The organism is Leucobacter sp. NPDC077196, from assembly GCF_040687075.1.
In the GTDB taxonomy this organism is placed as follows: Bacteria; Actinomycetota; Actinomycetes; order Actinomycetales; family Microbacteriaceae; genus Leucobacter.
Genome location: NZ_JBFBML010000014.1, coordinates 1 through 54,964 on the forward strand (window position 1 = coordinate 1; position 54,964 = coordinate 54,964).

Sequence of the window (54,964 nt, forward strand, 5' to 3'; positions counted from 1 at the left end):
CACCTAGAAGACCCGAAAACGCGCGACAGCACCAGGCCTCCGGAATTGGGTACCAACTGGGTGGACTAGGCGTACCAACTCAGACGATCTGCCAAGGCGCTTGGTCGAAGGCCGACCATCGTGCCAGGCTCTCCGCGGGGTCAGAATCGAGGACAGTTACCGAAACAAGATCAGCCAGTTCAAAAGTTCCACCAACGATACGGCCACCCTGAACCTCAAGACCTCGCGCCGTTTTGAAGTCAAGAGCACCCACCGACAGCATCGGCGAAGTAATCGCGCCGTCCGCAATCCGTACGGTTCCACCTTCAGACAGAACCAAGATCTCGCTCGCAAGCAGCTGCTCCCGCTCGAACGAGTCACCATCCCAAACGCGCACCTCGACAGGCACTCCTTCGGCATTATCTACGACCCACTGATCGCCCTGCTGCCAGCCCCCTGCGGGCGGCGCGGGTTCGGTCTGTCCGCGGCGGCGGGAGTTCTTCCCATCCGCCGTCGTCTTCGCATCCGCGGCGATCGTAGCCGCCTCATTCGCAGCCGTCAACGCATCACCAACGTTCATGGACGCCTCGAACGCATCCTCTGCTGCCGCGTCAACAGATTCAACAACGGAAGGAAACTCGCCTGCCGTTTCGCGCGCATCCTCCACAGCCTCAACAACAGGCACATCATCATCACCCACCGCAACCGTTGAATGTGCCACCTGTGTTGTGCGCCCGACACGAGCACTCGTCAACGCCGCCTCCCGCGCCGCTGCCGCTTGCGCCCGCAACGCAACCTTCCGCTTCAAACTCTGCATCAACCGTCTCCTAACATCACGTCAACGATGTCCTCGCCAACGAACTCCAACTCTTCAATCCGTGCCACGAACTGCTGCCGCCCCACCCACTCCACGTCGGCATGAACAGTGATCGTGTCCCCAACACCGAAAGTGCCAAACTGGGCATTCGGGTGATCTGCAACCCGGATCGCATCAACACGAAACCGTTGCATTCGCTTCTTCAGTTCGGCACGCGCGATCTGCTCCAGGACGGCCCGCTTCGTGACATGCTTCGCATCAACCACCACCGGCTTCGACCGGCGCGAATCCTTCCCAGGGAGCACAAACCGTAGCGAGTCACGCCCCTCACCAGCACCGATGGCAACAATTTTGTTCGCGTACTGTGAAGAATCGTCACGAACCGTGACCGCTTCGATCACATTGTCGCCCTCCACAAAGGACAACGCATTCTGTTTGCGCCCCACACGTCGAACGGCACGGATCTCCTTCAGTACCTTCGAACGGTCAGCGTTCCAACCAGACCATTCCACCCACTCGTATCCGGCAGCATCGATCGCGTCCTGTATCGACTCCAAACAGTCAGGGGTGTCCCACCAAAGCAACTTCCACGCGCCACCGTCTTCTTGCACGACAGCTTTTGCGGCAGCAAGCGCCTCCTCGCGAGCTTTCTTCGCGGCAGACGCCAAATCAGCCTCTTCTTTACGCGCCACGACCGCCGCCTTATTCGCCGCGGTCGGGTTCACCTTCGCAGCAGCACGAGCCGCAGCAAGCACCTTCTTCACGTCGCTCAAGTTCGCTTTCGCTACACTCAGCGCAGTCCGCGCAGCAGACTCCTGCACCTCAGAATCCGAACCCACCCGCACACTCGATGCGCCCGTGAGCGTCACCCCAATGTTTGCGTTCGCGAACGACTGCGCGTGCTCAACAACATGCCGGGCAACCGCGATAGGGTCCACGCCCACGCCCCGATACACGCCCTCATAAGGTCGCCCCGAGAAATATGCGGAGAACCCGGCACCCTCAATCTTCCAAACAGACTCATCCAACTCCGACCGAGTCACCAGCCACGTCCCCCGGATCACCCCATCTGATTCCTCATGGATGAACGTCGCATAAGGATCAATTAGGAGTGTGCCGTCACCGTAACGAAGCCCACCAACATCAGGGGAAACGACGCCCGAAAATGAGCCGGCACCATTCATCTTGCGGCCCGCCCCAGAAACATCAATGGGGAGCTCCAATTCAAGGAACTCCCCATCAGCGATGCGTTCAACAATGTACCGAAGCAAAGGCCTACTCCTTCACCTCACGGAACACCAACGTCATCGCCACAGCAGTACCGTTATCCGCGATCATCGTGTGAGTATTCGACCCTGCACTCTTGTTTCCGCGCGGGTAGAACTTCACCGTCTTGCCGCGCATACCGGAGGGGATCGCGAGCGTGTCAGCAGTCACCAAAGTCACACGATGCCGCGACGCCGAAGCATCCACATCCCACCTGATCGGGTTCGACCGCCGCACATCCGGGTCCGCATTCGCACCCATCTGCATCCACAACCAGCCCTGAGCCACGCCGCCACCAGGGACCGCGATCCCAGCAACAGTGTTTACCCACGCGACCTGCGTCGCCCATGCCGGGATCTCCACCGAGATCTCACCCGTCGCCTCCGCAAACAACGGCCACGTAGCCCCATCCGGGTACACGCCAGTACTAGTCAACGGTTGAGCAGCAGCGCCACTGATATCGAACGCACGGACCACCGTCTTCTCCTGCGGCGAATGCACCTCACGTAAATCCTCGATCGAGGCGAGCCCAGGCGTCGGAGAAGCCCCAGGCCCGATCGTGCTCGTGCTCGGAAGCCAGTTGATCGCCGCGAGCGTGATTCCGGTCACATTCGCGAACGGGCCAGTCGTGATCTCATCCAGCGATCTGACCGAACTCGCAACACCTGGAATCACCGTGATACGACAGAACGTCGACCCTTCCAGCCATGCCCCCGTGAACTCAGGGTCAGTCGGTTCAGGATAAGACACCGACTGCATCTGCGGGTCAGTGATCTCCACAATCACGAGATCACGGCGCGTCTGCCCAGACCCCGTCCCCGGAACACCCGTGACAACAATCTCTTCCTCATTCACCGGCCCATATGACTCCCTAGCCGAAGTAGCAGTGTCACGCGACTGCGCCACCCCACCACCAGGTGCCACCCTGAACCCGTTACCCGGAACATTCAGTGCGGACACCTTCAGATCGCTGGGCCGAGAAACCCCTGACCCCTCCCCCATTGACTGCTGAAATTGGCGACGAAACAGGCGTGCCGAATGGTCGGTATTCTCTGTCGCGTACGGAGGATCATTAAACGCCATAGTGTGCTCCTAAAGGCTCGGGCTCGCGGGCCAAACAGACACCCGCATATCAGCAGTTGAAGTGGGATCAAACCCACGCAGAAGGACCGTGTACGCGCCAGGACGCATCGCCATATCAGATAGCCGAGATCCGGCCGGAGACAGCACCCCAGGGAGCGCCGTAAGGTCATCAGGGTTCGACTTGTAGCCGCCCTTCACCCACCGCGCCCACGGTCGAGTATCGACGCGCAAAAACTTGTCGTACGCGACAGTGGTGCGGAACACGAGACGCCCCACCCCCTGCACCTCAACCTCCGGGTTCGACACAGGGCCGTGGATCTCAAACACCGGCCACGTCACAGAATCACCCGCCACCACAACAGCAGCATTCCTGGTAGACGGGCCTCCCGTGAAACGGAACGGAGCACGTGCCGGGAACCGCAGCCCGCCGCCAGCAGGCAACGCAAACTTGATCAACGTCTGCTGCTCAACCCCGTACCAAAGGTCGTTCGCAGCAACGAACTCCAGACGAGGATTCGACACCCCGTCCCAGATCCCCGAATCATCCGGGGTGAGCTCCCGGGGTCGGCCAAACGCGACCCGGTCACCGACCCGCAGCTGGGCCATCTCCCCACCAACAGAGCGGAGAGAATCAGCAGACCACACACCAGCCAAACGCCCGAGCTGCTCACGCACATCAGCCTCACGAGCGCCCCTAGTAGCACCCTCTCCCTGCAATAACAGAGAAAGTTCATGCGTCGGCCCAGACTTAAAATCGCGCCCAAACGCTCGACCGTCACCACGCACCACGTCACGGTCATTAACCCGGAACGAAGACACCCCACGCACAAATCCCGTCAACGGGTGAGGGGTGCCATCTCCAAACAGGAACGACACCCCTCGATACGTCAACGAGCCGCTAGACAGCGCACTCATATAGCCCCCTGTCTACCCATACGAAGCGAACCGTGCGGAACGCAACTCATCTTCTAGGCCACGATCGAACGCAGCATCAGCACGCTCATCCATCCAGCCCTCGAACGGACGAGCACCGATGTAAACAGTCACGCGACGAGCACCATTAGACGAGTTACCAGCCATCAGCGCATCCCACTGAGAACCCGTCAGGATCGGTTCAGGCCGACCCGTCTTGTTCTCCACGAGACTCTTGCCCGTAGGCAACCAGCCACCGTTGTCATACAACGTGGTGTGGCCGTCAGCGGCAGCGAACGGGTTGAAAGCCTTCGCCATCTTCCCCGCAGCATCCTTCGCCAACGCGGACGCAACATCAATCCACATCCCGCCGCCCGGGAAAGCGCCCTTGATCTTGCCAACAGCCCAATCAACGAGCCCATCAAGGATTGAAGCAGCACCGCCAGCCTCACCAAGATCCTTACCCTGGAGACCCATGTACGCTGCCGGGTTCACATGGCTGCCGTAATTACCGGCACCACCGCCCGGGTTATGCACCATGTAGTGCAGGTGCGGACCCGTCGACATGCCAGTGGAACCGACATAGCCGATCACGTTGCCAGCCTTCACCGACGCACCAGCCCGAGTACCGAACCGCGAAAGGTGCGAATACCTGGTACCCAGCCCGTTATCGTGCTGAATATAGACCTCGTTGCCGCCCATATTCACCGAGCCAGCAAGACCCACCGTGCCCGAACCCGCCGCATACACCTTCGTGCCAGACGGGGCAGCAAGATCAATACCGTTATGCCCACCGTGATACGGCTGCGACACCGAATACGAACCCTGCGGCAACGGATTCACCAAGCCACCCTTGCGGTACCCCGGAATGCTGCCGTACTGATTCATATGATCCAACAAGCCCGGATGCCGCGACTCAATCGCACGACGCGACTCAGCACGAATCACATGCTCATTACCATGCACCACACCAGCAACCGCATTCGGTGCGATATTGCCCGTGTAACCACCCTCCGAGAAGCCCTTCGGCAAGGGCACCTTCGCAAGATTGACGCCCGGGATCTTGTTGATCGTATTGATCAGGCCATTGATGACCGTCTCGATAACAAATCGTACGGGCTTCTTGGCGAGATCCTGAATGCCCTTCCACGCACTACCGATCGCATCACGAGCAGCCTCGAACGCCTTCTTCGGGTCAGACCGGATCACGCGCACCATCGTGTCGATGACGGACTTCACCTTGTTCCACACCGTACGAATCACACCCGCTACGGCATCCCACGCAGGCTTGATGTACTGCGAATACATCAGGCGAGTCGCGAGCCCCAGCACTTCCCACCGCTTGCGAATCCAATCCACAACCGGCGAGATCACGTTGACCCAAACCCAGTTCAAGGCATCACCAATCGCCTTAAACGCCGGCTGAATGTACATCTTCCACATGAGTTGCGTCGCGAGGCCCAGAATGCGCCACTTCTCCGAAATCCAATTAGCGACGGGTGATATCACGTTGTTCCACAACCACCGGAACGCAGCACCAGTAGCATCCAGCGCCGGTTTAATCGCGACTTTCCAAAGCCACATCACGACCGCACCAATACCGTCAATCGCAGGCTTAATGAACGTCTCCCAGACGCCCTGAATGATGCCGCCCAGAATCGCAAACGCGAACTGAGCGACCTCGAATGCCGGTCGCAGCACGTTTTCAAACACCCATGCCGCGACCTTCGCGATCCCGTCGAAAACTGGTTTGATCACGTTTTCGTAGGCTGCGATGAAGAACCCGGAGATGTTCGCCCAGGCCTCACCGAGGAACCGGGTGAATTCGGCCCAGATCGTCTTACCAAGCTCCGTCTGCGTGAAGAAATACGTGAGCGCCCCCACGATCAAAGTCACCAATCCGACGATCTTCATCAGCGGATTCGCGTTCATCACAGCATTGAACACACGCTGTGCCACGGCACCAGCTTTCAGAGCGAACGTCTGCGCCTTCGTTGCCCCGGTCGCTGCGGCCTGAATGCCAATGCCGCCCCGGGTAGAGATGTTCCACCCGTCCTGAGCAAGCTTCGCAAGGAGAATCGCGCCTTTCACGCCAGCGACGGCCGTCTTGTACGCGTTGAAAACGGCAATCCCGGCCTTCACAGCGAAGACACCCGCGACGATCGACCCGAGCGCAATAGCGACGCCCTTGATGAGCTCGATGTTCTCCTTTAACCACATCGAGGCGTTCTTGAGCCATTCCCCGAATGCAGCCACAAGGGGTTCGACTCGAGTAGTAGCCTCATCCAGCCACCTCGTGATGTCCTGAAAGAGTGGCCCGATGAGCGGGTACACGTCCTCCAGGATCTTTGCCCCGAGACGGCCCATCGCCGCCATGAGGTTATCGAACGAGCCTGTAGTGGTCTTGCCCATCTCATCGGCCACGGTTCCGGCAGCAGACTGCGCAGCAGCAGCGAAGGTGTCGAAATCGACCTTGCCCTCGGAAGCCATCTTGAACACTTCGCCAGCAGTGACACCCATCTGATCGGCCAACGCCTGATAGATCGGAATGCCCTTGTCGGCAAGCTGACTAATGATGTCGTTCTGGACACCGTTCGCCTGGGTCGCGGCCTTCGCGAATATGCTGCCCATCTCATCGAAGCCGACACCAGCAGCAGACGCGTTATTGCCAACCGTCTTGAGGATGCCCTCAAGCTCCTTACCTGGCTTAATATTCGCCGCCATAAGCTGGCTCGCAGCAGAAGCAGCGTCGCCCAGCCCGAACGCTGTTCCCTTGACAGCGGCCAATGAGTTATCCATCGCCTTCGCGACAGTGTCAGCATCGTTTCCGAGGCCGCGCATCTTCGCCTGAGCAGTCTCGATTGCCTTCAGCCGGCCGAAGCCCTTGACCAGCGCAGTTCCCAGAACACCAGCGATGCCGACGCCTGCGACTTGCAGCGTCTTCTTCATCCCGTTGGCAACCTTGTTACCAATCTGCTGACCAGCCCCGGCACCATCGACCGCGCCTAGTTGCTTCGCGATGTCCTTCTGGATTCCGGGAGCCCTGACCGTCAGTGCAACGTATGCGGATGCAATCTCTGTACCGGTAGCCATGAAACCCCCTTGGCCAAAGTGCGACCACTCAAAATCAGTAATGAAAAACCTGTGGGCGGGATATAGTCAGAGCATGAACAGAAAGTCGCGCCTGCTACTCATCCCCGCCATCGCAGCAACGCTGCTCTTTGCCGGGTGCAGCACAACACCAACGGTCAGCGAACCGGAGCCCGTCGCCGAAGAATCGGCAGAAGAGGCCGAACCTGCTGCAGAAGAAACTCCCGAACCGGAAGAGGTTGGAAGTCGGAGCAACCCGGCCAGTATCGGTAGCGCAGTCACGGACGGGGATTGGAGCGTCACCATCGACAGCGTCAACCTCGCGGCGAACGACATCATGACTGCCAACGAATTCAACGAGCTCCCGGCCGAAGGCAACGTTTACATCCTCGTAACGGGAACTGTGACCTACAACGGCACGGAAGATGCCGGGGAGAACTACTACGGGATCATCGATTACGTCACCGCAGACGGAAACACGATCTCGCAGTCCTACGTCGACACATCAGGCTCCGGCATCCCGGATTACACGATCATGGACCCGCTCTACCCTGGCGCATCCCACACAGGGGCACTCGCTTTCGAGGTGCCTGCCGCGACAGCAGGCGAAGGCACGCTCGCGGTCACGGTGGACATGATGACTTCCGAACGGAAGTTCGTGAAAGTCCAGTAATCAGCCGCCCAGCGAGCGCAGCAACGCAATTCGGTCAGCGTCTGACAGGCGCTCGCCAGGTTTGCTTTCCACGAAAGATCGAGCAGTCCATTTGTGAGGGTCAGGCTTGAGGCGAAACTTGGAGCCCGCACGGTTCGCCATGCGGGCTCCTTCCTCGTTCACCTTCGCCTGCACCGGGGCGGACCGCATGAGCTTATTCAGCTCGCGCAACTTTAACTTCACTTGAGCCATGCAGCCCACCCCCTATTTCTTGTACCGAGCAGCATCCTGACGCAACCGCGCCATCCGATCCTGCTTCTTCTTCGCCCGCGCCTGAACGTCCCGAATACCCTTCGGCGTTTCCGGCTCCGGCACGCGCTGCTTCTTACCCGCTGCCTGCGCCATCTGAGCCTGCAACAAATACTCGACACGGCGCAGCGCCTCATCCTCCGCACTAATGGCACCCCAACCGCCGTACCACTCAGACACCGCACTCCCGCGAGGAAGGTTCGCCGCGCAATGAGCAACCTCAAGCATGTCTTCCTTGCCCACCCACACGTCAGAGAGGCGCACCCCGAAGAACCGCCGAAGATCAGCGGCTAAACGGTCGGGCACCTCCCTGGCGAGTTCGGCAAGGACTAGGAGTTTTTTGAGTCGGCAGCCTTGTACAGAGCGGCGGTCAGCTCGGCCAGCTCCTCGAAGTCGGAGAACCCGTCTTCATCAGCCGTCGATTCAAGCGCCCGCTTCAGCCCGTCCGCACCGATAACACGGACAAGGACCGTCTCGAAATCGTTGCGCTGAAGCGCGAACATCGTATTTGCATCCTTCGCGGCACGTACGTCGAAGGTGTAACTCTCGCCAGCGAACTCAACCGTGCGCGGCTGCTTGATCGGCGGGCGATGATCGGACGGCTTCAAGGGTGAGCGGTCCCGAGTTGCGATTGCCGGGGCAGAACTCTGCGCACGCAGGCTCTCCAGCTCCGCTTCAAGCTCTTCGCGGGACTTCTCAGTGGTCTCAGTCATGGTGACTCCATTTCTCAAAAACGAACACGTGACTCAGGGAAGTAAAAGGGTGGGGCGCGGAGTCACCACGCGCCCCACCCAGCCTTGTTACGGGGTAGTCGCCTCAGCGAGGTAAGCCGGCTGGTTCGTCAGCACGTAGTCCGCGCCGATGTTGTCCACCGTCAGCTCGTAACCCGAGGGGTCCTCCGTGCCGTTCGAAACGTCGCCACGCTCAGAGACCTGCACGAGTTCCATGCAACGAACCTTCTTGTAGTTCCCGTCGTTCAGGACAGTGACCATTGCACCCTCGACCGTCCCGAACGAATCCGGGATGTCGTAACGGGCAACAGCAGCATCCCCCGTACCGGTGACCGTGACAGCGCCGTGATCGTAGAAGATGCGCGTCACAACGGGCTTCTCCTCGAGCGCGGTGAAGCTGAACGTCTTCTCCGTCGACGTGGTCTTGATCCGAAGAGTCTGACCCGCAGGCCAACCCTTGATCTTGTTCACATCAACAGAGACACCCTCACCAGGGCCGTCCTCACTCAGCGCACCAATCGGAAGGAACCCATCATCGAGCGCTTCCGTCAGCGTCTCAGGGAGCGGGGTACCCTTCGGCCCCCAGAACACCATCGAATCCATGTCCGACCAGACACGAACGTTGTCCTTAACAATGTCGACCATCACTTACCCGCCTTCGCATCGGCCGGCTTAGCATCCGGCTTGGTCGACCCGTGAGGCCGAACCTTCCCTGCGGTGATCAGATCGCGCGCCTGCCCATCGGACAGGTCGACCACCTGCCCCCGCTTGTACTCCTTGCCGTCAATCACCTGACGGTTCACCACCTCGACCTTCGCCACGGCGGCACCTCCTTAAATAGAAAAACCCCCGACTAAGCGGGGGTAAGGTTTCTTCCTCGAACACGAAACTCGAGCGTGAACTGATAACGGGGATCGCCCGTATCAGGGTCAGGCGACCTCGCAGGGCCACCAATCTCCACCCACCGATACACCGGCAAGCCACCAAGCTCAGTAGCCGACATCAACTTCTGCCGGACACGACGCGCAAAATCAGCCGCAGCAGGCCACGACAACGCCGACACGATGAACGTCACCATCGGCCGATCCATGAACCAGTCCGCAGTACCACCAACACGAGCCACCAAAATGTGCTCAGCCGGCTTCGTACTCGGCACCTGAGTGGACGCCTTCCACGGCTTCAAATACTGAATGAGAGCCGCCTCCGCATCGATGAACTCGTACGCCTCCATCAGCCCTCCACCCGCTTCAGATCAACGGAGCACCCGTTCATCGAACTGTTGAACGGGTGCCGGAAATCACGAGTGACACCCTGAACCTCGTACAACTCCCCGCGCACGTTCACCCGATCCTGCGGCGACAGAATCTTGTCCGACGGGACATAGATCGTCGGCGTCGAAATCACGCGCTCATGCCCCGGAAACAAGGTCTCCTCCGTGCCGCCAGGATTGAACGCATAAATCCCCAACGGGACACTCGGCAACCAGCCCTCAGCCGGATTGCCATGCGAATCAGTCGCACCAGCCTCGAAACGCTCCCACCCCACCGTCTCCGAAATGCGCCTCACAGCGGCCACACCGCAAACGGAGAATGAGACGGAATCATGCTGATGGAATAAGCGCCGCCCGACTGGCCTTGCAGTTTCGCAAGCTCATCATCGGTCATCGCCATATCACCCGGAAGATCGCCACCGTACGTCTTCGACGTCGTGTACGGCCCGGTAGTCACGTTCGTTTGCCGAATACTCTCCGGGTTCCGAAACTTGCGGGTGACCATCGCAACAACCACATCGACGGTCGCCTGCAGAAGGTCCGTGTCGCCCTCATCAGCTTCAGCATCGATCCGGGCCTGAAGGTCAGGCACCTTTCGGCGCACCTCACGCTCAGCCTTCTCCACCCACTTCAGCACCAGCCCGGTGTCGTCAGGAGCGCCCTCACCGATCCACGAACCGATCACATCCTCAGCAACAGCCCAAGACATGCACACCCCCTCAAACACGGCGAGGGGCCAGGAAGCCCCGGCCCCTCACACATCAGTCCGACTTCCGTGGACGGCCAGGCTTCCGCTTCACCGGAGCCTGCTTCGGCTCCGGCTTACCCGGCTCCGACCATCCCTGCGACTGCAACTTCTTCGCGGCATCCCCGTCAACCTCAACAACGGTTCCCGCGGGCGACACCAAACGCATTAGCCGGCAGTCGGCTCGTTGTACTTCACGAACGAAGCGGTGTCCGCAACATCCCACGCGTACTCGGCCTCAGCACGAATCGCGACAAGGTTGTTCTCGAACAGCGACACAAGCTCGCCGTCGATCGTGACCGTCGCCTGCGTCGAAACGTCGTAGGTGATGCCACCAACGACACCCCACACAGCCTTCGACCAGTTGCCGCCGAAACCAACAACGGTGCCGTTACCGACACCCTCACCGATGAACGAAGGACGCCCCAGCACACGGCCAGCACGAACAACCTCAGCGGTCTCCACAGTGGGGCTATCGATGAACAGCGGGCGACCGTTCGCGTCCACAGCGCCATTGAAGATCGGCTCAGCGACGGTATCGAAAGCGAACCCAGTCAGACGCTTGCTATCGTTCACAAGCAGCGACAAGCCCGCGTTGATGTCAGCGAACACTCCACCGTCTGCCTGCGCGGCAGTGCCAAGTGCAACAGCCTTCGTGGTCGCGTTGATGAAGTTGCTCGCACCGAACGGGGTGTTCGTCCCGTAGAACGCCGCCGAGTCGAACGCGAGCGCAAACGCCTCCGCAAGATCGAGACGAAGATCATCGATGTAGCCGCCCGGGTTCGCACGCACCGTCTCGGCCGAAACCACCGAGATCGCGGCGAGCTTCTTCGGGGAGATCTTACGGAGCGACTTGCCACCCGAAGTGGTCGGCTTCTGCCCAGCCTCAGCAACCCACGCAGCGCTCGGCTTCGAGGTCGTGTACGCGATCTCGACACCGTTCGCGCCAACCGGGATACGGCGAGCGAGCTGCTGCGCGACCGAACTACGGCGCGCCTCAGCAAAAATGTCCCCAGCCTCGCTGGGCTTAATGAAACCAGCAAACTCGCTGGTAGTGGTAGGTGCGGTCTGCGCCATCACCCTCTCCTAACTGTTAGTAGGCATCAGTTGATGCCAAGTGCTTTACGAAGCGAGTCCTCGAGGCCGTCACCATTCAGTGCGAGCGTCGGAGACTTGCCCTCGTTCGGGACATGCAGTTTCTGAACCTGCTGCTCCCCCTTGAATGCGATAAGCGCATCAGCCGACGCTTCAAGCTCCTCCTGCGTGCTGCCCGAAAGCAGATTCGCGGGGATACCCTTCGTCGCGGCGACCTCAGCACGAAGACGTGCAGCCCGTTCCGCAGCGAGCTCGGCCTTCGCCTGATCTCGCTCGTCCTGGAGCTTCTGCGCCTCCGTTTTCTGGGACTCTTCGAAAGCTGCGAGGCGCTGTGCGGCTTCCTCGTTCGCTTTCGCTACGGCCAGATTCTCCTTCGACCGCTTCTCCCACTTGCGGGCTTCTGCCTGCCAGTCGGTATCTGCGGAAGTCGGGTTGACCGTGTTCTCGGGAGTCTCAGGTGCCCCGTGCGGGGCTTCGTTCTCAGCCATGCGGCCCTCCAGTGAATGTTGAATGCGCCCGTGCGGGCACTGTTACTACGCCCACCGGAAGGCGGGCATGACCTGTGGTGTGCACCACAGGAAACTTGATATGCGGGCTTAGGTGAGGTCGGCAGCGTTCGCCGCCAGATACTCGCGCACCCTCTCGCGGTGGGTTTCCAACTGCTTCGGGTTCATACGGGCCGTGTTCTTAGAAAGCTCATACACCTTCACCGGGACACGCTTCGCGTCCTGATCCCAAGCAGGGGCAGTCACGCAACGGCAATTGTCATGCGCCGCGAAAAACACCGTCTCCCGGGTATACACACCGCCACGTCCCGCCAGCATCCGACAGAACCAACACGACTCCGAACGGGTCTCACGACGCCACCCAACCGCTCGAGGATCACGATCCGTGTTCCACAACGTCGTATCCCGACCCTGCTGCTGAATGAGACGCGTCGACGCCCCCACCAGTTGCGACAACGCCGTATCCCAGTTCTCCTCGAACGCCGGCCCAATCGCCCACTTCGCGGACCCCACAGCCTGAGCGTCAGGGATCGGGGCAGCCAGAGACGCCCGATAAGTGCCCGACACTCGAGCCGAAGAACGGGCCTCGTCATAAAACTCGGCCGCAAGCTCCGCACCCTGCTCGCCATAGACGCGCACGAAATCCGGGTAGAACTCAAGCAACGCATCACGCAACTCGATCGGGTTACCGCCCGCGTACGCTCCGAAGAACTCAGACAGATCCCGGGTCGCCCACCGCAGGTTCTCCTCCGTCGCCAACCGGAGATCCGTTACCGACACCATCCGAAACCTCCCGTGCAGCAGCAGCCATACGCTCAATCCGAGTACCAGCCGTGTTACGGCGGTTCTCGGCCTGGAACCGCATGATCTGGTCACGAGACAGGCCCGCATACTCCATACCAACCTCAGACATCGCGAACGGCGAATCTTCCTTCATCGCCCCAGCAAGCTTCGAGAACGCATCAGCACGAGCACCCGGCGAAACAATCGCCGGATCAGTGAACATCGCAGTAAGAGTCCGCAAATCCTCCGGCACAGCATCCAAGCCATCCCGCAGGCGTACCGCCAACTGCATAGCCTTCACCGCGCCACGACCCCAAACACGATTCGCGTTACGGGTCTTCATGATCAGCTCTTCCTTCGCCGCATAAATAGCGTCAGCAGAACTCGGATTCGACGCATCAGCCCACCGCACCTCAAGCGACTGATCATCCGCAAACAACGACTTCAACATCCGCAACTGCTCAGCATGAGGCTGAGGAGACGAACCCTGATACCTGTGAATCTCGGGCTTCTGCTCCGGGTTATCCACATCAATCGCGTTCATGCGGCCCATCACCGCAGACCACTTATCGTCACCAATGAACTTCGACACATCAGCACCGAACAGCCAATACTTGTCGGCCGAATAAAACTCCGCAGACACCTCAGCACGCAGCACCGTACGAACCATCGCATCAGTGAGCCCCATCGCCGTGCGACTAATCCGCGAATGACCAAACGGACGGTTCAACTCAGGCTGCAACACCAGCCGCGACACCGACACCTCACCAAGACGATTCGGAATCCACGACACACGCCACTGGTTCGACTGCTTCGTAATCGAATACACCCGCTCCCAGGTGTACATCACCATCTCAGTCGGCCCCTGCTCATCAGCATCAATCACCGACAGAAAACCACCCAGCGTGCGGCGGCGACGATCCCACACCGCAGACGACGAATCCGCAGACCGCGCCAGAATCAGCTGCTCCGGCTCCCCCGCCTCCGTGTCACCATCCGACACAGCAAGGAACGAACATGCATGAATCGCTGACGAAGTGACCGCCATCGGGAACTCAGTCTCGAAATCGTTCGCATCAAGCAGACCAGCAAGCCCAAACGGGTCATCGGTCCCAGCCGCCGTCACGAACCCCTCAAACACCGACCGATCCGTCAACGCATGAACACCCTTCGCGATCTCCTGCAACGGCGTAAACGCAACCTGCATCTGAGGTGGCACCGCAATCCCAAAATCCTTCAGCGCATTACGGCCCTCATAGTAGACAGTGCGCAACAAATTCCTACGCCGCTTCTGAATCCACGTGTTGTACAAGCGGCCGAATAGGTCTCGGTCCTGACCTTCCAAGCCAACGGGCGGAACAGCACCATTCATCTACTCCACCCCCTGATAAATTTCGGCGAGCCTATGCCCGGAAAGAACCGTCCACCCATACGAACGCCCTTTAGCGCGGTTGCAAGTCGCACACGCGAGCGCTGTGTTCATGTATGAGTGCTCCCCGCCATGTGCGAGGGGAACAACATGGTCAACCTCAGCCGCGTTCGGGATCCACTCACCGCGCGCCCTACCCGAGAATGAGAGACCAACATTGCAATAGCAACAGTTGTCGCCGTCCATCTCTCGGAGTCGCTTTCTTGAAACTCTCTCTTTGAAAGCTTCTCCACGAAGTTTCGCCGATCTATTGGCGCAATGGGCGGCATACCGATCTTTGTTTGCGGAGTAGTAAGAAGCCCACCACTCCGCCCACCGCTCAGAGTTCTCGGCCCGCCACCGCTTCGTATACGCGGCCCGCTCCGCTGCGTGCACCCTCCGATACTCCTGAAAATATGAAGCGTTCTCACCTCGCCATTGCTTGTTGTAACAACGCTTGCAGAGCCCGCGCGCGCAAACCTGATCTTCGCAACCAGCAGTTTTGCAAGTCGTCATAGGAACACAGCTCTCCGTTCCTTCTCGCCGTACGGCTTCCGCCTAGTAGTTTTCGAAATCCAGTACGCAAGACTCACCGCTTCGAGCGGAGTCTCATCGCCGTCAGGGGTGGTTGCTTCCCACCCCCACGCACCTGTTGGGCCGCGCTTCTTCCTGTCCGAGATAGAAACTGAGTCATCCAGGAGTTGCTGGCCCTCGTCCCGACGATGCGAGAACGGGACAGGTAGAAGGTCGTCCGTCTCCGCATTCGCCTCAGCAATAGCGGCAGCAGCTCGGACGGCGTCTAACGTGATCGAGCACGCTTGCGTGTACTCCGGCGTAGAAGCCACGCGCACGAGCGCATCTGGCACCCTTCGGTCCTTCAGGAGTTGCTTCAAAACCGGGGCACCAGCGGCACCAGACAGCACAATCTCAGCCGCATTCCGCCAGCGTTGCGCCAACCAGTCAGCAAGCTTCCCAAGACCGGCTGCAACATCGTCCGCCGCCACATCAAGCAACTCGACGTGGATACCTTCGTCATGCTTCAGCGCCCCGGCCAAAGCAAGCCGAGAACCGTCAACGTTGAATGCCACAGCGAATGACCGCACGCCCTCGGTTGGAGCCTCAGCGACCCCGCAGCTATCCCACTCAGCTTGCGAGATCGCCCGAGAGCCCGCCCCGCCGAGATCACTCAGCCACGCCCCAAGCCGGTCCTGCGCGAACTCCTCCTCGGAGTACGACTCGAATTCACCGTCAACAACTTCGTGATTGATGCGCGTGTTCCATGCAGGATTCGACTTCCAACGCGTCAACTCCGAAGCGGGATCGTAGTCATCATCAGAAGGATTCGAACCCCACTCAATCCAAGCAGCCGACTTCGAAACTCCCCCAATAGCCGCGGAACGGACAGACTCGAACACCTCATGCATCTGGGCTTCAATGTCATCTCGCGTCGGAGGAGTACCGAGAAGCCACACCTGTGGGTTATGCATCGCACTCATCGTTGAGTTGATAGAAACCCACGCAGAACGCTTCAAGCGCTGCGCCTCATCTAGGAGCAAGCAGTCAGATGAAAACCCACGTCCACCCGGCCCAGAACGAGCCTTGAACTGAATCAAAGCGCCGTTCTTGAACCGGATAGCTTCACGATTAATCGCGTTCATAATCCCGTTGTGACGAACGCGATCATCGATCCACTCATTGCCGTCTGCGGTGATGATCTCCACCATCTTCGAGAACGTTTCCCGCGCCGTATCCTGCTGATGCGCAGAAATCACAATCTTCATTTCGCCGAACAGAAGAACACCAGCAAGCGCCCGAGCAACAAGAAGCTGAGATTTCCCGTTCTGGCGCGCTACGCTCACCCCGACACGCTTCGCAGCCCACTTCGCATCAGCACGCTCGCCCATCGCGGCTTCAAGAATCAGCTCCTGCCAACCGTCAAGCGTTATCCCCGCCTGCGCCGAAAGATCAGCAACATCCATCCATGAATTAGCTCGAACCCCGGCCGGCTCCACCAACACGCGCGGTGGAGCCTCCCCGAGCAGCTCTACGGGCTGCGATCTCGTCAATCGGATCACCCGTCTTCCCCGACTGAGCATCAATCTCAGCGATACTCGCTTCAAGCGCCCGCCACTGGTTCATCAGAGGCGCACGCTGATCGGGATCAGCAACCTCAATCGACTCCCACATCACATCCCGCGCCCGCTTCAAGTCGTCTAACCGAGACACAAGAACCACCTCTCGGGAGCAAAATCACTCTGTGTGTGAAAGGGCGCATTGCCACGGGTGAGCCGTGGTGGCGGGGGTGGGGGGCGTATGGCGTGGGTGCCCTGGCTGCTTGTCTGCCGCGTTGGTGGCGTCGTTGCTACCAGATGGGTGATGCGCTTACTGTGGGCCTCTTAGCGCGTGTTCCGTGGTGTTCGTTGCGTGCTTGTTCGAGGCTTTTGACGCCTTTGGTCTGGTTGCACTGCCTGTGCATGAGGCGTGTGTTCGCCCTGTCGAGTGGTGATCCACCGAATTTGCGGGCGATTGTTTCGTCTACTTCGGCTCGCATTGGGTGCGGTTTGCATCCTTGGCATGATGTGTTGGCGCAGTTCTTGTAGTGCTTGCCTTGTTCGGCCTTGAGCTTCTTGTCGACGGGTTGATCGCATAGCGCACAGTGTGTCTCTTCTGCGAGTACTCGTGCACGTAACTGTCTGCGTCTGTGCCCGTTGCTGTTCAGGGGTACGGTCATCGTGGCCCCCTACTAGGTGGTGCCCCCGTGCTGGGGTGGTGGGATCAGGTAGGGGCCTCGGTATCCCTGCACCCCTGGGTGGCTGCACCTACCCCCTCGGGTAGCGCATACCCCACCCCTTGTTCAGGTAGGCCCCTGGGGTTAGATCTCGCCAAGGCCCCAGGCGATGAGGAGAACCACGACAGGGACCGCCATGATGAGGGGCACCAATCTGAGGTCATCGATCATGGCCCGCCACATACCCTCGAGGCCGCTCCACACACTCATCGTCGCGCGCTTGATCATGTCACCCACCTTATCTAGTCGTATGCCCTGCTGTATGCGGTGTCGTCGTCCCGGCAGCAGGCGTCGGCTGCACTGGCTGATTCGAACACGCGTCGGCAGTAGCTGCATTCACTCATCTTCTTCCTCCATTCGGAGGATGGTGTCTTCTGCCATGCGGAGTAGGCCGAGCTGTGCGTGGACATCTAGGTCGTCGTCTACGTTGACTCCGGCCAAGGTTTCGCCATCCGCGCTGGTATAGCGGGTGATGGTGATGGTGCCGAGCGGCATCGCTTCTTCAGTCACAGTCAGCTCCTACTTCGTCGGCAGCTTCGAGGAGCCAGTCGCCTTCCGCTGGTGGTTCTTCTCGGTCGAGCATCCGAATCAAGGTGTCCATCATTGGCTCCCTAGGCTCCTATGAGGTACTGCCAGTCGGAGGCGTCAGCGAAGTCCTCGAGCGCCTGGCCGAGCGTCTCTGCTTGGCCCTCGGCTTCGAGGTCGCGTCGCCACTGCTGCTTCTCCTTGGCGCGCCCCACCCATGCGCCCATGCCGCAATCGAGGCAGTCACATAGTCCAGGCTTGCTATTCGCCCGCAGCATTCGCGCCATGACCAGCTCCCTACGCAATGTTGTGCGCCTAACGTTGCGTCGACGCGGTGGTGGAGGAACTTTACGGTGCGATGCGTTGCCCGTTGTAGATCGTCGCCCCGTTGCGGATGCGGTGCACCTGCGGCCATGACACTCCGTCGCCGTGGAGGAGTGACCCGAACCCTTGCTGCCAGTCTTCAACGACGCGTGCGCTGGAGCCGTCCGCGTGGAGGGCTCCGTGCACTGATGGGACTCGACCGTCCGTGTGGCAGAGTGCGCCGGGGTTTGCCGAGTATGACTCGATGGGTTCTCCGCGGGGTCCGATGACGGTGCGGTAGATGATCTCTTGGCGGTGGGTGTGTCCGGCCCACGTGTTGATATGGGGTGCTTCGTGGGCGTACTGCGACATTGTGGAGCCTTTGCTGTTGGCGCGGGTTCCGTGGATGTTGCGTGTGGTGTCGTCGTCCCAGTAGGCGGCTGCCGGGTAGGCGTCCATGTACTCGATGCCGAGTTCGTCTAGGCGGAGCAGGTTGGGGAGTGACATGACGGGCCACGACTCGGGCAGGTTGGCCACTTTTAAGCCAAACGCGGCGAGAGCATTACTTTCGATGAAGGATTGCATGCGCTTGTCATGATTTCCTTCAATCATGACGATGTGCGATTCGGGGCTCGCGGCTCGGAGGAGTGCGAGCATGTGGTGGCCGTCGTTCAACGCCATCTGTGTGGTGCGAGCGAACCCGGCCTCTTGCACGTACTTGCCTTGTGCTGCGAGGTCGAGGAAGTCGCCCAGGATGACGATCGTGTCGGGTTGTTCGCGTCGGCATACTTCGATGAACACGAGGATCGCTGACCAGTCGTGGAACGCTTCGAACGTGTCCCCTACGGCGCGGTACCCGATCTGCGTGTCACCGGCCTTCAGTGAGAGCTTCAAACCGTCACGGGCGGGCCTCGCGGGCAAATCGGCGAGCTCCACAACAACAGGTGCTGCTTGCTGGATGACGGGCCACTTCAGTGCGTTCTTGTCGCCCGACTTTGGGCGGACGTTGTTGAGCTTGTTGAAGTACTTCCCGTGCGGTGTCGCCGTCACTCCGTAGGAGAACGTCACCGAGTCCGGGTCTTGCCCTTTCTCGAGGAGGAACATGCGCCAGTCTTCGTATCCCCATGAGCGGTCGCCGTTGAGCCCGTACTCGAAGGTGCCGGCGTCGCGGTCGTGGCGCTCGTAGTCGCCACCTGACTGCCCACGCTGGTTCGTGGCCGCACTTTCGATGCCGAGACGCCTGAACGCCCGGTCTACGCTGCGTCGGTGGCATCCGAGAGCGTGCGCAATCGCATTCTTCGACGCTCCTGCCGCTGCGAGTTCCTGCACGCGGTTGTCATCGATTTGCCCAGGCTTATTCGACAATGAATCCTCCTGGTTAAGGTTTGGTCCCGCACTCGCACCGCTGTTTAGCGCTCGTGGCGTTGTGTAGGTCTCGATGGTGGGAACCAAGAATGTGGGTGCCCGCAGAGGCGGCAACGGGGTCAACCGGAGCAGGGCGCGTGCGGGCTACAAGGGGTTGGCGGGCAGTGCCGGAGCTACCGGGTGCCACGTGTTTAGCGCAGCTGACCGCGCCCCAGGAGTTGCGTGATGCGACCGGGCCCGACCGCTGTTCTGCCGGTGAAGCCTGAGGCTTCTGGCTCCCGTCACGCCGGGAAGACAAAGCCCTGGGTCACAGCTCGTGAGTGCGAGCTACCAGGGCACGCGACCGTCCGGACAGTCACTCAATGCGTGTAGCGAATCCGCCAGGGCTCGAACCTGGAACCTCCGGTTTTGGAGACCGGCGCTCTACCAATTGAGCTACGGAGACATATGCTTGCCGCGCATCGTCATGCCGCAAGCTCCCGACCGGCTGTCGCACCGAGTGCGTTTTGCAGGTGATCGAGCGTTTCAAAGGTGGGCCGCAGGCAGCAGCGTTGCGATTGCTCCGGTTCCTCCAACCAGACCCACCCAGAAACGACGAAAGCCGCCCTGTTGGGAGCGGCTGTTGCCCGAAAGTTGACACAGTTATTCGGACCTGTGACCCATAGTAGGCCATTTTCGCTTACGACGCAAGCAGTTGCCGCAAGTCGATGCCGCAAGCGGCGAGCACTTCAGCGTCGGGTGTTGCGCCGATCGCAATGCCGAGTTTCGCCATGTCGGTGTAACCGACCCAGTATGCGCCGCACTCGGGTGCGCGGCATTCACCGACTGGTGCCCTCCCTTCAGCGAACTCGACCCACACCGCCGATCTACGCTTCGGCTCCTCGCGTGGGTCTCTGGGGTCATCCTTCTCGAGCACCCATCGTGTCCCGCAGCTTGGGCATGGCACGGTCACTTCCATGCGCCTCGTCCGGTCATCCCATTCGGTTTCGATATCCGCAACCCACCTCGGGAAGGCGTCACAGATGCGCTCCCACTGCTGGTCATCGTCCATGTCGCCGGATGCGCGATACGTTTTCGCGGCATCCCACGCTTCCCGGATCGCGCCTTTCACGTCGCGCATGATCGGCAGGTACAGGGCTTCGCGCATCTGCCTGACTCCGTACTCGATGCGCTGGAACAAGGCGAGGGCGGTGAGGTCGATTGGTGACGGCGAACCACCACCGCCAGCACTCCCACGCTTCACCTGTTCCCGGATCGCGTTATCCAGCCAGTCGAGTAAGGGCGGCCACTCCGTAGAATGACCGCCCCCAGCGATTTCCGTATGTGGTTCCGTCAACCGGACGACCGCACGCTCAGTACTCTCCATCACGCCCCCCTCATGATTGCCATACCGAGGTCAGCCATGTCGTAAGGCTCAGCCGGCGGGTAGAGCTGTTCGACCGCATTCTGCCGTTCGTACATGCGATTGATTGCCGTCTGCATGTTGATGAGAGCCGAACCCAGCCCCATGATTGCGGCAGCCGATGCGTTCCCTGCGTCTCCGAGTCGCTGGAATGCATACATGGTTTGCATCCGCTTCCGATTTGCTCCACGAACTTTCATCCGCGGGAAGTACCTGGGTGTACGCGCTTTCTGACCACTGCTCATGTTTCCCTCCCTTGTATGCGAAAGGCCCCCACCCGGGAAGGGTGAGAGCCGTGAATAAGTGGCACGTGTGGGTGCCAGTTTTCGGGCGAAATGACGTGTGCAGATGTCATATCGGGGCCGTTAACGTTAACTATTGGTGCGGGGCGTGAGTTAACTTTCACCCTCGTAGGATTCCCGGATAAGGGCCAGCACCGCTCTCGCCGCGCTCGGGGCCGTCCGTCCAAGGATCGCGTTCGTAAGCTCAGCCTCGCTGGGTAGCTGTTCCACCGCTCCTGCGTACCCGTCGATGAACGCTTGCTGCACATGATCGGGTGCTACGGTGCCGTCCATGCGCGGCAAGAAATGATCGTCCGCCGCAACTTTCGCTACCTCCCACGCGTCAATCCCACCAAGGATCGAATGCGGACGGGAATCGCCACTGCCGGACTTACTGCCTTGATTCGTCGCCATTGTTGGCTCGCTCTCCGTCATCATTGACCACCTCCTCTTCGTCGAGTGCCATCCGGGCCAACTTGTACTCGCTGCGCGGGAAACGAATCCGCGCTTCGTCAACCTCTGCCGGTGTCCAGGCCGTCACTTGCCAGTTCGAATCCGAGTCGGTTGCTTCCTCCCTGCCGAGCACAACGGTCCGCCATTCGGGTTCTGTGCGCGTCCCTTCGAGAGCATCAGCGAGAGCCAGTGCAAGAGACTTCGCCTCCTTAGCCGTATACCTCTTGCCGCAGGTCTCACTGCGTGCTTCCGTGATCAGTTCGCGCTTCTCGTCGTCAGTCAGCATCGGTCGGCTCCTTTCCGAGCTCGGCCTGTAGGTTCGCCATCGTTTCGTCGGCTTGCGCATCGAAAAGCGCGGCGTTGTCGTCGAGGGCACGCGACATAATCGACGCCATACCTCGGTCGAACGTAAACGTCCCCGCTGTGACGGTGAGGCCGCAGCGCGCAGTGAGCGCGGCATCTCGCCAACGCTCCGCTTCACGTCGCAGTCGCGTTGCCGACTCGGTGTATCTGGTCACCTTCTCTTCGAACGATTCACTCATTCGTTTCCCTCCCCTGCCATTCGGCTGCCCACCAGGCGGCCCCTTGGTTTCCATTGGTGTTCGCAGTGACCGCATTGAATACGAACATCGGTCGTGTCCCCCACCTCGAACCAAAAGTCGCTGGGTGGCACGAGCGCGCCATTGTCGTCATAAAGAACCAACCCGAACTCTGTGCTCCCGATCTCATCGTGCGTCTCGATCAAGGAGAGGGAGTCGCTCTTCTTGCAGGACGGACATTTCGCTCGATCAGCCATCGTTTCCCTCCCCTGTTGACGGAACAGACCCGAGAGCGCGGATCGTCGGACACGGCCAGCGGCAATTACAGCGAGTGCAATACTCCTTCGATTCCCGACCTCCGGGCAGCGGCCACCCCTCGCTTGTGTGCAGCGCCTCCACCTTGGCGATGGTGGACAGTGCAGCATCACGCTCAGCCATCATCCGCAGGTAGTCGGCGTTCTGGTGCTCGCAGACCTTCTGCGATTCAAGCTCCCGTACACGATCCAGGAGAGCCGGGACAGCGGAACGAGCAGCGGCGATGAATTCGGCGTCAGCTACCCCAACGGCGATGAATCCTTCCGTGTGCAGCCCGTTGGCGCACAGCACGTACCTCTCTTCTGACGACGATCTGAGCGCGCCTTCGTCGTCACCGGGTTCGTGTGTCCATTTCCATGGTCCTTCAGTTGCTGCGTCTGCCAACCGTTGCAGCTCGTCGTAATCAAGTTCAGCCATCATGCTTCCTCTCTTCAGTACGTCGCGGCCCGGATGCGAAGCTTCGCTATCGCGTGCTGAACTGCATCGTCTGCACCTCGCCAGTAGTCAGCCGACGCAAGCTGCATGATCATTTCCGACCCGGTATAGATGTCGTTGTAGTCGTCAGCGAACTCGGTCAGCGCTTTCTCGGCGGCTGCACGCTCCACCTCAGCGATCATGCGGTCGAACTCCTCGGCCCCGCGCCACCCGGTCGCCATGCGAAAGCTCTTGTTCGCCACGAACTCAGCGCGCGCCTCACCCACAGTCGGCGTATACGTTTCTTCGTTCATGTTTCTCCTCGTTTCTGTTTCAACCGTTCCCACCCCTCACGCGCCTCCCGACGCCACACCGCATCCTTCGCGACCCACACCGGGTCAGCGTGTTCCGCCGCATGAACCGCCGCCAGCTCCGGGGTCATGTCGATCTGCGCACAAGTCGGGACCGGACAACGGAAAACCTCAACCGTCACGCCGCCACCCGATCGAGCTGAGCAATGAGCTGCCGTCCGATGTGCTCCGTGTACGCAGGCGGGATCGCCTGCGCCAGCTCGTGCTCATTCATGCGCCAATCGATGCCAAGCAGTTGCGCCCTGACGTTCAGGGCAGGCGTGTATCCGCCCCGTCGAGCCGGATTGTCACGGTGCTCAGGTGTGCGGTGCCGGCCTGCTGTGTACGAGCCTGCTACCTGAGTGGAATCATGGAAACAACCGCCAGCGCCCATGAGCCATACGTTGGATTCGAATAGTCGGTGCCGCCGCAACGCGAGGGGCACTCCGTCAACGTCATGCGCCCGTAGCCCGAACTCCGAGCCGCACAAAGTGAGCGGCGCCAGCGGCGGGGCACCCTCCACATTTTCGATGACGTATGGGAGCCCCAAGCGTGAGAGTGCCTCACGTGTCGGGGCCAGCAGATCAGGATGAGCATCAGCCTTGTCGTTCGCGTGCCTCGTCGTGGAGTACACCTGACAGGGCGGGGATGCATGAACCGCATTGAACTCATGCCCATGTGCTGCCAGAAAGCCGATCGCGTCTGCTTGATGAAACTCAAAGGGATAGTTCTTCTGTGGCCGAATATCGACTCCAACGACTTCGAAGCCTGCCCGGTGATACCCCATTCCCGCACCGCCAGCGCATGAGAACAGGTCCAAGAGTCTCGGTTTCAAACCACACCTCTTAACGTCGGGAGGGGCCAGCACTCGGCCAGCCCCTCGGGTACAAGAAAAGCCCCACCAGTTAGCGAGGCCAATGTTTGCGGACTATCGCCGCGAGTTCCGTGTCAGTCACATCATCGGGTGCGTGTTGTAACGCCCAGATGAGTGGTTCGACGTGATGCAACCAGTGCTCGATACTCAAAATGGGGCCGAGTCGAAACCTCCACCCGACGCGCCGGGATCGTTCTGTGCGCCCTGGAATCCGCCCTGCGACTGCTGGGGTGCGGGAGCCCATGAACCGCCGCCAGAACCACCACTGGACGCCCTGGGGATGATGCTGAGCGAAGCGAACTGCACGTCGATGCTCGCCTTCGCTGTACCCGAGTTGTCGACGTACGCGTTCAGGCGTGGCATGCCCTCGATGCGGACCAGCGTGCCCTTCGCCACCTGCTGAGCGAGAAGGTCGGCCTGCTCATCGAAGAACGTCGCCCGAGCCCACAACGTGATCTCGTTCCCGTCACGGTCGGTCGCGTTCTCCCACTCACCCGACTGCTTGTTCTTCCGACGCTCCGTGTGCGCGACCGAGATGTCGAGCATGCGCTTCCCGTTCTGTGACGTGCGCTGCTTCGGTTCCGCCGCGAAACCCTCAATGCTGAATGATGCCTTGCTCACTTTTCCTCCTGTAGTTCGAGCTGTTTTACGAGCTCATCGATCTTGTCCGGCCGGAACCCCGACCACGAATCATCACCCGCGACAACCACCGGGGCCGACATGTGCCCCAAAGCTTTCGCCGCTGCAAGATTCATCGGCTCCATCAGGTCAGCCGTCACGTACGGGATCCCCACATCGGTGAGTTTCCGTTTCGTGTTCGTGCACGCCGTGCATTTGTCCTTCTCGTACACCGTCACTTCTGTCATGCGGCTTCCTTCCCGTTCTTCTCGTACAAAATGTCCCGCAGCTCCTGATTGCTGCGCTTCAACTTCTCGTTCTCCGCACGCTGCCTACGCAACAACGTCAACAACTCACCAGAACCCACCACGCGCACCTCACGCTCCTCACGAGACGCCAACAACACCTCCGCCTGCATCAACCGCCGCCGCACCACACCCACCGGCAACACATCAATCAACTCCCGATCCTCAACCGACGCCTCCGCATACAGGCGCTCCAACGGGACGTTCACAGCCTCAGCCATCACCTTCCGACGATCACGAGTCAGCAAGAAATCGAGAAGGGGGTCCGACTCACTCATCGCCCCTCACCTCGCAGCCACTCGGGGCGTCGCTCAACCGCGGCTCGGGCGAGCGGCTCGCCGGTGATGTACAGCCGAGCGCTGCACACCACGAGCACGCCTTGCAGCACCTCAGCGAGCTTCGCTTCGTCTACCTCGACCGGGGCGGCGAGGGCGTCGGCAAGGTCGTTGATCAGTTCCGCGGGCGGACGTGACGGCTCCACGTCCTGCTCCCGTGGCCAGCGGCGGGCCTCGGCGATCAGCTTCTCGCGTTCGCTGGTTACCGTTGCCGCATGATCCTCGGACTCGGCCTCGCGCTCCTCGGCATCGTGGCGCTCGTCCGCTGGATGGGCGGACACCGACGCTGAGAATCGCAGCGCCTCTCTGGCCACAAACTCGGCATCATGCGCCCACGGCCGGACATAGGGATGTGTCTCGTACACGGCGCACGATACTGGCCACTGTCCGCAGCCGCATAGCTCCCCGTGGTTCACGTCATCGGACATTTCGAGCGCATGCTCAATTGCGGCTTCGATCTGTTCCTCGGTTGCGCCGCCCTGCACCTCGCCAAAATGGCCCACAAACGATCCGTTGATGTCGCGCATCTGTCCATCCGCGTTTACTAAGTACACGGTCTCACCCTCCTGTCGGAGGAAAAGCCAGGGCGGCTCCGAGTCCCGCCGGGTTTCGATGTACACGATGTCCCCAAACTCGCGCGGTCGAATTCTTAGTGCGCCCTGCTCGGGTGTCTTCTGGTTCGTCATACTGTTCTCCCTACTTCGAGTTCCACACCCGGAACATTCGGCCCCTCGATCGCGTACTGGGCAGCAACCTCACGATCACGAGCACGCGCCCCCGACAACCGCTGCTCCACCTCAACCGGCAGAACCTTCCGAGCCGGCCAATCGCGACCGATCAAGCCGCGAGCCTTCGCCGCCCGAACATCGTTCTCGATCTCACGCGAAAACCGACGCCGAGCCCGCTTCAACCCATCAATCAGGTGCCGCACCTCGAAGTACGGGTTCGCGGTACCGAACCAATCCAGCACCACCTCCTGCGCCTCCACCAACGACGCATCCGGGAAATGCCGATCAATCATCAACTTCCACGAAACCGCCGTCGACTCATCCAGCTTCCGGTTATCGAAGCTCGAGATGATCGTCAATAGTTGGCCGACTTCCTTGAGCTGCATCGAGTGCCTCCAATCGTGAAACGAAATCGTGTGCAGCATCCGACTTGGACTGCTGCTGCGGTGCCTGCTTACGCTGCGACTGCAGGCGGAGCGTGTCTGCCTTATCTCGGAGCTTCGACATGGACCGGATGTTGGCGCGCCAGAACCCGTCGGCCTGCGACCAGCGGATCAAGTACTCGACCTGTGCAACCGTGTACCCGTCCCGGTCGAGGAGAAGCCGTGCAGCATCCAAGTTCTGCTTCGTACGTCCCGGGATCTTGGTGCCGTTCTTCCTCAGCCCCTCATCGAGAAGGTCGAGCAGAGCTTCAACTTCTGGGCGTACCGAGACGGTTTCAACTTCCGACGAAGAAGTACCTTTAGGTACTTCAATATCTATCTCTATCTCTGTCTCTATCTCTGCTTTCTTTTGGGTACCCGAGTCGCTACCCGAACCGCTAACCGAGTCGGTAACCGAGTCGGTAACCGGCTGGGTTTCTTTTCGCTTCTTCGGACGACCACCACGGGCGCCGTTCTGCCGGTTTCTCTCAGTCCTGGCGCGGATCTCAGCCCGCGTCTCCTGCATGTCAGCAAAACCATGCAGCTCGTAGTCGCCATCGGCCCGCAAAATGAGCGAAGGTGACTCGGAATCGTTTTCTTGCAACTCGGTAAGCACGTCGGTATCCCACTGAGAACCGAGTCGGTTAGCGATTGGCTTTTTGAGAATGCCGTCCGTCTCGTACTTCCGCGAGTACAACATCATCGTGATGTGCGCCCTAAACGCCGCATCCGACAGGCCAATGATCTTCGGATGATCCGCGTAATCGAGATCCAACCGAATGAACAACCGCCTGTCCTTATCTGCCGCCATCGTCTTCCTCCTCTCTAGTACGGGTCATCACTGATCTGGTCCCGGGTGCCGTCATCGTTCAGGTAGAAGACACCGTGCGGGTAACGGACGGGGATTGTTGCGGGGTTCGCGTGGAGGCTGACCTTGATACCTCTCACGCGTGCTTCCTCAGCCATTGCGGCGTCCGATTCGATCAGTCCGTTCGTGAGCGAGCACAGCCACACCACGTTCGACAAGCGATGCTTGTTCTTCCGTCCACCCATGCCGCCCTGCCGATGCTGCGGCACCAGAGTGTCCGTGCCGCACCGTTCCCCATGCCACACGCAGACGTGACCGTCGCGGGCCTCAATCGCACGCAGGACCGCCTTCGGGGTCGGCTTACTCACGGCACATCCCAGCGCATTACCTTGATGCCCGCTTTGGTGGCCATGTCAGCAGTCATCGACGCGCCTGGAGAGCCAGACTTCACGAATGCAAGGCAAACGTCTGCGCCGAGAGCAACCATCTCCGCGTTCCTCAAGAACCCCGCCCGCTTGCCATGCTTTTCCCAGTCAGCTGGGTGACGTTCGACCGCGAAACCTTGCCTCTCCCAAACGGACTCGGCGATTGCGTCGGCCCCTGTAGGGCACGCGCCGGAGACGAGGACAGCATTATGAGGCCGGTCCTCGGTGAGCCATACAGTCAGCAAAGCGTCCGCGATCAAACGTTCGTCGGTCCACCCACGCGATCCGGTTATGAGAATTCTCACGGCACCTCCAAGGGTTGTGTGCGGCACTTGCACGGACGAGAAAGGCCGGGGTGGTCAGTAACCCATCCCCGGCCTCCGCAGGCGTCATGCCAAATCGGTGGATCGAACATCACTCGATCTCCACGGGCTTCTCGGTGAAGAACTCAGTCACGGCGATGCCGTCTTGCGTGATCGACATGAACGCCTTCGTGAGCTCTGCGATGTCGCGGGCACCCCACTGGGCGAGGTCACGTTTCAGGTACGCCTCAAGCTGTGCTTGGGTGACACCGAGATCCTTGAACCGGTCCACGGCGTCGGTGCGGCGCTGCTCGATCGGTTTCCCGTCGCCGTGCTCGAGCGTCTTTCGGAGACGTTCTTCGGCTTCCGTTTTGAACCAGCCGGGGAGCATCGCGAAGATGCACTCACGGACTGCTTTCGCTCCCTGGTTCTGGTTGTTCAGGTAGATGTCTCCGAGGTCGGTGAGGGCCTGGTTTCCGTTCCGTGTGGAGCGGAGGTGCGGGACGATGAATGAACGTGTTGAGCGCACGTTCTCCTGCTGATCCCACGCCCATGCCTGCATCTCGGACACGCCGGCTTCATCGTCGCGCCGCAGTTCCCGCACGCCGTAGTCGACGTTCTGCCAGATGCGGGCCAACTCGCGCGCAATATGGATTGACATACCGGAGCCGCGCTTCGGGACGGAGTAGAACGCCCGTGATGCGACCGCGAGGCGGCTGCACAATTCGTTCGACTGCTCCGATGCTCGGTTCGTGTCTCGCGGGAATGACTTCGCCACCTGCACCGCCGCCGCAACTTCAGCGACCGCCCGTGACTGCTCCACCAATGCGCCCTGCGAAGCGGGACGCTGCAGCATCTGTTCAATATCGTTCATGCGTTCTCTCCAAATCGTTCTTGATATTCAGCAATCGCGAAGTACGGCGCTTTCGCCAACGCCACCTTCGTGTCCGGGTAGCCCGGCCATTCCCCCGACTCCATGCAGCGCCGGTAGATGTCGCGAGCTTCGAGCGCTTTGATGTAGCCCATATCCGCGAACTGTTGGTCGAGTTGGATTAGGTTCACGAGGTGCGGGGCCGCAGTTTCGACCACGATGAACACCATCTCCATGCGACGGCCGGTCACGATCTCGAGCAGATCAAGGTAATGTCCGCGTGCGATGTCGTATCCGTACTTCGCGGCGTTCCTCGCGAACGAGTCGGGGGTGGCATCGTCCGATGTGGTCTTCAAATCGACCGCAACGTTCCCCTCATCGGGGAGCCGATCGAACCGGCACCGCAACGGGACACCGTTGCTTTCCCCGAACATGGACACCTCGGAACGTCCGGGCCGCTCCATCAGTTTCCGTGCCAGGCCATGCCCTAACACCGCTTCCGCCATCGCATCCACTGGACCGAGTTCGTGCGCCAGCATCGGCACCCGGCCCGCTTCTCTCGCCCCATCGCGCGCCTCCCGAGCTTCCTTCGTGCGCCATGAATCGAACTGGAACACCTCAACCTCGTCTTCAACGCCGAGCACTTTCGCGTGTACCGCAGAGCCAAGGTCGTACGACTTCTTGAACTCCTTGTGCCCGTCGAGAACTTCGTACTTGTACTTCGCAGGCGACTTCAGCAACGTCTTCGCACCGGTCGCGGAGAGTGAACTGTGCGCGTGGTACTCATCGTTCGGGAGGTCGTACACGATCCCCCCATAGGCCAAGTACTCGGCTTCGGGCAGTCCGTCACGTTTCACGGCGTCTCTCCTCTATCCAGCGTTCGTCTTCCATCTCCCGGCGTGCGTCAGCGGCATCCAGGAGGTCGTAAAACTCGTTATCCTCCACCGGGCACCACCTTCACTGCCGGGTGTCCTGACGTGTCGTCCGGGCACCAGTCACCTGACCCGTCACCCTCAGCGTCCTCGAACACCTGATCAGCACCCCACGGATCACGCCGCGTCAACGTAGTACTCCCGCTCGACTCGTCGGCCAAGGACGAACCGGCAGTCAGCGCAGAAAGCGTTCCGCATCGCACTGTTCCGGATCGCCTCGTACCCTTTGCCGCAGTACCGGCACGTGCGAGAAACGCGCTCACTCATCGCTTCACCGCTTTTGCTGGCGTTCGCATCCCGCATTCGATGCACGACACGAATGGGTTCGGCCCGGTTGACGGCGTTGACCACACGTGAGGGCTGCACTTGCCGTGGTTCCGCCATGAACGCTTCGTCATCACCGCACCTCCTTGTTGTTCTTGCAGTCCTCACGGCCCCGATTCGTGACCGGTTGCCGACAGTTCCCGCACACATGCCACCGTTCGGGCATGTCCACGTCGTCCACGTACATGCCCTCACCAAACGACAAACCCGGAGCATTCCAGCCCCGGGTCGAACTCAAAAACGTTGGCGCGTCCATCACGACACCTCTCCGCGAAGCCTCACTGCCTCGACTACTTCTTGCTGACCTTTCGTCAGCGAATCCGAAAACGGTTCACCCATGACCGCAGCACCTATCGCCGCGAGCACGAGAGCATCCGTCTGGTTGTTGTCAGTTACCTCAACTGCTGGGTAACGCCGCGAGACCGCGAGCATCACCTCGTCTTTGCCCGCATTGCCTTTGCCTGTTGCGAACTTCTTTACCTGCGAAGGTGTCACGAGCAATGGCGGCTCGTACAAGCAGTCGCGCATGATCGTTGCCACGAACATCCACCAGCCACCAAACATGCGGTCCAGAGACGCGGACTTAGCCGCAAAGGCGGGCGTCTCGATGACGAGCTGCGCTGGCCCCGGAAGGCCAAGCGGATTCCGCCAAAGGTCGACGGCACATGCAATGTTTTCGACCCGGCTCGGAAACTCCCACCACCCGTCTTCCTTCTTCGAGCGGATGGTGATGCACTCAGCGGCGCTGTCCTCGATCGCGCATACGCCCGTCGCTGTGAGGCTGAAATCAATCCCGAGAATCACGACGCACCTCCCACCGGTACGCGCCCCAGATCAGTAGCACCGCGCACCCGTAGAAGATCAGATCCGCACCGTTCATCCCGCTACCGCCTTCACGATCGCTAAAACACAAACTGCGATGCCCAAAGACACCGCAGACACAACCAGGAGCCAACCCGGATCAGGACGACGAGGACGCATCACGCCTCCCCGTATACGTTCACGAGGCGCTGCAACACAGCCCGCGCGTGAACCATCTCGTCCTGCAACCTGCCCGTTTCGAACTCGTCCGCGAACTCCTCGAAATAATCGAGCCACGTCTTTGCGAGCATGAGCGGCCCTCCGATGCTGTACCGCATCGCGCCCCGGAACTTCGCGAGCAAAGTGTTCGGGAACTTCACGGGAAACGTTCTCGGCTTGTACTTCGCCCCAGCGACTTCCGTTGCGAATCGCTCCTCAGGACGGAAGCCGCCCCCATGGTGGAGTGACCACGGTTCGCGATCGTCATACGCGAGTCGACTATTCAGCAACATTCGACACCTCCGGGAAGATGCGATGACCCTCAGCGAACTCGCGAGCAAAGTAACCGGCAGACTGTCCCTCGTTCCCGGTCCACCAAAACCTCGGACCACCCTCATCGGTCTTTACCGCGTAAGGGAGGAACCCATGCTGGTCAGAAAACCGGAGTGCCCAAACCTCATTGTTCTTGGCAGATCCCCAAGGCTTCGGCTCCGGGTGAGCAGCAAAGTACGCCCGAGCCGCTCGCCCGTACCAGTCATTGCTCTCTTCACCCCGTGTGGACCACTCAGCCTGCCCAGTACGCTCGGAAGTCGCAAGTACACGGTTCTCAACAAGCGCGGACGGGCGCACCACGACGTCGGCGTCCTCGGGCCACCGCCACCGCCCCAGTTCCTCGTCGCGCTCGGCACGGAAGAACTCGCGCATAGCCCGCATCTCGTCTTCGGCCAGGGTCATGAACCCATGCGGTTTCGACGTGAAGAACCCGACTCCGAACTGGTCGATGCCAACCGTCATCCCGTTGCTTGCTACGAACTTGTCGCTCATGACATCACCCATTCCAATTCCCAAATCACCCGTGTCAACTCGGCCACTCGGTGCTCCCAATAAGCCGCTGGTGCGCCCTGCCCCTCCGTTACTTCTACGCGGTGATCCGCATATGAACGCTCCCTCCGGTACAGCTCGATCTGCGCTTTGATCTCTTCTGCCGACTTCATACTCGGCACCTTCCGTCGTGGCCTTCCCCCATCGCACAGACGCCGCGACCGCAAGCCGCGAGAGGATTTCCCAGCCCCCCGGAACGAGGCATGTTCTGGGCTTCGCGCTCGATGACCTCTGCCGCAACTCTCGCCATGAAATGAGAGATCTCCCCGCCTGACCACTCGCGCCATGCCGGCCCAGCAAGATGCAGCCGGGCAAGCATCTCAATTTCCATATCTCGCGCTGTAACGCTCATGCCGTGCTCCTTTGTCTCGAAAACTTGAGCGGGGAATGGTGCGACAGGTAGTTCCATCCCGCCGCCCCTTATCTAGGCGTTGCCGCATACGCGACCAATCCCGTACGACAAACCCCGATGCCGCCGCCAAACACGCTCGTGTCCGCGAAAGCGCACCTAATGCGCCAGTTGGCGGCCGGGACTCGAACCCTGCGCGCACCCGGGTATCCCAGACAATGCGCGGCACCATGCACCACCGAGCCGCTTCACCGATACGACACCGTTCCCCCAACATCAGGGCCAGAAAGACTCTGCTCGACGGGACCTACCGCCGAGACTTCCCACCACCGCACCCCTACGCGTCCACAACGAACTGCCTCAAACGGGATCAAGTGATCTATGTAGCGCTGCACCACAGAACCGGGCCGGTGTAAGCATCGGACCCCATGACACTGGGGCACCCCTCCATCGAGTGGGGTATTCGGTACAGCTATGTATTTGTGTCGTGCATTGGCCCGACTCGAACGGGCCACGATCCTGAAATCGGCAATGCTGTAGCTCAGGTGGGGTCGAAACCCCAGAAGAAAGACGGACTAGTTAGTGATCGCCCGGCGTCATGCGGCGACTCCCGAGAGCGTCAACCGGATACCTCGCGGGCCAAGCAGACGTCCCATCACGGTCGCCCAATCGCTATGCTCAGCAGCATGCTCAGTGTCGGAGGAAGCATCCTCATCGCCGTCACCACCGCTCTGGTAACCATCGGGCTCAACGAACTCGTCCGCTGGCTCCGAGAACGAGCCGCCGCTCGGAAGCTGAGAGCCGACTGGAGCGTCGCCTGGGTCGGGAAGGACCCCCGAGCTCGGACCCGCGTCGCCGTTGTCGAGAACATCGGCCACGTTGAAGCCCACAACGTGAACATCACCATCACTGGAGACTCGGACTTCGAGATTCACCCGGACGCCCCGCTCCACAAGGCCCGTCCAAACGACGCCATTCTCGTGATGGTCGACAGCCCCGGGACCGGGATCTACCGAATCGACTGGACCGACGCGAAGGGCGTCGACCAAGGCCCGGTATTCCGGTTTCCGACGATTACCTGACCCGTTTCCCTTGATTCGCGCGTACCGGTCCATCTGGTGCCGGTACATGCCCCAGTCCTCAGCACCTACAGCTCGATCAGCTGCCATGTAGATCAGGTCCTGCAAGTTACAAAGACGCACATCCCGATTCGCCGAACGCATCACGCCACCGCCTCAGCAGCGTCGAACGCTCCACCCTCGAAAGCGTCCAACATCGTTCCGTACCCGCTGCACATGCCCTTGACTGTGAGCACGTTCGAATTGAACTCATGGAACGAGTCACGCGCAGCCCGGTAATTCTTGTAACGAATCTCGTTCATCAGAGTCAGGTCCACATCTGGGTCGATCATGCTCCACGGCTTCCGCAAACCACCACCAAGAGTCACCACAACCTCAAAATCTTCGAGAGTGAGCGGCACTTCACCCGTAGCCATGCGGCGCAGCATTGCGTCCGCAGAACGCCCATCCGAAGCATCAGCCTTACGAAGCTCCGAGCGGAGAGCCGACTCGAAATCGATAGCCAACCGGCCAGCGCGAACCTCGACCATGAGAGTTGCGATCGCTGACTCCTCAGCTTCAAGACGGTTCACTCCGCTGTGCCCATACGACGCGACAGCCTCGCGGTATACGCGGGTAACGATCTCATTCGTAGTCATTGTGTGCCTCCATATCGGTAGCAAGCATGTTGATCCCGGCAGCAATACGCCGAAGATCCGTTGAGTTAAAGAGCCGCGTATAGAGCGGCGTGATGTTCTCACTCGCGCGAGGCCACCAGTCGTTCAAAATGAGAGTCCGCCGGCGCTCCGTACCGAGAGACTCGAGCGCGTCGAGTGCCCGCCCGACCGCGAGACAACCCTGTTCCGCGTTCTGCTGAATCGCGTCGTTGCCGTCAAGCACTGGCTTCTCCTCGCGCGGTTTCGGCTCCGGGCGCTTGTACTCTTTCCCGTCGAGCCCGGTAACGGTCTTCACCTTCTCCGTGACCGTGTGCTCCGTGACCTCCGGCAGCGGGGTTTCGAGCACTTCCCCCGTGGACGGGTTGACCGTAAATCCATCAGCGTTAACCGGCTCAGGTGTACGGTTCCGTACAGCTGCTATGTCGTCATGTACCGTCATCACCCCCGCGCCTACGATGGGGGCAATGGCCCGCGTGCTCATTCCGGCATCGGAGAGTTCAGCTACCAGCTCCCGGCGAACGTCACGAGCAAGACGCAACGGCTCATCCCCGAACAGGTCCGTGATGTACGCAGTCCAAGACGCGAACCCGAGCGTGACGTGATCCTCAAGCTCCCGAGCCGTATGCACGAGCTTCTGGAGCGACTGCATCGCCTCGTTAGCGTTCGTCGCGTGAAGGCGGATCCGCTCAGCCCGACGCTGAGCAGCTTCGATGTCGATCTGAAGAACTTCTGCACTCATCGATTCGCTCCCTTGATCGAGAGCGTCGCGGCGACGCATCCGAGGATGAGGACAATGCACGACCCGAGACCGGTCTCCCAGAGGATGCTCACGACTGCACCGCTTCCATTCGCTTCTTCGCGTCCTCGACGGCTTTCTCGGAGAACAGCCATGGCGCGGTCTTACCCTGATGGGCCTTCTGGCCCCGGATGAAACCCTTGTTCGCCATTCGGGTTATGTTTGAACGGTTGTATCCAAGTTCCGCTGCTACTTCGCTCGCGGTCTTCCACTTTGCTTTCGGCATGTGGCCAGTTTTGTGCAATGCACTACTTTAAGCAAGCGCACGATCCCGCGCGTTTACGCAAACTTAACGTTTCGCCCCGTAATTACGCCAGAAAAGAATTTAAAATACGCACAAGCTTGTGCCATAATCGAGACATGGGAAACACGCAACTCAACCTCAAAGACAAGCTCCAGTTCGGGCTCAGCGACCGCCTCGCGAAGGCGCTCGACGTTGCTGGCATGTCCAACCAGGAAATGGCAGACTGCCTTGGCGTATCGCGTAACACCATCAGCAACTACACCCACGGAAACTCATCACCGCGCAAGCTCTACATGCGCGAGTGGGCTATGCGTACCGGCGTGCCGCTTGAATGGCTCGAAACCGGAAGCTTCCCGAACGAAGAAAGCCCCCACACGGCAGGACCGAATGGGGGCAAGAAAGTGGGCCCGGAGGTACTCGAAACCCCGACCCTCTCGGTGTAAACGAGATGCTCTAACCAACTGAGCTACAGGCCCGATGCCGCATCGCGGCATCCATAGCTTAGAGGAAGGCCTGGCCTGCAGAGAAATCGGCTCTGCTCAGCGTGCGGGCAGCGCCAGCAGCGCGTCATGATAGGCGGCGAGCGAGCGGGCTTCGCCCGCGGCCGACTGGAACGATGCCGCCACACGCCCGTCTCGTCCGACCACGACTGTCGCACGCGCAGCCGCGCCCGTGCGCTCGACGAAGGCATCGTAGGCGCGCGACACGTCGCCGTGCGGCCAGAAATCGGAGAGGATCGGAAACTCGAATCCTTCTTGCTCGGCCCAGGCGCGGAGCGTCCACACCGAATCGACCGTGACGCCGATCAGTCGCACCGAGTGCTCTGCGAACAGGCCCAGGCTCGCAGAAAGTTCGGCGAACTCGGAGGTGCAGATACGCGAGAATGCGAACGGTACGAAGACCAGCGCGACCGGACCATCGAGCAGCAGCTCAGAAAGAGCGACCTCCGCGCCGAACTGATCCGACAGTGTGAAATCGGGCGCCGGCGCACCCTTAGCGAGCACCATGAGGACTCCTATCCCGGCCGATTGACCCAATCGCGATGCAGTGCGACCAACTGTAGCCAAACACCGAACAGCGTGCGGATTGTGCTGAAATTGCACACGATGGGCGGCGGCTGAATGATCCTCCGTACAAATTCGATAGTCTGGAACCACACCCGCGAATCCAGCGGGCGCCTTTCGTGCAGCGCGCCGACGCACCAACCAGCGGTTCCGGCTCGTGCACGCCTCATGGTGAATGGAGCACAATCTTGGCTGTCAACACGCAGGATCCCTACGCAAGCGGGAACGAAGATCAGGATCCGCAGGAGACCGCCGAATGGCGCGAGTCGCTTGATGCGGTCGTCGACGAGCGCGGCGCTGGACGCGGCCGCGAGATCATGACGAGTCTGCTCGATCGCTCGCGACAGCTGCACCTCAACGTGCCTCAGGTGCCGACGACCGACTACGTCAACACCATCGCGTCGAACGACGAGCCCGACTTCCCAGGCAACGAGGAGCTCGAGCGCAAGTATCGGTCGTGGATCCGTTGGAACGCGGCGATGACCGTGCACCGCGCCCAGGCTCCCGGCATCGGCGTCGGCGGCCACATCTCGTCGTACGCGTCGGCGGCCTCGCTGTACGAGGTCGGCTTCAACCACTTCTTCCGCGGTCAGGATCACCCCGGCGGCGGCGACCAGATCTTCGCCCAGGGCCACGCCTCCCCCGGCATGTATGCGCGCGCCTTCCTCGAGGGGCGACTGTCAGCCGACCAGCTCGACGGGTTCCGTCAGGAGAAGTCGCATGCGGGCGGTGGCCTTCCGAGCTACCCGCACCCGCGCCTGGCGCCCGAGTTCTGGCAGTTCCCCACCGTGTCGATGGGCCTCGGTCCGATCAACGCGATCTACCAGGCGCAGCTCAACAAGTACCTGACGAACCGGGGCATCAAGGACGCCTCGGATCAGCACGTCTGGGCATTCCTCGGCGACGGCGAGATGGACGAGGTCGAGAGCCGCGGGCAGCTGCAGGTCGCAGCCAACGAGGGCCTCGACAACCTGACCTTCGTCATCAACTGCAACCTGCAGCGTCTTGACGGCCCGGTCCGCGGCAACGGCAAGATCATCCAGGAGCTCGAGAGCTACTTCCGCGGCGCCGGCTGGAACGTCATCAAGGTCATCTGGGGTCGCGAGTGGGACGACCTGCTGGAGCGCGACGTCGATGGCGCACTGCTTAACATCATGAACACGACGCCCGACGGCGACTACCAGACGTACAAGGCCGAGAACGGCGCGTACATTCGCAATCACTTCTTCGGCAAGGACGAGCGTGCCATGCACCTCGTCGACGATTACAGCGACGATCAGATCTGGCAGCTCCGCCGCGGCGGTCACGACTACCGCAAGGTCTACGCCGCGTACGCCGCAGCGCTCGCGCACAAGGGCCGCCCCACCGTCATCCTGGCGAAGACCGTCAAGGGTTACGGTCTCGGCCCGCACTTCGAGGGGCGCAATGCGACGCACCAGATGAAGAAGATGACGCTCGACGACATCAAGACCTTCCGCGACACCATGCGCATTCCCATCTCCGATGCGCAGCTCGAAGCCGATCCGTATCGTCCGCCCTACTACTTCCCGGGCAACGACGACGAAGCGATCCAGTACATTCACGAGCGCCGTCGCGAGCTCGGCGGCTACCTGCCCGAGCGCCGCACCAAGCACAAGGAGCTCACGCTGCCCGAGAAGAAGACCTACGCCATCGCGGCCAAGGGATCGGGTACGCAGGAGGCAGCGACGACGATGGTCTTCGTGCGACTGCTCAAGGATCTGATGCGCGATAAATCGTTCGGTCCGCGCATCGTCCCGATCATCCCCGACGAGGCCCGCACCTTCGGCATGGACTCGTACTTCCCAACGTCGAAGATCTACAACCCCAACGGGCAGAATTACGTCTCTGTCGACCGCGAGCTGCTGCTGGCCTACAAGGAGAGCGCCCAGGGCGTCCTCCTGCACGTCGGTATCAACGAGGCCGGCGCAGCTGCAGCCTTCACCGCCGTCGGCACGTCGTACTCGACGCAGGGCGAACCCCTCATCCCCGTCTACATCTTCTACTCGATGTTCGGGTTCCAGCGCACCGGCGACGCTTTCTGGGCCGCGGGCGATCAGATGGCACGCGGCTTTGTGATCGGAGCCACCGCCGGCCGCACCACGCTCACCGGCGAGGGTCTGCAGCACGCCGACGGTCACTCGGTCGCCCTGGCAGCGACGAATCCCGCGGTCGTCACGTACGACGCCGCGTACGGGTACGAGATCGGTCACATCATGCGGTCGGGCATCGAGCGCATGTACGGCGGCGAGCACCCGGATCCGAATGTCATGTACTACCTGACGGTGTACAACGAGCCCATCGTGCACCCGGCCGAGCCGGAGGATGTCGACGTCGAGGGCATCGTCCGCGGCATTCACAAGGTGCGGTCCGCGGACGCCGGTACGCACAGCGCACAGATTTTCGCATCGGGCGTGGCCGTGCCGTGGGCGCTTCAGGCGCAGGCGATCCTCGCGCGAGACTGGGACGTCGCCGCCGACGTGTGGAGCGTCACCAGCTGGACCGAACTCGGGCGCGACGGTGTCGCAGCGGAAGATCACAACTTCCGCAACTTCGGAGATGAGCCGCGGGTACCGTACCTGACCGAGAAGCTGCGCGGATCCGAAGGACCCGTCGTCGCCGTCAGCGATTGGGCCACGCAGGTGCCCGAGCAGATCCGCGCCTTTGTTCCGAACGACTACTCGGTGCTCGGCGCCGACGGCTTCGGGTTCTCCGATACTCGAGCGGCGGCACGTCGCTACTTCGGCATCGACCGCGAGTCGGTCGTCGTGAAGGTGCTGCAGCGGCTCGCACTGCAGGGCAAGATCGACGCCGACGTGCCTCGCCGCGCCGCTGAGCAGTATCGCCTCGGCGACGTGAACGCCGGCTCGACGGGCGGCGCAGGCGGGGAGTCCTAAACGGACCCCCGGATGCAGCCCGACGTCACGCCCATGGATCGAACGAAAGCGCAGGAGCTCGCGTGGCTCCGCACGATCACCGGCGAGCTTTCGACCCGAACGATCACCCGGCTCGACGATACGCTCCCCTGGTACGGGAATATGCCGCCGAGCCGGCGTTCGGCGATCGGTCTCGTCGCGCAAACCGGTATCAGTTCGTTCATTCAGTGGTACGAGGATCCCACCTCGACGCCCTGGATCGCGTCCGACGTGTTCAGCGCTGCTCCGCGCGAGCTCCTGCGTTCGATCAGCCTGCAAGAGACGCTGCAGCTCATTCGCGTCGTCGTGTCGGTCGTGGAGGATCGCGTCGCCCCGAAGAGCGAAGCACTGCGCGAGGCCGTGCTCCACTACTCGCGAGACGTAGCGTTCGCCGCGGCCGACGTCTATGCCAGGGCGGCTGAGGCGCGCGGCCTGTGGGATGCGCGCCTCGAGGCGCTCGTCGTCGATTCGATCCTGACCGGGGAGAGCGACGACGAGCTGCCGAGCCGCATTGCGGCGCTCGGCTGGCACGGCGATGGCGAAGCGGCGGTGTTGGTCGGCACGGCCGAGCGCTATGTGGATGTCGACCAGTTGCGGCGTTCGGCACGCCACGCCGGAGCAGATGTGCTGATCGGCCTGCAGGGCACGCGGCTCGTGCTCGTGCTCGGGCGCCTCGACACCCCCCTCCCTGAGCCAGGAGCGAACGGTGCAGTCGAGCAGCTGTCTTTCCTCGAGATCGCTCGGCGCCTCTCCGACGGGTTCTCCGATGGGCCGCTCGTTCTGGGGCCCACCGTCGCGAACCTGGTGGATGCGTCGCGCAGCGCTCGAGCAGCGCTCGCAGGCGTCGCTGTCGCGCGCTCGTGGCGTCACGCACCTCGCCCCGTACCGGCCGACGACCTTCTTCCCGAGCGCGCGCTCGCCGGCGATGGACTCGCGCGACGTACGCTCATCGAGCAGATCTACGAACCGCTCGCCGCGCACTCCGGCGAGCTCCTCGAGACGCTCTGGTGCTACCTCGACAACGGAAGGTCGCTCGAAGCGACTGCTCGCGAACTCTTCGTCCACCCGAATACCGTGCGCTACCGCCTGAAGAAGGTCTCCGATGTCATCGGCTGGAATGCCACCGGCGCACGTGAGGCCCTCATTCTGCAATCCGCGCTCATCGCCGGGTCAATCGCACAGCACGGCCGGCGCACCCCCACTCCGAAACGAGAAGCGTCCCGCTAGCGAGCCCTCGTGGCCGATGACGGCGACGCCTCTGACGAGATTCCACAAAGAAATCCGCAAAGTGTGGTCGGAAATATGCAGGCTGCACGGCCATGATCTGAGAAACTGGAACACGTGATTGTTATCGCCTGCCCTGGACAGGGCTCCCAGACCCCCGGCTTCCTCGCCCCTTGGCTCGAGTTGCCGGGAGCCCGCGACTTCCTCGGTGCAGCCTCGGAGCACGCGGGAATCGATCTGATCGCCCACGGCACGCAGAGTGACGCCGATACGATTCGCGACACCGCGATCGCGCAGCCGCTGATCGTCGCCGCGAGCCTCCTCGCCTGGCGGGAACTGTCGGCCCGCGTCTCCATCGCAGATGCCGGGATCGCCGGCCATTCGGTGGGCGAGTTCGCCGCAGCGGCAGCGGCCGGCGTATTGACCGAGGCTGAGGCGCTGCGTCTCGTCGCGGTGCGTGGGCGCGCGATGGCCGATGCCGCCGCCCGCGCCGATACCGGCATGGCGGCCGTCGTGGGCGGCGTCGAAGCCGATGTGCTCGCCAAGATCGACGAGCACGGCCTCACCCCCGCGAATCGCAACGGCGGAGGACAGATCGTCGCAGCCGGAAGCCGTGCATCCTTGGACGCCCTCGCGGCCGATGCGCCTCGCGGAGCGCGCGTGATCGCTCTCCAGGTCGCGGGTGCGTTCCATACCGATGCGATGGCGTCCGCCATCCCCCTGCTGCGGGAGGCCACGGAAAAGGTGACTCCGAACGATCCTCGTCATCCGCTCTGGACGAACGCCGATGGCGTACCGGTCGCCGATGGGCGCCGCTTCCTCGACCTCCTCGTGTCCCAGATCGCGAACCCTGTGCGCTGGGATGCCTGCATGGCGGGCTTCGAGGAGGCCGGCATCACCGGCCTGATCGAGCTCTCGCCTGCTGGCGCTCTGACCGGAATCGCGAAGCGCGCGCTCAAGGGCACGCCCGCCGTCGCCATCAAGACCCCTGAAGACCTCGACGCGGCCGTGGCTCTCGTCACCGGCCCCGCTGCCTGACCGAAACGGAACCGTGCACATGCCTGCTCTCGTGCAGCCCTCGGGCCCTGCTCACTCCCGCATTCTCTCGATCGGAGCCGCGCGCGGCGATCTCGAGATTCCCAACGACGATCTGGTTGGCCCGATCGACTCCTCTGACGAGTGGATCCGCCAGCGCACCGGCATCGTGCAGCGACGTCGGGCGAGTCGCTCGATCGGTGCGATCGACCTCGCGGTCGAAGCCGCCGAATCAGCGATCAAGAAGTCGGGACTCGACCGTGCCGAGATCGATGGCGTGATCATCGCGACCATCTCGAACGTCGCGGTCACCCCATCGATGGCGTCACTCGCTGCTCATCGCCTCGGCTTGACGCCGGCTGCTGCATTTGACATTTCGGCCGCCTGCGCGGGGTACGTGTACGGTGTCGCTCAGGCCGACGCGCTCGTCCGATCCGGCATCTGCCGCAACGTGCTCGTCATCGGCGCGGAGAAGCTCTCCGACATCGTCGACCCGACCGATCGCAGCATCTCCTTCCTGCTCGCCGACGGTGCAGGTGCCGTGGTCGTCGGCCCGAGCGACCACACGGGTATCGGCCCCACCGTATGGGGGTCCGATGGCGAGAAGTGGGACGCGATCCGCGTGACCTCGACGTTCGAGGAATACCGCAACAACCCCGGCGTCGTCGCCTGGCCGACGCTGCGTCAAGACGGGCAGACGGTCTTCCGGTGGGCTGTGTGGGAGATGGCGAAGGTCGCACGCGAAACGCTCGAAGCTTCCGGTATCGAAGCCGCAGACCTCGCCGCGTTCATCCCCCACCAGGCGAACATGCGCATTGTCGACGAGTTCGCCAAGCAGTTGAAGCTGCCAGATTCGGTGGCCATCGCGCGTGACATCGAGACACAGGGAAACACCTCTGCAGCTTCGGTTCCGCTCGCGCTGCACGCGCTGCTCGAGGAGCGCCCCGAACTCTCCGGTGGTCTTGCTCTGACCATCGGCTTCGGCGCCGGCCTCGTCTACGGCGCACAGGTCATCGAGATCCCCTGACCTGGCCGTGACGCGCTCCCCTCGCGCGTCGGACCCGCGCTCCCGACCGCGCGACATACACTTTTCACCGACCGAAACCACGATCAAGGAGAAACACACAATGGCATTCAGCAATGAAGAGGTCCTCGCAGGTCTTGCCGAGCTCGTCAACGACGAGACCGGCATCGCAGCGGACGTCGTCGCTCTCGACAAGTCGTTCACCGATGACCTCGACATCGACTCGATCTCGATGATGACCATCGTCGTCAACGCAGAAGAAAAGTTCGACGTCAAGATCCCCGACGAGGAAGTCAAGAACCTCAAGACCGTCGGCGACGCCGTCGACTTCATCGTGAAGGCTCAGGCCTAAGCACGCGGTATCGAGCGGAGCGCGGCGGCCAGCGATAATTTCGCCCCTGCATAGGGATCCGCCGCGCTCGCTCCTCCCACGACTTTTCCCGATCCCAGCCCTCTCAGAACCCGGAGCACGAACACCATGACGAAGAAGATTGTCGTTACCGGCATCGGAGCCTCCTCGCCCATCGGCGGAACGGCCCCCGAAAGCTGGCAAGCCCTGCTCGCCGGAGAATCCGGAGTTCGTACGCTGGAGAACGACTGGGTCGAACAGTACGGCCTCGCCGTCGGGTTCGCGGGCACCGCAAAGGTCGACCCCGCCGAGGTGCTCGAACGTCCCGTGGCGAAGCGCCTCGATCCCTCGAGCCGTTTCGCACTCGTGGCCGCACTCGAAGCCTGGGCGGACGCCGGTACTCCGAACGTTGAGCCCGAGCGCTTGGGCATCGACTGGGCCACCGGAATCGGCGGCCTCTGGACCCTCCTCGACGCGTGGGACACACTCCGCGAGAAGGGCCCGCGACGGGTCATGCCGCTGACCGTTCCGATGCTCATGCCCAACGCGCCAGCTGCCGCGGTGTCGATGCATCTCGAGGCACGAGCTTTCGCACGGACGGTTGCATCAGCATGCGCATCGAGCACCGAATCGATCGCGAACGCTTACGAACATCTCCAGCTGGGGCTCGCCGATGTCATCATCGCCGGCGGCGCGGAAGCCGCGATTCACCCCATCACTCTCGCTTCGTTCAACTCAGCTCAGGCACTGTCGAAGCGCAATGACTCCCCCGCGACGGCCTCTCGCCCGTACAACACCGACCGCGACGGCTTCGTCATGGGCGAGGGCGCCGGCGCGCTCGTGCTCGAGACCGAAGAGCATGCGCTCGCACGCGGCGCGAAGATCTACGCCGAGGTCGCGGGCGGCGGCGTGACCGCTGACTCGTATCACATCACTGCGAACGACCCCGAGGGCAAGGGTGCGAGCCGTGCCGTCGAGCTCGCGCTGACGCAGGCAGGTGCGACTGCTGACGAAGTTACGCACATCAATGCGCACGCCACGTCCACGCCGGTGGGCGACATCGCGGAGTACACCGCATTGCGCAACGTCTTCGGAGACCGCGTCACCGAGATCCCGGTCTCGGCGACGAAGGCGGCCACCGGCCACCTGCTGGGCGGCACCGGCGCACTGGAGGCCATCTTCACGGTGCTCGCGGTGCAGCACCGTATCGCCCCGCCCACGATCAACCTCGTGTCGAAGGACCCCGAGATTCCGCTCACGGTCTCGAGCGAGCAGCAGCCGCTCGGCGATGGGCCGCAGCTCGCGATCTCAAACTCCTTCGGCTTCGGCGGTCACAACGCCGTGCTCGCGATTCGCTCGTACGAGTAGTCGTCACCGCTCGCACACGCATGTCGGCAAATGACACCCCGTCGCTGCTCGACCGGCGTGGAGCGGTACGGTAGGAGGATGAAGCCGTTCCTGCTCATCACGACGCGTGGGGAAGACGATGTCGCCGCGCACGAGCACGCTGCATATTGCCGTTTGACCGGCTTGCTGCCCGAAGAGCTCGCGTGGATCCGGGCGGATCGCGCTCCGATCGGCACGATCGACTTCGTTCGCTACTCCGGCATCATTCTCGCCGGCAGCCCCTTCACGGTGAGCGAACCGGAGGATCGAAAGTCTCCCACGGAGCGGCGAGTCGAACGTGAGCTCGGGGCGCTGCTCGACGATGTCGTGCGTCGCGACTTCCCGTTTCTCGGAGTGTGCTACGGAGTCGGAACAATCGGCTCGCATCAGGGTGCGCGCGTTGACCGAACGTATGGCGAACCGTCGCAGGCTGTCCGCATCAGCCTGACTGCAGCAGGACGAACCGACGCCCTCCTGCACGAGCTCCCCGAGTCGTTCGATGCGTTCGTCGGACACAAAGAGGCCATCAGCCAGGTGCCGCCGAGCATTACCGTGCTCGCCAACTCCCCGACCTGCCCGGTCCAGGCCTTCCGCGTCGGCGAGAATGTGTACGCGACGCAGTTCCACCCCGAACTCGATACCGCGGCGTTCACCTCGCGGGTGCGCTCCTACGCCGGTCACGGCTATTTCGAGCCATCGCAGGTCGACGCCATCATCGCGACCGCCGAGGGTGCCGACGTGCGCGCATCGCACATGGTGCTGGGCCGGTTCGTCGAGGAGTACCTGGACTCGAACCGTGGGTACCGGGAGCCAGGCGCTGCAGTTGCCGAGGTCGCCAGAGCGAGCTGAGGCGATCCTCCCGGTTCTACCGGATTCACCGGAACCGAGAGCCGTGGTCGGGTGATCCTCGACCTCTCACTCAGCGGGCAGCGAAATGAGAAAGCGGGCGCGATCCCCATGAGGATCACGCCCGCTTATCAGCCGCCGAGAGCGGCGACCGCGTCTTACTCTGCGAAGTGCGACGACAGGAACCAGCGATCCTTGTCGAGCTCCTGCGCGATGGCGATCACGACGTCCTGGCTCACCAGGTCGACGTCATCGAGGCCCTTCACGGCTGCGTACACGGTGGCGAGCGTGGCGTCGAGCTGGGCGACCACCTCGCGCACAGTGACCTTCGACTGCTGGAAGCCGTCGCTCAACTCGGGAGTCGTTGTGCGAGCCGCGACCGTTCCGATGCGAGCGTCGACCGGGAGCCCCAAAGCGACGATGCGCTCCGCGACCGTATCAGCGGCGTTCTGGGCATTCGTCACCACGGTATCGAGGTACTCGTGCACTCCGATGAAGTTCTCGCCGCGCACGTGCCAGTGGGCCTGCTTTCCGTTGACCGCGAGCGCGACGAGGTCGTGCACGACTGGGGTCAAATACTGCGCCACACCGGACGGGCGGTGGAGGTCGCCCTGAGCTGCGGGAACAGTGATCTGCTTAGTAGACATCGAGTGGATCCCTTTCGTTCGTGTGACTGATTACCCTTCACATTACGCCGATTCTCGGGTCGCGCAAGCAAGGCTAGGCTCGCTTAAGATGGCGCGAATTCCCAGATGACGAGCGGGAATATCAGGCGAAGATGCGGCCGAGAAGTGCCTCGGCCGAGCGGCGGGGACCAGTGAAGAAGGGGGTTTCCTCGATCACGTGCCTGCGCGCTTCGGTTGCCCGCAGCTCGCGCATCAAGTCGACGATCCGAACGAGATCGTCGGCTTCGAACGCGAGCAGCCACTCGTAGTCGCCGAGCGCGAACGAGGCGACCGTGTTGGCCAGCACATCACCGTAGTCCCGGGCCGCCATCCCGTGCTCGCGCAGCATCGTGCTCCGCTCGGCGTCGGGGAGGAGGTACCAATCGCGCCCTCGGACGAATGGATACACGCAGATAAACCCCCTAGGAGCGTCACCGGCGAGGAAGGCGGGGACGTGGCCGCGGTTGAACTCGGCCGCGCGATGCACGCCGATGTTCGACCACACCGGCGACAGCCGCCCCCGACTCCACTCCCACAGGGAGCGGTAGGCGCGCTGCAATGCTTCGGTCGTCGGCGCGTGCCACCAGACGAGCAGGTCGGCGTCAGCCCTGAATCCGGAAACGTCGTACCAGCCTCGCGTCTCGAGCCCCTCGATGTCAGCGAGTGCGGAGGTGAGCTCGTGCACATTCGCTGACGCATCGTTTCGTCCAGCTCCGAGTCCATTGGCGAGGCCTGAGCCGTTCGAATCACCGCGATGCTCCTTGAACACCGCGTACATCGTGAAGTTCGTCGCCGCGTTGATCTGCTCGGCTACGTCACGGTGATCGACCTGCGGCCGTACTTCCTCGTTCATGCAATTCCCTTCCTCGGTATGGGATCACCCAACGGAGACCTCATCGCGTTCATGCGAGACTCAGCGCGAGGAGAACTCGGGTGCATGAGCACGCTATCACCGCGGGCGCTGTACATCTGATGTACTACGTGCGGTCACCTCCGCTCTGCGCGGAACGCTGCGGCTCTCCTCGCAGAAGCCGCTCGATCGCAGCGGGGTCCGATACCATTGAACGACCACCCACTCCTTGCACCCAGAGGTTCGCTATGACCACTCCTTTGCGGGGTTCGCAGAAAGCGCGAGACACCCTCGATTTTCTGCGCGAGAAGATCTCTTCGAGTGCCTGGGCAGTCGGCGACCTCATTCCGAAAGAGCCCGAGCTGATGGAGCTGATCGGAGTCGGCAAGTCGACCGTTCGAGAAGCGGTTCGCTCACTGGCGGCGTTCGGAATGCTCGAGACCGTGCCCGGCGTCGGCACATTCGTGCGATCCAGAACTCCGGTGAGCACCCTGCTGACCGAGTTCCTCGCCGACCACGATCTCGAAGAGGTGCTCGTCTACCGGCGCTCGCTCGAGATCGAGGCGGCGCAGCACGCTGCGGTGCACCGCAGCGATGCTCAGCTCGAGGCGCTGCGCGCCGCAGCGATTCGCGACGAGCAGGCGGAACGCGACGAGGTGATCACGTGCGAGCAGAGCACTACGCCGGGATCATTCCATCTCCTGGTCGTCGAAGCGAGCGGCAGCAAACTGCTGCTCGACTTGTATCTCGGCGTCATCTCCGTGCTGCAGCGAGCGAGCGCGCAGGGGCGCGTGATCCTCGGCACGACGATCGAGACCATGCATCTCGATCACGGCGCCGTGCTGCGTGCCATCGAAGCGCGAGACGTGCGCAATGCGGCGCACTCCATGGCACTCCACGTCGACCGAGATCTTGGGCTGCGCACCGACATGCTCGATTTCGGCCGCCACACCGAGCGTGCAGCGTCGCTCATCGGGGCGGGCTATGACCCCGGAGAAGTTGTTGCCCAGCTCTCGGCAGAAGCCGCCCAACTCGAAATCGATGCCCGCCGTCGCTAGGATAAGACAGTTGCCCAGGGGGCGTTAGCTCAGTTGGTTAGAGCACTGGACTCATAATCCATCGGTCGCGGGTTCAAGTCCCGCACGCCCTACTCCTTCGGCTCCCATTGCGTATGCGGTGGGAGCACTCTTGCGCGCATCGGAGATGTTCGACCGCCTACTCGCGGTCTCGGGTGACTGCAGTGAAGACCAGAGTGAGCAAGCCGACGGCGATGGGAGTCAGCATCGTCACGGCCACCGAAACTGGGAAGAACACCGCCCGAATCCCGCTCATCTCGCTCTGAATCGGCACGAATGGGCGAGCAAGTTATTGAGGAGCACGATTACGACCTGTGCGGCAAACATGATCGAGGGAACCCACTTCCACTTATCGAAGCTCTGCAGCGATCGCGCCGCGGCAACTGCGCTGATCAGCGCGACAGAAATGCCGATGACGATCGCAAAGGGTGAAGCTGCAGTAAGCCACAGCGGTGCGCTGTCCTCGCCACCGAAAACCGTTGAAAGCGCGAGCCCTCCCCAGACAAGCAACCAGCCCGCGTAGAAGAGTGCGCAATACGCCGCAAACCGGCTACGGCCGAGTGGGCCCCGTGATGCAAGGCCAGTAAGCGCCAACACGGTATATCCAGCGCTTATCAGAGCGAGAGAAGATACCTCACCCCAGGCGGAGCCGGAGCAGTCTCCCGGGTGGGCGGAGGAGTGTCTGCGGTACGCACTCTCCAGCGACTCCTTGGAGAAGACCGCGAACCCAACGAAGTAGAACTCGATCAGTTGCGCCGCTTCCCCGGTCGGGGAGCGACGCCGGAATTGTTCGCCCCGAGCTCGAACAAGTACGCCGCCGAACGTGAAGCGCTCCAGGAAATGTGAGGCACACGGAATGAGGTGCCGCACGGCACACGATTCTGAACGCGCGCTACACGCACGCCGACTGCCACAGAGCGATGTGAGACGCCGCAGACCGGCTCGGAGTGCCTGCTGACGAGCCCGTGTTGAAGCCAGGGTGCGGTACCGGCGACTTCATCCGTCAAGCGCGCCCGGGCCAGCGGGTGACGGGCGTGGAGCTTGACCCCACGACAGCAGAGGTCGCGCGACTTTTGCATCCCGGAGCGACGGTGCGAAACGAGTCTCTTGATGACACGTTCCTCGATTCCGACTGCACAATAACTTCATCGTGAAATCTCTCCGGGGCACGGAGAAGCAGATGCCTTCGCGGAACGAGAGCTCGCCACCCGTTCCTCCGTGACGCACGTACTCGAGAGCAGCATGAGCGAGGGAGAGATCAAGGGGAAGCTGCTCACCCCCGCCCAGCGCATCGGATACTCAGAATGGTGGATCGACAATCGCGGTACGTAATTTGAGACATTGCCCGTACTGCCTGCAGATCCAGTGCTCGAGGAAGACGAATAGGCTAATGAGAACCCGGAATAAACGACACGACACCGCGATTTGCGACGCGAGGGTTCCGGCGACGCCGCCGGAACCCTCGCGGAAGCCAATCAGTTGAGGTCGTCATTCTCTGGATACCGAGCGCAGGCCGAGAGCACAGCCAGCTCGGCGTGCTCAGGGAGGAGCCATCCGGTGTCAACCAATTCGGCCGCGCGGCGCCGCGCTGAATTGCGGTATCCGTCGGGTCCGCCGTACCGTGCGTCCGCTTCCGCGCGAGTAAATGGTACGTGTTCCCAGGCCGGCATGATGTGGCGCTCGCTCGGTACAACTCGCATAAAGGCGAGCGGGAGATCGATTTCGAGTGAGCGTAGCCCGCCGATCGCATGACCATCATTGTCGCGCACTGGCTCGATTCCTGAAAAGTCAACTCCCTCGGGATCGCGTTCAAAGCCGCGCGGCACCTCGAAGGGAATCGGGTCTGCGCGAGGCGGCGCGACCCCGTCGCTCCACGCGACGAGGTGCGAAACTGTCGTCGCGATCAACCATTTGCTGCCCTCGTTGCGCGGTGAATCATCGGCATTCAGCTCTGTGTCGGGGACATCACCGAGCCCCTGCTCACTGCGTCGGGCAGCGGTGGGCAGCAGGCCGGGCTCATGCCCTCGACCGGGAACGGGGTAGCATCGATAAGAATCGCCCGGCAAATCGCTATCAGGGCGGGCGTGCCAGAGGTGATGCTGCGCTTCATCCTCGCTGTGGTATTCGATAACGGGCACCGGCGGTCGAGTGATCGTGCGGCGGCGATCGTCGATGGGGACAACGCCCGTGAGCCCGCCCGCCGGCGCAAAGCTCTCGTCGAGCGGCATCTCGCCATCGCGTTCCAATTCGACGTACCCCATAGGCCCGAACCCACCGCTCGACACCCCAATGAGATAGCCATCGATGATCGGTGCTCCGCTGAGACCAGCAGGAGTCGACTCGCCAAGTGCCAAGGAGTGCTGCTCGTGCAGTCGTTCGGAGAGGTAAGTACGCAGAAAGCTGCCCGATTGTGACCATCCAGTGGCAAAGCGCCGAGATGGAGCGCGCAACCCCGGAAGCAATCCTCCCGCAGCGGGAAGGTGTGTGGTTGCGGCCACGGCACCGAGCATGTCCCAGATGGCACTGTCGTGGGGGAAGCTGAGTGAGGCATAGCGTTCGGGGTCACGCTGCCGCAGATCGGCAATGGTCACCGATTTGCAAGTGATGCCAAGGTAGGCGTCTCCTCGCTCCATGAGGTGATACCCCGCATCAGGCCAGAACATTGGGAAGTCTGAACCCGTCGACGGGTTAAACAACTCGATGTGCACCACTCCGCTGAAATTCGCGTCGTTCCGGGGGTGGATGGCAAGTATCCGAGTGGCGTACGGCTCAGATGCACCGAGCGAGCCGCGGGCGTCCCGGTACACACGCGCGGTCCCTGACACCCGAAATTCCTCCACCGCATACCCTGCTTCGTCCAGCGGCGGATGCGGAAGCGCATCCCAGCCGTTGGGCGAAAGATATGGTGGCGCTCCCCCGATGGTCGAAATCGGCTGCACCTGAAGATCAAGCGAAATCATCTCAAGATTCCTTCCTTAGCTTAAGAACAAGATATGTAGGTTTTTTGTAAATGCCATGAATTTCCCACGAAACGTGAGACACTGGGTATTCACGTATCGAGGAGGTCCACATGACCAACCAGTCTCTGCAAGCCTGGTACGACAACTACTTGGCGACATTCAATGCGCAAGACCTTTCCGGGCTGGAAGAGTTCTTGGCCCCCCAGATCTACTTCGACTGGGGAGGCGACATGGAGGACCTCGATGGGCGGGAAGCATTCTTCGCCTTTTACCGAATCGCGTGGCAGCACTTCACTGAGCGGGTGAGGGGCACGGTTCTGGCGGCCGATGAGCACCACATCCGGGCCTTGGTCGAAAACACCATCGAGGTCACCCGGGATTGGCCCGACTCGCCGCTGCGCCCGTACACCCAGGGAGAAGTGATCCACCTTAAGGGCGAGATGACCTACACCCTGCAGGACCGCAAGATCACGCGTATTGCCTGACCACGGGCTGTGACTCTACTGGGTAGCTCCGAGCACCGCATGGGCGCACGGGGCACCCGGTAGCCCCGGCGTGAGCAAAGCCTCACACGCGGCGCCCCGCAACGAATGTCGCCTTCACCGCAATCGATACAAGTTCTTCGGGGGGTGCTGTTAAGGGATCAGCGGCAAACACGGTGAGGTCAGCACGAGCGCCGGGGGCAATGACACCTTCTACGCCATCCGCACCGTAGATTGTCGCCACCGACTCGGTATAGGCCGCGAGCGCCTGTCGCGCAGTGACCGCCTCGTCGGGTAGCAATGGCTCCATGTCCCCGCTCAAAGCGCGGCGGGTGCGCGCCATCGCCATCACCACTCGCGGGTCGGAAGGCCCGATCGGCCAGTCCGATCCGAAAGCGACCACTGCACCCGCTTCAATGAATGATCGAACGCGCGCGATCTGCTCGTGACGGTCACCAAGGCGATGCATAAAGTGGTTCGAGCCGTCTGCGCCGAACGACATGATCGAGATTCCGGGCTGCATGCTCGCGATGGCTCCACTCTCAGCAAACTCGCGCACCAAATCGTCGTCAGCGATCTCGACGTGTTCGATGCGGTGCCTTGGGGCGTCTGCAGAAGCCGGAAGCGAGGCGATGACGTCCAACGCATGCCGCACCGCAGCGTCTCCGATCGCGTGCGTGGCCGAGGCGATGCCAGCGGCGTGGAATGCCCGCAGTGCCTCCGAGTAGCGCTCGGGATCGTCCCAAACGGATCGTACCGACTCGCCGAGCGCGTCGGCCTCCTGCAGCCATGCCGTGCCGTTCTCGACCGTTCCATCCAAAAAGAACTTGACGCCTTCGATCGACCAGTTCCGACCCCCATGACCCTGCAACGCAATGATCTCGTCATACGAGTAGTCGCCGTCTCGCACCTCGTTACGGTAGACGGGGGAGAACCGGACGCGTAGCGGCAGCTCGGTTTCCGACTCAATGAGCTCCAGAGTTTCGGCGCAGCTCGCATCGTAGGTGAGTGAATGGGTGGAGGTAATCCCTGTTGCAGCCATCTGTTGGAACAGTGCCAACAGGGCATCCGCCCGCTCCCGCACACTTTGCACGGGGGCGGCGCTCTCTACGAGCTTCATGGCAGCAAACTCTTTGAGGTATCCGGTCGGCGTGCCGTCAGGAGTGAGCACCACCTCGGCGGTGCCAGGGAGGTCCGCTGCTCCGAAGACACCTGCTGCTTGAAGCGCCAGACTGCTCGCCACGGCAGCGTGGAAGTCGAAGAGGCGAATGAATACGGGATTCTTGGGACTGCCGAGGTCGAGGGGCTCGCGTGCGGGATCGCCTGCGAAAGCTTCTGGTCGGAGGTTCCACCCAATAATCCACTCACCCGCTTTGAGGCGTGCGGCTTCTGCCGAGAGCGCCAACACCAATTGATCAGTGTCTCGCACCTCCCCCAGGTCAATCCCGCGCACCCCGAGCAGCCCATGCACCGGGTGCGTATGAGGATCAGAAAGCCCGGCGCTGACTGTTGCCCCGGCGAAGTGGTGGCGCTCGCCGTTCTCGCTGAGTCGCCAGCGGTCCGCGTCATCACCGCTCCCCAACTCGGCGACCTCACCTGAGCGCACACCGATGGCGGTCACACCAGTGGGACCGTGCTCGCCCGTGTCGATGCGTTTGGCCGTGAGGATCAGGTCGAACTCAGTATCTGGAGATGACATCACGCGGCATTCCTTCCCTGTGGCGGTTCCGCAGCCTGGAACAGCTGACGGGTGTACTCCTCGCGTGGCGCAGAGAAGATGGTTGCAGTGTCGCCGTATTCGATTAGCTCACCATGCCGCATCACGGCAACGCGATGCGAGAGGTGACGAATCACGGCAAGGTCGTGCGAAATGAAAAGCAGGGTGACCCCCGTGCGTGCCTGGATATCGGCGAGGAGATTCAGAACCTGGGCTTGCACCGACACGTCGAGCGCACTGGTGGGTTCATCGAGCACGATGAGCTCGGGGTCCGTCACAAGTGCGCGGGCGATGGCAATGCGCTGACGCTGGCCGCCCGAAAACTCCCGTGGGTAACGCTCCGCTGCCTCGGCCGGGAGCGCGACGAGATTCAGACACGCGCGCACGCGCTCCTCGACCTCATTGGCCCGCGCACCCTGGGCACGTAGCGGTTCACCGATCGACCTCCCCACTGGGTGCCGGGGGTCGAGAGTGTCATTGGGATCCTGAAACACGATCTGCACCCGACGGCGATGCTCGCGCAGCGCCGCACCGCGCAACTGCGCGATGTCGATCCCGTCGTAGCGCACCGCTCCGCTCGTTGGTGATTCAATGCGCAGGGCAAGGCGAGCGAGCGTACTCTTTCCAGAGCCTGATTCGCCGACGACACCGAATGTCTCCCCGCGGCGCAACCCGAGAGAAATCCCTTTGAGTGCTTGGACGCGGCCAAACGGAGGCACCCGGTATTCCTTCGTTACGGCGTCGAAGCTCAGGAAGGTTTCGGGCTGCAAGGGATCTGGCTCGTAAGTCAGCACCTCGGGCGGCACATCGACTGTATCCGCGTCGGGAGCCATCGCTTCACTCACCACGCTCAATCGGCTTCGGGGCGGGATGTGCGGCCCTGGCGCGCAGAGCACGAGGGCTGCCGTGTATGCATGTTTCGGATTGCTGAGCACTTTCGCGGGTGGCCCTTGTTCGACGATCTTCCCCCGGTACATGACATTGATGCGGTCGCAATTCGCCCCGATCATGGTGAGGTCATGCGAGATAAGCAGGATACTCAGGTTGAGCCGGTCTTTTAGCTCCATAAGGAGGTCCAGGATCTGCGCCTGGACCGTCACATCGAGCGCGGTCGTCGGCTCGTCAGCCACCAGCAGCGCGGGGTCTCCGGCGAGAGCAATCGCGATCATAACCCGCTGGCGTTGACCGCCCGAGAGCTGGTGCGGGTACTGCCGCATCCGAATGTGCGGATCGGGCATGCGAACGAGTTCGAGCAACTCGAGCGCACGCTCGCGAGCCGCGCGTCGGCCCGCGAGCCCGTGAATCAACATCACCTCGATGATCTGATCCCCGATCCGCATGACGGGGTTCAGCGCAGTCATGGGTTCCTGGAACACCATCGACGCCACCCGGCCGCGCAGGTTGCGCAGTTCGCGGGGCCCAGCTCCGAGCATTTCGTTGCCTGCGACTTCGAGGTGTCGAGCCGTGACAATCGCCTGCGGAGGCAATAACCCCATCGCAGCCATAGCGATCGTCGACTTTCCCGATCCCGACTCTCCAATTACGCCCACCACCTCGCCCGGCGCTATGTGAAGAGAAACGTCATCGACTACCGGGCTGCCCGGCTGGTAGGCGACGCTGAGGCCCTCGATATGGAGTGTGCGCTGCTGGTTCATTGCTCTCAATCCTTGGTTCGAGGGGTTTCCGCCGAATCGCGGAAACCCCATCACCACTTCGTTCGCGCCTATTGCTCGATTGACGCGTTCTTCAGGTTGATCCTTCCCATGAACGGGTCAGGGGTGTAGCCCTGCACCTTTGGCGAGAGGTACTCGTACCCCATCACGCTGGAGGCCGGGATCAGCAGCAGTACCTTGTCCGTGATTTCATTGGTAGCTTGCTGCACGAGCGCGCGTCGCTTGTCGACGTCGGGCTCGTGGATCATCTGCTGCACAAGTGCGCGCGCAGATTGAGCGTCGGGATTGTCGCCCCAGAAATCGAGCACGCTGCCGCTGGTCGCTGCGAA

65 protein-coding genes and 2 tRNA genes (1 of these 67 cut by a window edge) are annotated in these 54,964 nt (G+C 61.7%); 14 read left to right on the forward strand and 53 right to left on the reverse strand.

Features of this window, described 5'->3' with window-relative positions:
- Window positions 1-79: 79 nt before the first annotated feature.
- The 4 genes from AB0O71_RS12350 to AB0O71_RS12365 all read right to left on the reverse strand — a co-directional run bounded on the left by AB0O71_RS12350 (window position 80) and on the right by AB0O71_RS12365 (window position 7,150).
- Window positions 80-796: a hypothetical protein gene (locus tag AB0O71_RS12350; protein ID WP_363745722.1), complete on the reverse strand. Its 717-nt coding sequence runs from the start codon at window positions 794-796 to the stop codon at window positions 80-82.
- The gene (locus tag AB0O71_RS12355) at window positions 796-2,067 is read right to left on the reverse strand and encodes a hypothetical protein (protein ID WP_363745724.1); all 1,272 of its coding nucleotides are present in this window, start codon (window positions 2,065-2,067) and stop codon (window positions 796-798) included. The genes AB0O71_RS12350 and AB0O71_RS12355 overlap by 1 nt, the downstream gene beginning before the upstream one ends.
- Before the next feature lie 4 nt (window positions 2,068-2,071).
- Window positions 2,072-3,145: a hypothetical protein gene (locus AB0O71_RS12360; RefSeq protein ID WP_363745726.1), complete on the reverse strand. Its 1,074-nt coding sequence runs from the start codon at window positions 3,143-3,145 to the stop codon at window positions 2,072-2,074.
- A gap of 927 nt (window positions 3,146-4,072) precedes the next feature.
- Window positions 4,073-7,150 carry a peptidoglycan DD-metalloendopeptidase family protein gene (locus AB0O71_RS12365; protein ID WP_363745728.1) on the reverse strand — a complete coding sequence of 1,026 codons (3,078 nt, stop codon included), beginning with the start codon at window positions 7,148-7,150 and terminating at the stop codon, window positions 4,073-4,075.
- Window positions 7,151-7,190: 40 nt separating this feature from the next.
- On the opposite strand from AB0O71_RS12365, the gene AB0O71_RS12370 reads away from it, so the two are divergent.
- Window positions 7,191-7,820, forward strand: coding sequence for a DUF4352 domain-containing protein (locus AB0O71_RS12370; RefSeq protein WP_363745730.1), 630 nt, complete (start codon window positions 7,191-7,193; stop codon window positions 7,818-7,820).
- Here the strand turns inward: AB0O71_RS12370 and AB0O71_RS12375 are convergent, their stop codons facing one another.
- The 38 genes from AB0O71_RS12375 to AB0O71_RS12560 all read right to left on the reverse strand — a co-directional run bounded on the left by AB0O71_RS12375 (window position 7,821) and on the right by AB0O71_RS12560 (window position 32,340).
- Window positions 7,821-8,051 carry a hypothetical protein gene (locus AB0O71_RS12375; protein WP_363745732.1) on the reverse strand — a complete coding sequence of 77 codons (231 nt, stop codon included), beginning with the start codon at window positions 8,049-8,051 and terminating at the stop codon, window positions 7,821-7,823.
- Between the two features lie 12 nt (window positions 8,052-8,063).
- Window positions 8,064-8,351, reverse strand: coding sequence for a hypothetical protein (locus tag AB0O71_RS12380; protein ID WP_363745734.1), 288 nt, complete (start codon window positions 8,349-8,351; stop codon window positions 8,064-8,066).
- Between the two features lie 86 nt (window positions 8,352-8,437).
- Window positions 8,438-8,821 carry a hypothetical protein gene (locus AB0O71_RS12385; RefSeq protein ID WP_363745736.1) on the reverse strand — a complete coding sequence of 128 codons (384 nt, stop codon included), beginning with the start codon at window positions 8,819-8,821 and terminating at the stop codon, window positions 8,438-8,440.
- 87 nt (window positions 8,822-8,908) lie between these two features.
- Window positions 8,909-9,484, reverse strand: coding sequence for a hypothetical protein (locus tag AB0O71_RS12390; RefSeq protein ID WP_363745738.1), 576 nt, complete (start codon window positions 9,482-9,484; stop codon window positions 8,909-8,911).
- Window positions 9,484-9,660, reverse strand: coding sequence for a hypothetical protein (locus tag AB0O71_RS12395; protein ID WP_363745740.1), 177 nt, complete (start codon window positions 9,658-9,660; stop codon window positions 9,484-9,486). The genes AB0O71_RS12390 and AB0O71_RS12395 overlap by 1 nt, the downstream gene beginning before the upstream one ends.
- Before the next feature lie 32 nt (window positions 9,661-9,692).
- Complete coding sequence (locus tag AB0O71_RS12400; RefSeq protein ID WP_363745742.1) at window positions 9,693-10,070, reverse strand: hypothetical protein; 378 nt, start codon at window positions 10,068-10,070, stop codon at window positions 9,693-9,695.
- A complete protein-coding gene (locus tag AB0O71_RS12405) occupies window positions 10,070-10,384 on the reverse strand; it encodes a hypothetical protein (RefSeq protein WP_363745744.1) in 315 nt (104 codons plus the stop codon). Before AB0O71_RS12405 ends, AB0O71_RS12400 begins: the two co-directional genes overlap by 1 nt.
- 17 nt (window positions 10,385-10,401) lie before the next feature.
- Window positions 10,402-10,794, reverse strand: coding sequence for a hypothetical protein (locus tag AB0O71_RS12410; RefSeq protein ID WP_363745746.1), 393 nt, complete (start codon window positions 10,792-10,794; stop codon window positions 10,402-10,404).
- A 228-nt stretch (window positions 10,795-11,022) separates the two neighbouring features.
- Window positions 11,023-11,931, reverse strand: coding sequence for a phage major capsid protein (locus AB0O71_RS12415; RefSeq protein WP_363745748.1), 909 nt, complete (start codon window positions 11,929-11,931; stop codon window positions 11,023-11,025).
- A gap of 26 nt (window positions 11,932-11,957) precedes the next feature.
- Window positions 11,958-12,437: a hypothetical protein gene (locus AB0O71_RS12420; RefSeq protein ID WP_363745750.1), complete on the reverse strand. Its 480-nt coding sequence runs from the start codon at window positions 12,435-12,437 to the stop codon at window positions 11,958-11,960.
- A 108-nt stretch (window positions 12,438-12,545) separates the two neighbouring features.
- Window positions 12,546-13,214, reverse strand: a complete 669-nt coding sequence (locus AB0O71_RS12425; protein WP_363745752.1) for a hypothetical protein — start codon at window positions 13,212-13,214, stop codon at window positions 12,546-12,548.
- Complete coding sequence (locus AB0O71_RS12430; RefSeq protein ID WP_363745754.1) at window positions 13,168-14,511, reverse strand: phage portal protein; 1,344 nt, start codon at window positions 14,509-14,511, stop codon at window positions 13,168-13,170. The genes AB0O71_RS12425 and AB0O71_RS12430 overlap by 47 nt, the downstream gene beginning before the upstream one ends.
- A 99-nt stretch (window positions 14,512-14,610) precedes the next feature.
- Entirely contained in the window at window positions 14,611-15,162 is a 552-nt protein-coding gene (locus tag AB0O71_RS12435; RefSeq protein WP_363745756.1) for an HNH endonuclease, read from the reverse strand.
- Window positions 15,159-16,625, reverse strand: coding sequence for a terminase large subunit (locus AB0O71_RS12440; RefSeq protein WP_363745758.1), 1,467 nt, complete (start codon window positions 16,623-16,625; stop codon window positions 15,159-15,161). The genes AB0O71_RS12435 and AB0O71_RS12440 overlap by 4 nt, the downstream gene beginning before the upstream one ends.
- An 893-nt stretch (window positions 16,626-17,518) precedes the next feature.
- A complete protein-coding gene (locus AB0O71_RS12445; protein WP_363745760.1) occupies window positions 17,519-17,662 on the reverse strand; it encodes a hypothetical protein in 144 nt (47 codons plus the stop codon).
- Window positions 17,663-17,770: 108 nt separating this feature from the next.
- Entirely contained in the window at window positions 17,771-17,944 is a 174-nt protein-coding gene (locus AB0O71_RS12450) for a hypothetical protein (RefSeq protein ID WP_363745762.1), read from the reverse strand.
- 101 nt (window positions 17,945-18,045) lie between these two features.
- Window positions 18,046-18,186 carry a hypothetical protein gene (locus tag AB0O71_RS12455; RefSeq protein ID WP_363745764.1) on the reverse strand — a complete coding sequence of 47 codons (141 nt, stop codon included), beginning with the start codon at window positions 18,184-18,186 and terminating at the stop codon, window positions 18,046-18,048.
- Window positions 18,187-18,307: 121 nt separating this feature from the next.
- Window positions 18,308-19,627, reverse strand: coding sequence for a metallophosphoesterase (locus AB0O71_RS12460; RefSeq protein ID WP_363745766.1), 1,320 nt, complete (start codon window positions 19,625-19,627; stop codon window positions 18,308-18,310).
- A gap of 679 nt (window positions 19,628-20,306) precedes the next feature.
- On the reverse strand, window positions 20,307-20,993 hold the full coding sequence (locus tag AB0O71_RS12465) for a hypothetical protein (RefSeq protein WP_363745768.1): 687 nt from the start codon (window positions 20,991-20,993) through the stop codon (window positions 20,307-20,309).
- Complete coding sequence (locus AB0O71_RS12470) at window positions 20,993-21,274, reverse strand: hypothetical protein (RefSeq protein ID WP_363745770.1); 282 nt, start codon at window positions 21,272-21,274, stop codon at window positions 20,993-20,995. The genes AB0O71_RS12465 and AB0O71_RS12470 overlap by 1 nt, the downstream gene beginning before the upstream one ends.
- Before the next feature lie 427 nt (window positions 21,275-21,701).
- Window positions 21,702-22,049, reverse strand: a complete 348-nt coding sequence (locus AB0O71_RS12475) for a hypothetical protein (protein ID WP_363745772.1) — start codon at window positions 22,047-22,049, stop codon at window positions 21,702-21,704.
- Window positions 22,039-22,305: a hypothetical protein gene (locus AB0O71_RS12480; protein ID WP_363745774.1), complete on the reverse strand. Its 267-nt coding sequence runs from the start codon at window positions 22,303-22,305 to the stop codon at window positions 22,039-22,041. Before AB0O71_RS12480 ends, AB0O71_RS12475 begins: the two co-directional genes overlap by 11 nt.
- Before the next feature lie 246 nt (window positions 22,306-22,551).
- Window positions 22,552-23,034, reverse strand: coding sequence for a hypothetical protein (locus AB0O71_RS12485; RefSeq protein ID WP_363745776.1), 483 nt, complete (start codon window positions 23,032-23,034; stop codon window positions 22,552-22,554).
- A 14-nt stretch (window positions 23,035-23,048) separates the two neighbouring features.
- Window positions 23,049-23,345: a hypothetical protein gene (locus tag AB0O71_RS12490; RefSeq protein WP_363745778.1), complete on the reverse strand. Its 297-nt coding sequence runs from the start codon at window positions 23,343-23,345 to the stop codon at window positions 23,049-23,051.
- A gap of 1,057 nt (window positions 23,346-24,402) precedes the next feature.
- Complete coding sequence (locus tag AB0O71_RS12495; protein ID WP_363745779.1) at window positions 24,403-24,876, reverse strand: single-stranded DNA-binding protein; 474 nt, start codon at window positions 24,874-24,876, stop codon at window positions 24,403-24,405.
- Window positions 24,873-25,121 carry a glutaredoxin family protein gene (locus AB0O71_RS12500; RefSeq protein ID WP_363745781.1) on the reverse strand — a complete coding sequence of 83 codons (249 nt, stop codon included), beginning with the start codon at window positions 25,119-25,121 and terminating at the stop codon, window positions 24,873-24,875. Before AB0O71_RS12500 ends, AB0O71_RS12495 begins: the two co-directional genes overlap by 4 nt.
- Entirely contained in the window at window positions 25,118-25,456 is a 339-nt protein-coding gene (locus tag AB0O71_RS12505) for a hypothetical protein (RefSeq protein WP_363745783.1), read from the reverse strand. Before AB0O71_RS12505 ends, AB0O71_RS12500 begins: the two co-directional genes overlap by 4 nt.
- The gene (locus tag AB0O71_RS12510) at window positions 25,453-26,199 is read right to left on the reverse strand and encodes a hypothetical protein (RefSeq protein WP_363745785.1); all 747 of its coding nucleotides are present in this window, start codon (window positions 26,197-26,199) and stop codon (window positions 25,453-25,455) included. The genes AB0O71_RS12505 and AB0O71_RS12510 overlap by 4 nt, the downstream gene beginning before the upstream one ends.
- Window positions 26,196-26,627, reverse strand: coding sequence for a hypothetical protein (locus AB0O71_RS12515; RefSeq protein WP_363745787.1), 432 nt, complete (start codon window positions 26,625-26,627; stop codon window positions 26,196-26,198). Before AB0O71_RS12515 ends, AB0O71_RS12510 begins: the two co-directional genes overlap by 4 nt.
- Window positions 26,575-27,474, reverse strand: coding sequence for a hypothetical protein (locus tag AB0O71_RS12520; protein ID WP_363745789.1), 900 nt, complete (start codon window positions 27,472-27,474; stop codon window positions 26,575-26,577). The genes AB0O71_RS12515 and AB0O71_RS12520 overlap by 53 nt, the downstream gene beginning before the upstream one ends.
- 14 nt (window positions 27,475-27,488) lie before the next feature.
- Window positions 27,489-27,839 (reverse strand): hypothetical protein, encoded by a 351-nt coding sequence (locus AB0O71_RS12525; RefSeq protein WP_363745791.1) that lies wholly within the window; start codon window positions 27,837-27,839, stop codon window positions 27,489-27,491.
- Window positions 27,836-28,234, reverse strand: coding sequence for a DUF2493 domain-containing protein (locus AB0O71_RS12530; protein WP_363745793.1), 399 nt, complete (start codon window positions 28,232-28,234; stop codon window positions 27,836-27,838). Before AB0O71_RS12530 ends, AB0O71_RS12525 begins: the two co-directional genes overlap by 4 nt.
- A gap of 76 nt (window positions 28,235-28,310) precedes the next feature.
- Window positions 28,311-29,072 (reverse strand): hypothetical protein, encoded by a 762-nt coding sequence (locus AB0O71_RS12535; protein WP_363745795.1) that lies wholly within the window; start codon window positions 29,070-29,072, stop codon window positions 28,311-28,313.
- Entirely contained in the window at window positions 29,069-29,926 is an 858-nt protein-coding gene (locus tag AB0O71_RS12540; RefSeq protein WP_363745797.1) for a PD-(D/E)XK nuclease-like domain-containing protein, read from the reverse strand. The genes AB0O71_RS12535 and AB0O71_RS12540 overlap by 4 nt, the downstream gene beginning before the upstream one ends.
- 654 nt (window positions 29,927-30,580) lie before the next feature.
- A complete protein-coding gene (locus AB0O71_RS12545; protein WP_363745799.1) occupies window positions 30,581-31,129 on the reverse strand; it encodes a hypothetical protein in 549 nt (182 codons plus the stop codon).
- Window positions 31,130-31,305: 176 nt separating this feature from the next.
- Complete coding sequence (locus tag AB0O71_RS12550; protein ID WP_363745801.1) at window positions 31,306-31,638, reverse strand: hypothetical protein; 333 nt, start codon at window positions 31,636-31,638, stop codon at window positions 31,306-31,308.
- Entirely contained in the window at window positions 31,625-32,170 is a 546-nt protein-coding gene (locus AB0O71_RS12555) for a hypothetical protein (RefSeq protein WP_363745803.1), read from the reverse strand. Before AB0O71_RS12555 ends, AB0O71_RS12550 begins: the two co-directional genes overlap by 14 nt.
- Window positions 32,167-32,340 (reverse strand): hypothetical protein, encoded by a 174-nt coding sequence (locus tag AB0O71_RS12560; RefSeq protein ID WP_363745805.1) that lies wholly within the window; start codon window positions 32,338-32,340, stop codon window positions 32,167-32,169. The genes AB0O71_RS12555 and AB0O71_RS12560 overlap by 4 nt, the downstream gene beginning before the upstream one ends.
- A 922-nt stretch (window positions 32,341-33,262) precedes the next feature.
- Here AB0O71_RS12560 and AB0O71_RS12565 point away from each other — a divergent pair.
- Window positions 33,263-33,658, forward strand: a complete 396-nt coding sequence (locus AB0O71_RS12565) for a hypothetical protein (RefSeq protein ID WP_363745807.1) — start codon at window positions 33,263-33,265, stop codon at window positions 33,656-33,658.
- Window positions 33,659-33,798: 140 nt separating this feature from the next.
- On the opposite strand, the gene AB0O71_RS12570 is transcribed toward AB0O71_RS12565, so the two are convergent.
- The 3 genes from AB0O71_RS12570 to AB0O71_RS12580 form a co-directional block, all read right to left on the reverse strand.
- Complete coding sequence (locus tag AB0O71_RS12570) at window positions 33,799-34,071, reverse strand: hypothetical protein (RefSeq protein WP_363745809.1); 273 nt, start codon at window positions 34,069-34,071, stop codon at window positions 33,799-33,801.
- A 208-nt stretch (window positions 34,072-34,279) separates the two neighbouring features.
- Window positions 34,280-35,050 (reverse strand): hypothetical protein, encoded by a 771-nt coding sequence (locus tag AB0O71_RS12575; protein ID WP_363745811.1) that lies wholly within the window; start codon window positions 35,048-35,050, stop codon window positions 34,280-34,282.
- An 88-nt stretch (window positions 35,051-35,138) separates the two neighbouring features.
- Window positions 35,139-35,333: a hypothetical protein gene (locus AB0O71_RS12580; protein WP_363745813.1), complete on the reverse strand. Its 195-nt coding sequence runs from the start codon at window positions 35,331-35,333 to the stop codon at window positions 35,139-35,141.
- Between the two features lie 134 nt (window positions 35,334-35,467).
- Between AB0O71_RS12580 and AB0O71_RS12585 the strand changes: the two genes are divergently transcribed.
- On the forward strand, window positions 35,468-35,794 hold the full coding sequence (locus tag AB0O71_RS12585) for a helix-turn-helix transcriptional regulator (RefSeq protein WP_363745855.1): 327 nt from the start codon (window positions 35,468-35,470) through the stop codon (window positions 35,792-35,794).
- Here AB0O71_RS12585 and AB0O71_RS12590 read toward each other — a convergent pair.
- A tRNA-Val gene (locus tag AB0O71_RS12590) sits at window positions 35,754-35,827 on the reverse strand. The genes AB0O71_RS12585 and AB0O71_RS12590 overlap by 41 nt on opposite strands.
- Window positions 35,828-35,890: 63 nt before the next feature.
- Window positions 35,891-36,358 carry a redoxin domain-containing protein gene (locus AB0O71_RS12595; RefSeq protein ID WP_363745815.1) on the reverse strand — a complete coding sequence of 156 codons (468 nt, stop codon included), beginning with the start codon at window positions 36,356-36,358 and terminating at the stop codon, window positions 35,891-35,893.
- Between the two features lie 245 nt (window positions 36,359-36,603).
- Here AB0O71_RS12595 and aceE point away from each other — a divergent pair, with 245 nt between their 5' ends.
- The 7 genes from aceE to AB0O71_RS12630 all read left to right on the forward strand — a co-directional run bounded on the left by aceE (window position 36,604) and on the right by AB0O71_RS12630 (window position 45,215).
- Entirely contained in the window at window positions 36,604-39,330 is a 2,727-nt protein-coding gene (gene aceE / locus AB0O71_RS12600; protein ID WP_363745817.1) for a pyruvate dehydrogenase (acetyl-transferring), homodimeric type, read from the forward strand.
- A gap of 33 nt (window positions 39,331-39,363) precedes the next feature.
- Window positions 39,364-40,575, forward strand: a complete 1,212-nt coding sequence (locus tag AB0O71_RS12605) for a helix-turn-helix domain-containing protein (protein ID WP_363745857.1) — start codon at window positions 39,364-39,366, stop codon at window positions 40,573-40,575.
- Window positions 40,576-40,689: 114 nt separating this feature from the next.
- Entirely contained in the window at window positions 40,690-41,610 is a 921-nt protein-coding gene (locus AB0O71_RS12610; RefSeq protein ID WP_363745819.1) for an ACP S-malonyltransferase, read from the forward strand.
- Window positions 41,611-41,629: 19 nt separating this feature from the next.
- Window positions 41,630-42,634 carry a beta-ketoacyl-ACP synthase III gene (locus tag AB0O71_RS12615; protein WP_363745821.1) on the forward strand — a complete coding sequence of 335 codons (1,005 nt, stop codon included), beginning with the start codon at window positions 41,630-41,632 and terminating at the stop codon, window positions 42,632-42,634.
- A 100-nt stretch (window positions 42,635-42,734) separates the two neighbouring features.
- Window positions 42,735-42,983, forward strand: coding sequence for an acyl carrier protein (locus AB0O71_RS12620; protein WP_010157098.1), 249 nt, complete (start codon window positions 42,735-42,737; stop codon window positions 42,981-42,983).
- A 126-nt stretch (window positions 42,984-43,109) separates the two neighbouring features.
- Window positions 43,110-44,348 (forward strand): beta-ketoacyl-[acyl-carrier-protein] synthase family protein, encoded by a 1,239-nt coding sequence (locus AB0O71_RS12625; RefSeq protein WP_363745824.1) that lies wholly within the window; start codon window positions 43,110-43,112, stop codon window positions 44,346-44,348.
- A gap of 78 nt (window positions 44,349-44,426) precedes the next feature.
- Window positions 44,427-45,215, forward strand: a complete 789-nt coding sequence (locus tag AB0O71_RS12630; RefSeq protein WP_363745826.1) for a glutamine amidotransferase — start codon at window positions 44,427-44,429, stop codon at window positions 45,213-45,215.
- 155 nt (window positions 45,216-45,370) lie between these two features.
- Here AB0O71_RS12630 and AB0O71_RS12635 read toward each other — a convergent pair whose 3' ends face one another.
- Both AB0O71_RS12635 and hemQ read right to left on the reverse strand, forming a co-directional pair.
- Entirely contained in the window at window positions 45,371-45,859 is a 489-nt protein-coding gene (locus tag AB0O71_RS12635) for a DNA starvation/stationary phase protection protein (protein WP_363745828.1), read from the reverse strand.
- A gap of 121 nt (window positions 45,860-45,980) precedes the next feature.
- Entirely contained in the window at window positions 45,981-46,730 is a 750-nt protein-coding gene (hemQ, locus tag AB0O71_RS12640) for a hydrogen peroxide-dependent heme synthase (protein ID WP_363745830.1), read from the reverse strand.
- Window positions 46,731-46,975: 245 nt separating this feature from the next.
- Here hemQ and AB0O71_RS12645 point away from each other — a divergent pair, with 245 nt between their 5' ends.
- The 3 genes from AB0O71_RS12645 (at window position 46,976) to AB0O71_RS12655 (ending at window position 48,957) form a co-directional block, all read left to right on the forward strand.
- Window positions 46,976-47,785: a GntR family transcriptional regulator gene (locus AB0O71_RS12645; RefSeq protein WP_363745832.1), complete on the forward strand. Its 810-nt coding sequence runs from the start codon at window positions 46,976-46,978 to the stop codon at window positions 47,783-47,785.
- A gap of 18 nt (window positions 47,786-47,803) precedes the next feature.
- Window positions 47,804-47,877, forward strand: a tRNA-Ile gene (locus AB0O71_RS12650).
- An 891-nt stretch (window positions 47,878-48,768) separates the two neighbouring features.
- The gene (locus AB0O71_RS12655; protein ID WP_363745834.1) at window positions 48,769-48,957 is read left to right on the forward strand and encodes a class I SAM-dependent methyltransferase; all 189 of its coding nucleotides are present in this window, start codon (window positions 48,769-48,771) and stop codon (window positions 48,955-48,957) included.
- Window positions 48,958-49,278: 321 nt separating this feature from the next.
- Here AB0O71_RS12655 and AB0O71_RS12660 read toward each other — a convergent pair whose 3' ends face one another.
- Window positions 49,279-50,763 carry an alpha/beta hydrolase domain-containing protein gene (locus AB0O71_RS12660; protein WP_363745836.1) on the reverse strand — a complete coding sequence of 495 codons (1,485 nt, stop codon included), beginning with the start codon at window positions 50,761-50,763 and terminating at the stop codon, window positions 49,279-49,281.
- A gap of 110 nt (window positions 50,764-50,873) precedes the next feature.
- Between AB0O71_RS12660 and AB0O71_RS12665 the strand changes: the two genes are divergently transcribed.
- Window positions 50,874-51,248: a nuclear transport factor 2 family protein gene (locus AB0O71_RS12665; RefSeq protein ID WP_363745838.1), complete on the forward strand. Its 375-nt coding sequence runs from the start codon at window positions 50,874-50,876 to the stop codon at window positions 51,246-51,248.
- Between the two features lie 82 nt (window positions 51,249-51,330).
- On the opposite strand, the gene AB0O71_RS12670 is transcribed toward AB0O71_RS12665, so the two are convergent.
- The 3 genes in view from AB0O71_RS12670 to AB0O71_RS12680 are tightly spaced (at most 17 nt apart) and all read right to left on the reverse strand, a layout consistent with a single transcriptional unit that may run on beyond the window.
- A complete protein-coding gene (locus tag AB0O71_RS12670; RefSeq protein WP_363745840.1) occupies window positions 51,331-52,944 on the reverse strand; it encodes an amidohydrolase in 1,614 nt (537 codons plus the stop codon).
- On the reverse strand, window positions 52,944-54,668 hold the full coding sequence (locus tag AB0O71_RS12675) for an ABC transporter ATP-binding protein (RefSeq protein WP_363745842.1): 1,725 nt from the start codon (window positions 54,666-54,668) through the stop codon (window positions 52,944-52,946). Before AB0O71_RS12675 ends, AB0O71_RS12670 begins: the two co-directional genes overlap by 1 nt.
- Window positions 54,669-54,685: 17 nt before the next feature.
- Window positions 54,686-54,964, reverse strand: the 3' portion of a protein-coding gene (locus AB0O71_RS12680; RefSeq protein WP_363745844.1) for an ABC transporter substrate-binding protein. Its footprint extends 1,287 nt past the window's final position; only the last 279 of its 1,566 coding nucleotides appear in the window; its start codon lies off the right edge, out of view; it ends in the stop codon at window positions 54,686-54,688.

What these genes read in the sequence shown, in the direction of transcription:
- AB0O71_RS12580 (WP_363745813.1), bottom strand. Translation starts at nt 35,333, where the DNA reads ATGCCGAAAGCAAAGTGGAAGACCGCGAGCGAAGTAGCAGCGGAACTT.
- AB0O71_RS12535 (WP_363745795.1), bottom strand. Translation starts at nt 29,072, where the DNA reads ATGAACGATATTGAACAGATGCTGCAGCGTCCCGCTTCGCAGGGCGCA.
- AB0O71_RS12595 (WP_363745815.1), bottom strand. Translation starts at nt 36,358, where the DNA reads ATGGTGCTCGCTAAGGGTGCGCCGGCGCCCGATTTCACACTGTCGGAT.
- AB0O71_RS12470 (WP_363745770.1), bottom strand. Translation starts at nt 21,274, where the DNA reads ATGAGCAGTGGTCAGAAAGCGCGTACACCCAGGTACTTCCCGCGGATG.
- AB0O71_RS12585 (WP_363745855.1), top strand. Translation starts at nt 35,468, where the DNA reads ATGGGAAACACGCAACTCAACCTCAAAGACAAGCTCCAGTTCGGGCTC.
- AB0O71_RS12675 (WP_363745842.1), bottom strand. Translation starts at nt 54,668, where the DNA reads ATGGGGTTTCCGCGATTCGGCGGAAACCCCTCGAACCAAGGATTGAGA.
- AB0O71_RS12660 (WP_363745836.1), bottom strand. Translation starts at nt 50,763, where the DNA reads ATGATTTCGCTTGATCTTCAGGTGCAGCCGATTTCGACCATCGGGGGA.
- AB0O71_RS12365 (WP_363745728.1), bottom strand. Translation starts at nt 7,150, where the DNA reads ATGGCTACCGGTACAGAGATTGCATCCGCATACGTTGCACTGACGGTC.
- AB0O71_RS12665 (WP_363745838.1), top strand. Translation starts at nt 50,874, where the DNA reads ATGACCAACCAGTCTCTGCAAGCCTGGTACGACAACTACTTGGCGACA.
- AB0O71_RS12670 (WP_363745840.1), bottom strand. Translation starts at nt 52,944, where the DNA reads ATGTCATCTCCAGATACTGAGTTCGACCTGATCCTCACGGCCAAACGC.
- AB0O71_RS12445 (WP_363745760.1), bottom strand. Translation starts at nt 17,662, where the DNA reads ATGATCAAGCGCGCGACGATGAGTGTGTGGAGCGGCCTCGAGGGTATG.
- AB0O71_RS12575 (WP_363745811.1), bottom strand. Translation starts at nt 35,050, where the DNA reads ATGAGTGCAGAAGTTCTTCAGATCGACATCGAAGCTGCTCAGCGTCGG.
- AB0O71_RS12510 (WP_363745785.1), bottom strand. Translation starts at nt 26,199, where the DNA reads ATGACGAACCAGAAGACACCCGAGCAGGGCGCACTAAGAATTCGACCG.
- AB0O71_RS12435 (WP_363745756.1), bottom strand. Translation starts at nt 15,162, where the DNA reads ATGACGACTTGCAAAACTGCTGGTTGCGAAGATCAGGTTTGCGCGCGC.
- AB0O71_RS12420 (WP_363745750.1), bottom strand. Translation starts at nt 12,437, where the DNA reads ATGGCTGAGAACGAAGCCCCGCACGGGGCACCTGAGACTCCCGAGAAC.
- AB0O71_RS12570 (WP_363745809.1), bottom strand. Translation starts at nt 34,071, where the DNA reads ATGGCTACGGGTGAAGTGCCGCTCACTCTCGAAGATTTTGAGGTTGTG.
- AB0O71_RS12505 (WP_363745783.1), bottom strand. Translation starts at nt 25,456, where the DNA reads ATGAGTGAGTCGGACCCCCTTCTCGATTTCTTGCTGACTCGTGATCGT.
- AB0O71_RS12645 (WP_363745832.1), top strand. Translation starts at nt 46,976, where the DNA reads ATGACCACTCCTTTGCGGGGTTCGCAGAAAGCGCGAGACACCCTCGAT.
- AB0O71_RS12560 (WP_363745805.1), bottom strand. Translation starts at nt 32,340, where the DNA reads ATGAAGTCGGCAGAAGAGATCAAAGCGCAGATCGAGCTGTACCGGAGG.
- AB0O71_RS12555 (WP_363745803.1), bottom strand. Translation starts at nt 32,170, where the DNA reads ATGAGCGACAAGTTCGTAGCAAGCAACGGGATGACGGTTGGCATCGAC.
- AB0O71_RS12565 (WP_363745807.1), top strand. Translation starts at nt 33,263, where the DNA reads ATGCTCAGTGTCGGAGGAAGCATCCTCATCGCCGTCACCACCGCTCTG.
- AB0O71_RS12350 (WP_363745722.1), bottom strand. Translation starts at nt 796, where the DNA reads ATGCAGAGTTTGAAGCGGAAGGTTGCGTTGCGGGCGCAAGCGGCAGCG.
- AB0O71_RS12480 (WP_363745774.1), bottom strand. Translation starts at nt 22,305, where the DNA reads ATGAGTGAATCGTTCGAAGAGAAGGTGACCAGATACACCGAGTCGGCA.
- AB0O71_RS12415 (WP_363745748.1), bottom strand. Translation starts at nt 11,931, where the DNA reads ATGGCGCAGACCGCACCTACCACTACCAGCGAGTTTGCTGGTTTCATT.
- AB0O71_RS12360 (WP_363745726.1), bottom strand. Translation starts at nt 3,145, where the DNA reads ATGGCGTTTAATGATCCTCCGTACGCGACAGAGAATACCGACCATTCG.
- AB0O71_RS12500 (WP_363745781.1), bottom strand. Translation starts at nt 25,121, where the DNA reads ATGACAGAAGTGACGGTGTACGAGAAGGACAAATGCACGGCGTGCACG.
- AB0O71_RS12400 (WP_363745742.1), bottom strand. Translation starts at nt 10,070, where the DNA reads ATGGAGGCGTACGAGTTCATCGATGCGGAGGCGGCTCTCATTCAGTAT.
- AB0O71_RS12515 (WP_363745787.1), bottom strand. Translation starts at nt 26,627, where the DNA reads ATGCAGCTCAAGGAAGTCGGCCAACTATTGACGATCATCTCGAGCTTC.
- AB0O71_RS12385 (WP_363745736.1), bottom strand. Translation starts at nt 8,821, where the DNA reads ATGACTGAGACCACTGAGAAGTCCCGCGAAGAGCTTGAAGCGGAGCTG.
- AB0O71_RS12620 (WP_010157098.1), top strand. Translation starts at nt 42,735, where the DNA reads ATGGCATTCAGCAATGAAGAGGTCCTCGCAGGTCTTGCCGAGCTCGTC.
- AB0O71_RS12390 (WP_363745738.1), bottom strand. Translation starts at nt 9,484, where the DNA reads ATGGTCGACATTGTTAAGGACAACGTTCGTGTCTGGTCGGACATGGAT.
- AB0O71_RS12520 (WP_363745789.1), bottom strand. Translation starts at nt 27,474, where the DNA reads ATGGCGGCAGATAAGGACAGGCGGTTGTTCATTCGGTTGGATCTCGAT.
- AB0O71_RS12370 (WP_363745730.1), top strand. Translation starts at nt 7,191, where the DNA reads ATGAAAAACCTGTGGGCGGGATATAGTCAGAGCATGAACAGAAAGTCG.
- AB0O71_RS12605 (WP_363745857.1), top strand. Translation starts at nt 39,364, where the DNA reads ATGGATCGAACGAAAGCGCAGGAGCTCGCGTGGCTCCGCACGATCACC.
- AB0O71_RS12615 (WP_363745821.1), top strand. Translation starts at nt 41,630, where the DNA reads ATGCCTGCTCTCGTGCAGCCCTCGGGCCCTGCTCACTCCCGCATTCTC.
- AB0O71_RS12485 (WP_363745776.1), bottom strand. Translation starts at nt 23,034, where the DNA reads ATGGCTGAACTTGATTACGACGAGCTGCAACGGTTGGCAGACGCAGCA.
- AB0O71_RS12625 (WP_363745824.1), top strand. Translation starts at nt 43,110, where the DNA reads ATGACGAAGAAGATTGTCGTTACCGGCATCGGAGCCTCCTCGCCCATC.
- AB0O71_RS12475 (WP_363745772.1), bottom strand. Translation starts at nt 22,049, where the DNA reads ATGCTGACTGACGACGAGAAGCGCGAACTGATCACGGAAGCACGCAGT.
- AB0O71_RS12550 (WP_363745801.1), bottom strand. Translation starts at nt 31,638, where the DNA reads ATGTTGCTGAATAGTCGACTCGCGTATGACGATCGCGAACCGTGGTCA.
- AB0O71_RS12490 (WP_363745778.1), bottom strand. Translation starts at nt 23,345, where the DNA reads ATGAACGAAGAAACGTATACGCCGACTGTGGGTGAGGCGCGCGCTGAG.
- AB0O71_RS12375 (WP_363745732.1), bottom strand. Translation starts at nt 8,051, where the DNA reads ATGGCTCAAGTGAAGTTAAAGTTGCGCGAGCTGAATAAGCTCATGCGG.
- AB0O71_RS12635 (WP_363745828.1), bottom strand. Translation starts at nt 45,859, where the DNA reads ATGTCTACTAAGCAGATCACTGTTCCCGCAGCTCAGGGCGACCTCCAC.
- AB0O71_RS12630 (WP_363745826.1), top strand. Translation starts at nt 44,427, where the DNA reads ATGAAGCCGTTCCTGCTCATCACGACGCGTGGGGAAGACGATGTCGCC.
- AB0O71_RS12440 (WP_363745758.1), bottom strand. Translation starts at nt 16,625, where the DNA reads ATGGATGTTGCTGATCTTTCGGCGCAGGCGGGGATAACGCTTGACGGT.
- AB0O71_RS12465 (WP_363745768.1), bottom strand. Translation starts at nt 20,993, where the DNA reads ATGGAGAGTACTGAGCGTGCGGTCGTCCGGTTGACGGAACCACATACG.
- AB0O71_RS12455 (WP_363745764.1), bottom strand. Translation starts at nt 18,186, where the DNA reads ATGGGCGCATGGGTGGGGCGCGCCAAGGAGAAGCAGCAGTGGCGACGC.
- hemQ (WP_363745830.1), bottom strand. Translation starts at nt 46,730, where the DNA reads ATGAACGAGGAAGTACGGCCGCAGGTCGATCACCGTGACGTAGCCGAG.